Below are 56,847 nucleotides of genomic sequence, written 5' to 3' on the forward strand. Positions count from 1 at the left end.
GCGTATGGGGTCCCCGGCTCCTGCGATCAAAGTGGAGAACTGGCTGCGTGGCGAGCCCCTCACGAACTTTCGGCCCGGCAAGGTCTACCTCGTTGAGTTTTGGGCGACTTGGTGCGGACCATGTGTCGACGCCATGCCCCATTTGATCGAACTGCAGGAGAAATATGAAGGCAGCGGATTTGAGGCGGTCGGAGTTGCCGCCTGCGAACAGGGTCCTACCGCAGACGAGGCGCGGACCAACGTGGATGCCTGGCTGACCGAGAAGTTCCCGAATCTGAATTATCGTATCGGGTTCGATTACATTGGCGAAATGAACAAGCTCTGGATGGATCCCAGCTCTTCGATTGGGATTCCCACCTCGTTCGTGGTCGACCGCGACGGCCACATCGCTTTTATCGGCCACCCGGCGGAACTCGATGACGTTTTGCCGAAAGTCCTTAACGGCAGCTGGCGCAGCAGCTATGAAGCGAAAGCCGCCGATGCAAAGCGCATCGCGCATAACCAACTTGCAGCGCGCGAAATGTCGCTTACCGGGCCGATATACGCCAAACTTGAGCCGGCGATGCAGGCCGAGAATTGGACGGCGGCGCTCTTGGCCATCGAAGAAGGCCTCGCCTTGATGCCAGACTCTTTTGATTTTCGGCAGATTCATGCGGATCTTCTGCTTCACAAGCTGCGCGACATCAAGACCGGCATGCCGGTCATGCGAGAATTGGTCGAGGACGCGATCGACAAAACGTCCGACGCGGTGTCGTGGATGGCCTTGGCCCTCAACCAACTCTTCGATCCCACGATGGACAATTCCCATCTTCCGCGCGCGGAGCGCTTTGCGATGGGCAACGAGCTCTCGGAACAGATACTGGCACTCAATCCCCCGAACGGCGATGGCCCGTTTAAATACCGCCGGTACCTCCCGGTAGCTCAGTATTATTACGAGAGCGGCAACAAAGATCGCGCAATCGAGTTGATCGAGGTGGCACTGAAATCGGTGGACCGGCTGGGGCCAATTCCGGACCACACCAAACAGTACTATCTTACCCCATTGCTCGAAGCACTGGCCAACTACACGGGTGAGCCTGCCTGTCACGCGGATCTTTGTGTGGCTCCGCAAAAGAAGGCACCCGAAACTCAAAACGCAGTCACTTCCTGAGCAAGAATCGCGAAGGGACTGACAATTGGAATTGAACACTGGCCAATCCGCCCATCGAAGCTCTCTTCGCAGCAAGTATGTCGATGCAGCAGGGCGGCGGCTTGCGGCAGGTTGGATTTCAATTGCGTTGACCACCGGTCGGATCGCGGCGCAGACGATGTGCGCCGCGAATTCGCGCCGCAGGTCTCGCACTCGTGGACATGTCGAGGTCGGCCACGGGGCACTCTTGGGGTTGGCCCGCCCAAGCCATTCGTCGGCCACGCAAGCGGACCCGGAGTGGGCATCGCAGGAAAAGGAAATCGTACCTCGAAGACGAAGACTGAAATGACGAACAACGAAATTCCTCCGGTTGGCCCTGCTGTCAACAATGACGAAGAAGCCCTTGCTTCCCCGTTCGTCAAATGCCTCCTGCGGCTCATTCGTACTCAGGATTCCTTCGGCTTATGGGAAGGCCATTCGGATGCCGAGCTGCTGGCCGAGTTCATCATCACCAAGCAACAGCAACGTGCGGTACCCTTTGGCGGCGATCCCGATCCTGACGCGCTGTGGAGGCTCGACATGTTTTACACCGCCGTAGCGCTTGCGATCGAGGAGCGCTCCGGCGTGTCGACGTCGCCAATAATTGGAATGAAGCCCCTGCGGGCTTCCAGCGGTTGGGCGTTCTGTCGAGACGTCCACCGGTTCGGCTTCGAGACTTTCCGCAAACTTGCTGAGGCCGGTACGAAACTGGTCGACGATGCGACTGCAGCCATTGAAGCCTAGCCCGAGATGGAGCGCATCAACAAAACCATTGTTCCAGAAAGGATCTATGTCAGACCTAGATAAGATGAGGAAGAAAGTCCGAAAGCTCCAGTTGCGTGCAGCTATTGCCAAGATGGCATTGCAGGACCTTGTCGAGGGTCTGCCGGGCAAGTGGGCCGACATACAGGAAGTCGCCGAGAAAACCCAAGCCGTTTATGCCGAGTTGGATGTTGCCAAGAGAGAACTCGCTTCAATGAAGAATTTAGGATGATGCGCACATTCACCACCCGTGACGGCTCCATTTGGATGCCGTCGTACCTGACCTCCATCGATAGCAAGACCTGCATCGGCTGCTGCCGTTGTTTCAAGGTCTGCTCGCGCGATGTGATGCATCTTCACGGCGTTGATGATGCGGGTGAAATCCTCGGCCCCTGCGATGACGAGGACGACGATTTCGACGGCAAGCTCAATCGCATGATCATGGTTGTCGAAGATGCCGGCCGCTGCATAGGCTGCGGAGCCTGCGGCCGCGTCTGCCCCAAGAACTGCCAGACGCATGTTGCGGCCGACCAGCTCGCAACATGATCTGGCGAAAACCAGGAGAACGGCGTTGCACTTCATCTTTTTGTCGGCTCGTGGGGCTGGTCCTGTGCAGCAATGCGTCGATGGTTTACTTCGCTTTGGATTCTCCGTGTGGCAGTCGTCACGACGCTGGCCTGTTCGCTGCTGCTTCAGGCCGGCTACTTCGGCCGCGTGCTCTTTCTGAGCTGGTCATGCGGCTTGGCGCAAAGCAAGCTTCTTGTGCTCGCGCAGGTCATCCATGTTGATGTAGCGGTTGGCCTCCATCCAGTTTTCGTTGGTTTCGACGGCCAGCGCCCTGACCAGGCGCAGGCAGCTTTCGGCGTTCGGGAAGATGCGCACGACATAGGTGCGCCGGCGGATTTCCTCGTTGAGGCGTTCCAGCATGTTGGTGGACTTCAGGTGCTTGTGGTGCTGGCGCGGCAGGCAAAAGAAGGTCAGCGTGCATTCGATGGTCTCCTCTCCCCAGCTCGTCAGTCGCGGATAGCGGCCCGACCATTTGGCAAGCCATGCGGCGAGATCGGCCTTGGCCTCGGCGAGATCGCGCGGTCGTAGAGCCAGCGCAACTCCTGCAGGCAATCATCGCCACGATTTCTCGGCAGGTGATCGAGCGCGTTCCTGAGGCACGTAGCAGCGCTGCCAGGCGGGCTTCGGGGATCACCCCGCCGATCGCCGCCACCAGGCTGGCATGATCGTCGGACACGACCAGTTCGACGCCCCTGAGCCCGCGCGCCTTCAGCGCGACGAGGAAATCCCTCCAGGCCGAGCGGCTTTCGCGATTAGCCATCTCGACGGCCAAGATCTGGCGCCGGCCGTCCCAATCGATGCCGACAGCGATCAGCACCGCCTGGCTCATGACGACGCCGCCCGACGCGATCGCGCCAGATGCCCGATACGCTCGTCACAACCGGTGGCGTGCAGTCCAACCATACGCGCATGGTCGCTGCGGTCGCCGCCAAGACCGGCATGAGATGCCTCCTGGTCCAGGAGAGCTGGGTCCCACATGGACATCCGCGCCTGGTTCAGCCCTAGCGGTGAAGGCATGGCAGCAAGCTCAGCGCCGCTAAACAACACATCGCCAAGGCATGCGAACATTGCATGCTCTCTCGCTCGAACACGCCGCGGCGGGGGCGCTCGTCTCCACGTAGAAGGACCAGATTTGCCATCGAGCCTTCTCCTGTTCACGGCAAATTTCACCCTAAATGCACCGCCGCCTCGGAGATTGGCCCCAGCAGATGTCCGTAGGCAATCATTCTCTGACGTTGCCGAGCGGCGGAACTGGGCGCCATATTCCTTTACCATCAGACGGACCCGGTTCTCGACGTCGCGGCTGATAGCGACAAGGCAGGTGCCAGCGGGAGGATGGCGTTCCAGCGGCCCGCCCCAGTTCGAAATACGACTAACCGTCACGGAAGACTTAACTTGGCAGTTCGGCCACCGTCTACGACAAAAATCTGGCCGGTGACGAATGCAGCTTCGTCGGAGGCAATCCATGCGACCATGGCGGCAACTTCCTCAACGCGGCCTGTTCGGCCCAACGGATGAATGGTACCAAGCCGTTCCAGTGCCTTCTCGGGCAAAGCGGCGACGAAATCGACATTGAGATCCGTATCGATCCAACCAGGCGCTACGCCATTGCAGCGCACCCCGTCTTGCCCGCCGTCCACCGCTACGGCGCGTGTAAGGCCATGCAGCCCAGCCTTCGAGGCACAATATGCCGCGTGCCCTGGGTTAGAGGCCAATCCCTCTATCGAGCCAACATTGACGATTGAGCCACGGCTTCTGCGAAGATGAGGCATGGCGCGACGGATCAGCAGGAAAGGAGCATCAAGATTCAGCGCCATTGTGCGTCGCCACTCGTCAAGCCCGGTATCATCTACCCTTGCTTCAACCATGCACCCAGCGTTGTTGACCAGGATATCGAGGCGGCCAGCCTGTCGAACGACATGGTCAATTACCATGTTCGGAACGCCGGGGTCGCAAAGGTCCGCGACTATCCCTTCTCTATGACCGGTCGCCTCGAGCTGAACCGCAAATACTCTGGCCCCGTCGCTGGCAAGTCTGTCGGCGATTGCCGCCCCAATGCCGCGGCTAGCCCCGGTCACTAAGGCGACCTTCCCCATAAAACGCTTCATTCGGCTGCCCTTTCGCCATTCACCGTTACAAGCATGCCGACGCGAGACGCACGCGCAGGCCGGTTTAATCCGGACACCTTCTCCCGCGTGGTCAAGGCCTACTCCACCCCGTCGGCGATGCGACCATTAAGCGGCCGCAAGATGAATAGGCGTCTCTGACTCCGAAGGCCCAACCTGATGGCCGTGCGCGACGCACGAGCCCGGTCCGGCGCCGCGATTCGTTGCTCTTAGTCGATTTGAACTGAAATGCGAGCATCTGCGCTGACGCTTCTTTCTTCGTTAGGTGCCCGGGCTTTGTCCCATACCACCATGATTTCATGGGTTTCAAAGGCATCCTCAGAACATGTTTAGTAACACCCTGTATATTGATGCCAATTCAGCTGCGATGGACCCATATGCCTGAACGAATTGGCCCGTAAGCCCTTCTTGCTATCAAACCCTTTTATGCTTTCTCCTCGGCCCGCCCTGCGATCGTGCCTTCAGGACATTGCTTTGCGGAGCCGCACAGAGGGCGCCGTAATAAACCTCCTCACCCTTGTAGTTGGCTAAGGCCTGCAGCAAGTTCGGTAGAAGGTGTTGTTTCAGCTCGTCCAGCATAGGGTCCGCACTGTCCAGCGATTTCAGTGCGAACTCGATTAGCTCAATCGCACGATCTTGGTTGCCGCTCTCGTGATAGTATCGAGCCACCGCCGGATAAGTCCGGAACTTGTGGCCGTCGCCTTGGAGTGGATTGCGTGCCAGGATATGCTCGGCCAACTCTTTGCCGAGCGCGAAGCGCTCATGAGACGGAAAGTGCGAGTGGTCGTGCGCCGGACCGAAAAGTTGGTCTAATGTTGCCAGCAGCCAATGCTCGGAGTTCCTTTCGATCGCGTCGCGAGCCAATTGGCGTATGACAGGCAACCCGGCCGGCATGTCTTGCATTCTGTGAAGCAATACATGCGCCTGAGCCAAGCGGAAGTTGATGTCGTCGGGCATCAAGGCGCTGCCCTCTTCGACTGCTGAGAGTGCCGTCTCCCAGTCCTCTTTTCTCACTGCGGCCCAAAATCTCCTATTAATTGACTTGGTCAACGCTTGTTCGCGCTCGGCGATCCGCTTCGAGTCGACTTTCGATGCGTCGCTGGTGCGCCAGCGGCCGTTGAGCACTCTCGCCAAGACCTCGTTAAGTCGAGTAGCGTGACCGATATAGGCGATACGACCGTCTGCATCGATTACAAACAAGATCGGAAATTCGCCAGAAAAGCTTGCTTCCATCCAACGCTTTTTCATTTGGCCCGTATGGTCGAACGCGATCGGAAAATTCAGGTTCGAGCACTTTTCGGTCAACCACGCGTCCAGCTTGACCCGCGCCTCAACCGTCGATAGCGCGCCTTCATGAGCCGCGACCACGATGACCTCGAGCCCACTGTGCTTGAACCTTTCCTGCATCTGCATCAGATGGTGCATCGCCGCCGCACATGGTTCACTCCCAGTTGCCCAAAATTCGACGACGTATACTTTGCCGGGCTGGAAATGTGCGATGGGCTCGCCGCGCACCCAAGTCTCCACATTGATCGAAGGAGCCGGCGACCCCATCTGCAAAACCATATTGCTCTCCAACGCCATCCCAAAGCTGCGCGGCTTTATGGCAAGCTGTTCCCTGAGAGACGGTGCACCGAGTCGACTGAAAGGAGGCCTCTATCGTCAGGCGGGCTTCGATGCAGTCAGCCGTCAATCAGTTTTGCCGCATTTCAACCAGCAAAGGCCGTGCCAGCGCGCTGAACGCCCGCTGACGGCATTAATTTACCTTTGAAAACATCCATGTGTAATGATGCGGACATTTTTGTCAGGTGTTTGTTTCGAATCCGCCATTTTGTCAGTTGCTGTCGGTCTGGGCGTTTAGAGTCCTCGCGCCAGACTGCGATGGGGCAGCAGCACCTGAATACAGACCTGCCACTGAGAATTTCCTCCATCTGAGACTAGAGTCAGGGTCCTTGATTACGGACTGATGAAGACAAAGCGATTTACGGAAGAGCAGATCATCGCGGTTATGCGCGAGCATGAAGAGGGTGCGAAGGCTGGCGATCTTGCCCGCAAGCACGGGATCTCCGAGGCGACGCTGTATAGCTGGAAGGCCAAGTATGGCGGGATGGACGTCTCCGACGCCAAGCGCCTGAGGCCTTGGAAGACGAGAACGCCAAGCTAAAGAAGCTGCTCGCCGACGCTCGAAGCCTCGGCAGTGCGCGAGCTTCTGTCGAAAAAAGTTAGGACCCGCCGCCAAGCGCGAATCCGTAGCGCATCTGCAGGCCGTCATGGGCCTATCGGAGCGTCGGGCCTGTCCTTCGTCGGCGCCGATCGCAAGATGATTGATACCAGTCTGGCCGACCGCCAGAGACACAGCTGCGTGGTCGGCTGCGCGACCTCACGCACGAGCGTCGACGCTTCGGTTACCTGCCCGTCGTCCACGGTGGCGGCAATCTGTTCTTCCAACTCGCAAACGCCCGCTACGAGAAGGGCGCAATGATTGTTACCTCAAATCGCGGCTTCGCCGAATGGGGCGAGGTCTTCGGCGACCCTCGTCGCAACCGCACTTCTCGATCGCCTGCTTCACCATGCGGTCGTCGTCCAGATCGAAGGATCGAGTTATCGGCTCCGCCAGCACGCCGAGCTCATGCCAGAACACTTGCGATCAAAAGCCTCCATCACATTGCCGACATTAAATTCACCATCGCGACCGCGCGGCCGGCCACCGAAAAATGGACACCCCCACCGGGACAGCCTGAGCGGCGAAACTGGGGAATTTTACTTCGGCACTTTTGGGGACGAGTGGCATTGACAGGTGACGCGCAGGGGATTGCACAGATTGTGCGCACACGTTGGTTCAAGGCAGTTCATCTGAAGTCCGCTACTGGCCAGAGGCCGCGCACGCTCACCGCGGCGCGCAACACTGTCAGGGCGGCACTGCCAACGAGCAGGTCATCCGACGCATGTTGCGTTCCCTGGGGCTAAGCAACCCTATCTCTCTCTTGGAAGGTGCCTTGGGTTTTCTTGAGGTACGGTGCGTAAAAACCCGATACGAGCAGAGGATGATCGCGAGGCAATGTGGAGAAGCCTCCGGCTGAGCCTCGGCAATTTCTAGACGAACAAAGACATACCGATACCCCAATGCACTCGAATTCCGATGTAGCGTAGTTCCACGTCACTTCGGCGCCAGAAGAGATATGCTGAATGGCGACGAAGTCGTAGGCCCCGAAGCGATTGGGCACAATCGCTAAGTTTGGATCACAACAATGATTCACAATGACAGCCGGCTTATGAAAGAGAGCATGGACATTCCAGTCCAGTTGAAAGGAGTTTGTCGTTCGAACCGTTTCCATACGGTCAATTAGCCCGATGACGACAATTTCCCCCGGCAGGAAGTCGCGAGCAGCGAATACCCCGCGCCCCCTTTCTCCTCCCGTGCTGAGGATTTTTACGTTGCGGGCATTGAGCTGCTTTGCGCACGCGACGTCATCCGTCAAAATAGACAGATCTTGGTTTATGTGAGTATCAGACATACTGTTTCTTTCGCCTGCTCGATTGAGGGATGAGTACTTTTCGCCAGAGGTCGCTTGGAATTTCGCTGTTTTCGGAACGTCCTCCTAAAATCCCGATGGTTCCAAGTAATTTACGAAGTTGGGGGCTTGTCCATGTTTTGCGCCTTAGGTCCCAGTCAGCGGCGCCTACTGTCTCTCCCAGGAAACACTCAAAAATCGTGCCGATTCACCCGCCCGGCAGCCGAGGATTTTGATTTCTCTCGGCTATTTGACTGAGGCTAACGAAGAGATTGCCTATCACGCGTGTGTAGCGAATCCGACAGACCAGCAGGCGAAGTGGTGACAACGCGTCTGCAAGCGAGCAGTTTATCCTGCTGCGGATGGTGCGCGTGACACGCCAGCCGGGGGTCCAGGTCTCGAAAGCGTTAGCATACCGCAGGAAGTGGCTGCAAAACCCCTGTTGCCGCCAGATGCCGCGCACATTGAGTTTCAAAGGCGCGGTCAAGGGACTAATGCGTGACAATACTGTCCCACCTATGGCGTTTTCTGAGTTCGACTGGGCCGCTTCGACCCCGCAGTGTATTGTCACGCGAGTAGGCGGCGGCCCGCTCTCTCATGCTTTGGCCAAATGAGCATAACTTGCTGCGAAACGCCCGAGTTTGTGTTCGCCGCAAGTCACCGGCCGGTAGCGCAGAGGGTTGCTGTCAGTGACACATGAGGCCAATGGCTCAATGATCGCATCGAAATCAGCATCGATAAAGAAGGGGATTGAGTATCGCTCACGCCCTGAGCTATTCACTACGCGATGTAGGTTGGCCAGATAGACACCGTTGGTGAGCCGCTGAAGCAGGTCCCCGACGTTGATTATGAAAGTACCGTGGATCGGCGTGCCTTGTACCCAATCGCCGTCTCGGTTCATGACCTGAAGACCGCCGACGTCGTCCTGTGCAAGGATGGTCAAATTGCCGTAGTCGGTGTGGGCGCCGATTCCGATCATGTCTTCGCTGATATAACCACTCTGCGGCGGGTAGTGAAGCAGCCGCTGAATGCTGATCGGGTTCCGCATGAGGTCCTCGAAATAGCTTTCCGCCAGGTCCAGACTGAGCGCAATTCCCTGCAAAAGTTTTTTCGATAGGCCCACCATCTCTTGATGGTATCTGTATGTCAGCTCCCGAAACTCGGGCCAACCTGAGGGCCACTGGTTAGGACCAAAAAAGGGACCTTCTAAGGTCGAACGTTCAGGTCCGAAGTCGAAGCACTCCTTGAGGTCTTTGGTCTTGCCCGGATCGGTGTTCTCGCCGAACAGCTCAATGTAACCGCGAAAGGCCGAATCGGAATTGCCAATATGCAGTGACGACTTCTGCGACAATGGCAAATTAAAAAACCTGCGGCTCACATCAAACACCGATTGTATGAAATCCTGCGGGACTCCGTGGTTCTTCACATACATGAATCCAGTATTGGAAAGCGCCCACCGTATCTCCCTGGCCACCACCTGTTTGTTCGTACCGTTGAGGAGCGGTCCGATGTCGACCACCGGTATTTTGTCAAAGCTTTCGCGTTTTGCGCGCAGCTTATCGTCTAGTCTGGCTACTAAACCTTTGGACATTAGTACACCTTTGTTTTGCCGATTGAAGCCGACGCATAGCTGCCGGCCATTTGGATTTATCGTGACGCGAAGTAGTACTGAAACGCGCCACCGTGCTGGAAATACCCCTACTCGTCTTTAGGTCATCCACAACAGGGTTTCGCTCCCGAGGCAGAGCATGATCACAACCCCTGTCGCTCTGCCGCGCTGACCTTCTCGGGCACTTGAAAGACCCAATAGTCCGCACGCTCCTCGGCCACGTATCTGCCGTTGCTTAGACACTGCGCCAGTAAAAGAACGCCCTCATCCTGCAGACGCCGCGCTTCGTCCTCGAAGAATGCGGCCTCGGCGTAGCTCTTGCGGATGCTTGTGATGATGAATCCTTTCGGGCGCGTGACGCGAGCCAGCTCGCGCAGCCCGTCTGGTCTAACGTGCCCAAGTGTAAAGACACCGCAGCAAACCGTGATATCATAGCCCGCGTCGGCGTACTCAGAGAGTACTCCGTTAAGGTCGACACAGTCTTGGACATGACGGTAGACTCGGGTTTGCCGCGCCTTTTCGGCCATCTCTTTGGAAAGATCGAACCCATCGATCAGCCCGAAGCCGAGGCGTTCCAGTTGCACGCCGACAAGGCCTGTTCCGCAGCCAGCATCCAGGATTGTGATGGCAGTTCGCTCGCTGCTCAAATAGGCTGCCTGCACGGTGCCCGCTAGTTCCGCCACGATCATCGGGCCGTAGTACCCCTCGGAGCCAACATCCACATCGTAGGCCCCAGCCCATCCCCGATAGAATTGGGTTAGGCGATCGGCGTCGCCCTCGAGTACGAGGGCGTCCCTGATGCGCTGTCGTGCGACTTGTTCCAGTGTCGTCTGCTGATCGACGGTATTCATGGCAACTCCTCTGATAGGCATAATCGGAAGCGGCTATTCGGCTCCTGATGCCAACTCTCAAATGTGAGAATCAAAGCTCGTGCCAATTGGCCAAAAGCCCGAAGAAAAGCAATTTTGATGAATTCTGCTATCAGGCTGAGGCACAACAACACAACATTGCTCCAACGAAGCCTGTCCGCAAACAACAAAGCCGACAAAGTGTCGGGTTGTGAACTTGCGACCCAGCGTACAGCACTGCCCGCGAACTCATGAAAATCCCGCGCGCCTCCTACGTTGTCAGCTCTATCAATTCCAGTGGCCTGCTATGTGGTGGGTCCGGAATGAGCTGGTACGGGTTGATCAGCCCGGTGCTCGATTGCCATTGGCAATGCAGATGCGGTCGAAGATTTGCGGCCGAAGGAGGCGTCCGCTGGGACTATCGCCGTTTTGGGGCAGGTCAGGATTGCCCTGGCGCTGGAGTCAGTGATGAGGCGCTAAGCTGGGCTTTGGATGGTGTCCTCTCGGACAGCCCAGGACGTCATCCAGCGGCAGACGACGATGGCTTCTTCGGTCGACGTCAGGCACGGTGCTCTTCGACGCCTCGGCTCCCATCGGAGCATCGGCCCGATCGCGTTGAGCGCGAAAGCCAGGCTGCCGAGGTGCTTGCCAATTGATGGCACGTGGGTTTTGCGGGGCTCGTAAGGGGGCGTCACCGAGTATGGGTCAGCCGCGACAGGTACTGGGGTTGGCGCCGAAGGCTTCGCGGAAGCACTTCGAAAAATGTGAGGCCGACACGAAACCACAGGCGACCGCGATCTCAATAATCGGCAACTCTGTTTGTGCAATGAGACGCTTCGCGCGGCTAAGTCTCAAATGCAGGTAAAAGCGCATGGGAGACAACGAAACCGATCGCTGGAAGAGCCGTTCAATCTGACGCTGTGAGCGGCCGACACATCTTGCGATGTCGCGTAAGGGCAGCGGGTCCTCAATATGCTCCTCCATAATGCGAATCACTTCGGCGACCGGCTTGCAGATGCCGGCTTCGCCGCCATTCATGGTCCATTGTCTATCAGAGGCAGGGCGCCAATACCCGGCAGTCGTATGTCGGCAGACGGTCAACGCAATGTCTCTGCCGAGGCGTTCGCTGATCAGCTCCATAACGAGGTCGAACGACGCAAATTCTCCTGCGCAAGTGAGGAGGTGACTATCACGAACGAATAGCCGGTCAGTGACCTGAAGCCGGCCAAATTTTTCAGAGAAAGCGGCTCTCTTGTCCCAATGGATTGTGCACGCGGTGCCGTCCAGCAACCCGCTGTCCGCCAACAGCCATGTCGCCGTACCCAACGCTGTGATTGGAACACCATGCCGCTTGCAAAGCCGAAGAATCTTGCTGAGAGCAGCAGACGTCTGCCTTTCGACCCGTTCGCCTGCACAGACAATGACCATGTTCGTACCTTTGCCAGCCGGAACGCATTCGCCGGTGCTAGCGAAGTCGCTGCCGACCGACAGGACGAACCCGCTGGCGCATTCAACCGGCTGGCCATCCAGGCTTGCAATCGTCCACTCGAAGAATGATCGACCGGACACAGAATTCGCGATGCGAAGGGGATCTACAAATGACGAAAGGCTGAGTAGCGAAAATCCGGGAAGTGCCAGGATAACCAGTCGGTATACGTCCTGCGTGTCGATCACCTGCCGGCTGGGGTTCCATCCCACGATCCGCGAATGATCTCCTGTTGAAAATGGCGCATTCATAAGGTCATACATCCTGGTTGATGGTGATCAACATCGAGCGGCCGCAAACGACACCGGCGCCTTCAGGGTTGGCACCGCAGCCATTCAACTACGGGTGTTATGCTTGCGCTTCATGAAGTCCTTGGCGGTCTCGACAGCCACCGCCGCGTCGCGGCAATAGGCATCGGCGCCGACGGCCTTGCCGAATTCCTCGTTCAGCGGCGCACCGCCGACCAGCACGACATAGTCGTCGCGAATGCCCTTTTCCTTCATCGTGTCGATGACGACCTTCATGTAGGGCATGGTGGTGGTCAGCAGCGCCGACATGCCGACAATATCAGGTTTATGCTCTTCAATCGCCGCCATATACTTCTCGACCGCATTGTTGATGCCGAGGTCGATGACGTCGAAGCCGGCGCCTTCCATCATCATGCCGACGAGGTTCTTGCCAATGTCGTGGATGTCGCCCTTGACGGTGCCGATCACCATCTTGCCCTGCTTTGGCGCGCCGGTGGCGATAAGCAGCGGGCGCAGGATGAACATGCCGGCCTTCATCGCATTGGCCGACAGCAGCACTTCCGGAACAAACAGGATACCGTCGCGAAAATCCTCGCCGACGATGCGCATGCCTTCGACCAGCGCCTCGGTGAGCACCTTGTAGGGCGCCCATCCGCGCTCCAGCAGGATGGCCGTGCCTTCCTCAATTTCTTCCTTCAGCCCGTCATAAAGGTCGTCGTGCATCTGCTGCACGAGTTCCTCGTCGGACAGCTCGGAAAGGATGATCTCTTCGTCAGCCATGTTGGTTCACCTGATGCTCAATTCAAAGGAGGTCGGCGCCCCATCTCGATGGGGCACCGATCAGGCTTCCGGTTCGAAGCCTTGGGAGTTGATTTTCAGGCTGCCAGCCACTATTCCCGCAGGTGAATCTGGGAACCGGAAGACTGGCCTGTGCGGCGCCGGATTGCGGGAATATCAGTGTCCATCATCGCGTCACCCTCAGCGGAATGACCCGCATCCCGCGTCAAACATCAGTGGCCCGGCCGTCCAATAGGGGCGGACCCTAGCTTAATCTCGCGCTGATGATAGGCGCCGGCAATTGTCCTGAGAATGCGCAAAAGCTTTCGCTTGTCTTAAATCCAGTTTATATCCAGAGGCGGATAGGGTGAGGGGCAATTCAGGTCACGGGCGGAGTTCTTCAGACTGGACGAGAAACCAGTCAACCAAAATCTTGCATCTCTTGTTCTTGCTGGCATCCTCGCTGGCCAACAGAAAGAAGGCCCTGTCGGTCTGGATTTGGGTTGGCAATGGCTTGACCAGGAGGCGGTTGTCGAGCAACTGCTGGGCGGTAAGGGACCACCCCAATGCTATTCCTTCACCAGCCAGAGCCGCTTGAAGCGTTAGCTGGTAGTCATTGAACACGATATTGGGCTTGATGTCGCTGGCATCGCCGCCTGCCAACTCGACCCATTCGGGCCAATCCAGGCGCTTGCGAAAAGCATCGGACGAATGAATCAGTTGATGGTGGATCAGATCTTCGACGGCTTGGGGAGCGGGGTGCGACAGAAGATATGCCGGTGAGCAGACGGGAAAGATGATCTCGTCGCAAACGAACCAGCTGTTGGCCCTTTCAAAATTCCGGGGCCGCACCCAAACCGTCACGTCGATCTCATGATCTGGCTCGACATCGCGGTCGGTGGCGACCACCTTGATCCTGACGTCCGGATGCTCTTCCTGGAAATGATAGAGTTGAGGCGCGAGCCAATGTGCCGCCAGAGATGTCGAAGCTGCGAAAGTTATGTACTTCGTTCCGCGATCAGTGATGGTCTCAAGCCGCTGTTCCAGACGGCGGAAGCTGTTGCGCACCTCATCGTAGAGCTGCCTGCCGGGCTCGGTCAGCTGCACTCCCCGATTGTCTCGGACAAAGAGTGCCGTCCCGCAATGCTTTTCGAACATTTTGATCGAATGCGAGATACTTGGCTGCGTCACGTTGAGTTCGCTGGCCGCGTTCTTGAAACTCAGCGTTCGGGCCGCCGCTTCGAAGACGAAAAGCGAATGCGTCGATGGGACAAGATTGCGAAGCTTGGACATGAAGCAGGTCTATATCAGACCGCATATTTTCCGTCTACGAGACGAACGACACATCGTTTATTCGAAACAGGAACAAGCCAGAGCGAGCGGTGCACTACCCACCGGCCGCCTTCACCGAGCGAGTTGGCAGTGAACTCTTTGAATCAAACAAAGACAAGAGAGCGTATTGTCGTCCAAGCACCGCATCCGGAGCCAACAGTCTCAGGGTGGTACCGCACGTCGGGACCGGAGCTACCCTTAGTGCCGCAGCAAGGCGATGTCACATGCGATTGCCTGGTCATTGGCGGCGGCTGGATGGGGCTTCACGCGGCCCGCCGATTTGCCGAACTCAACCCCCAGTCTTCGGTAATCCTCGTCGACGCCGGACGTATCGGGGACAATGCATCGGGGCGGTGCATGGGCTTCGTCATCGATCTCGCGCACAATCCCCGAAAACGCGACTTCGTTGAAGACATTAGGGGAAACAAGGAAGAGCTGTACGTCAACCTTGAGGGCATCGCCTACATTCGAACCGCCGTCGAGGAGCATGGGGTAGACTGTGATTGGGACCCGCAGGGGAAATACCACAGCGCGGCCACGTCTCACGGCGTTGCCGATCTACACCGCTTTTCGGAGGCGCTCGATAAGCTTGGACAGAAGTACAGCTGGGTTGAAGCCCCTGAAATTCAGTCGATCACCGGCAGTAAGCACTACGTCAAAGCTTTGCATCACCCTGGCACGATTCTGGTCCAGCCTGCGAAGTATCTCAAGAACGCCGTAAACAGCCTCCCCGAGAACGTTACCATCCATGAAAACACCGCCATTGTGGCGGTCCAGTTCGGTGCGCCGAAGCACATCTGCGAGACGCCTGCTGGAACAATCAGGGCTTCGAAGGTCATCATCTGCGCATCGGGTTATCTGACGAGATTTGGCTTCTTCGAAAACCGAGCCATACCACTCTACACGTTCGCGAGCATGACCAGACAGCTCACTGAGAGCGAGCTTTCCAACGTGGGCAACAAGCGAACATATGGGCTTATTCCGGCCGATAGCTTTGGGACGACGGTGCGACGTACTATAGACAACCGTCTTTTCCTTAGAAACGTTTACTCGTATGCGACTAATTTCAAAACAACCAAACAAGATGTCCTTAGGGCGCGGACCCAGCAGCAGGTAGCATTTGACCGCCGATGGCCCGGGCTTTCGTCAATCGGCTTTGAGGCCAGCTGGGGTGGTCTGCTTACGCTCGCGCAAAATGGCGGCATGGTCTTCGGCGAGTTGGCGCACGACGTCTATGGTGCCGCCTTCTGTAATGGAACCGGCGTCGCTCGAGGGGCTGCCTTTGGCAAGGCTGTCGCCGAACTGGCCACGGGGCAATCTTCGGCTGTGATCGATATCCTGAAGACGCGGGCCGCTCCGAGCAGGACTTATCCGAGACTTGTCACATCAATGGGCGTCCGGTTCGTGACCGCTCTTCGTTTCAGGCAGGCAGGCGCGGAAGTCTAGCAATAAGAGGAACGGCAATGGCGGACCTGAAGGGCATCAATCTTGCAATGCAGACACCGTTCGAACCTACCGGTGCGATCGATTACGGCCTCTTCGAAGAGTTGATCGAAAAATACGTATCGGCGGGAGTTCACGGCTTGGTTCTTGGGGCAGGTACAGGCCAGCACCCTTACCTGACCGAGTCCGAATGCAATCGGCTCTACGAGCTCGGGGCGAAGCGCATCGCAGGACGCTGCAACGTTGTCTGCCAGACCTCGGCCCTGAATATGGACGAAGTCATACGGCGGTCACAGCAAGCTGAATCGGTCGGCGCGGACGCGCTGATGATTTTGCCGCCGTATCTCGAAGGTCCGTCAGACGAGGATGGAATTTTCAATTTCTACAGGGAAATCGACGCGGCGGTTGGCGTGGATATTGTGGGCTACAACATCCCGCAGGCTACCGGGATCGCGGTTTCGCCACGCCTTTTTGATCGACTGAGCGGTCTCAAGCATTTCAATTACATCAAAGATAGTGCCGGCGACTTCACCGTGCATCAGGAGTATCTGCAGACGGGAGGCAAGGTGCTAAATGGTTGCGATACAACAACCCTCTATGCGCTGATGGCAGGCGCGCGCGGTGTTATCTGGGGCGCAGCAAACTACATGCCTCTTGAGGCTGTCGAATTGTACAACCTTGTGGCAGCGAAGGATTTGGAGAGGGCTCTGGCACTTTGGCAGCGGATGCTGCCCTCGTTGCTTTTTATCTGGCGGGCACCATATACGCCTTCTGTTCTGAGAGCCGCGCAACTGCGCGGCCTCGGAACCGGGAATGTCCGCAAGCCATTGGCAAAACTCTCGGCGGACCAGGACATGGCGCTTCGCGCCGCACTTGCCCCGCTGTTTGAGGTCGCCTCCTAGCCGTCAGGATATCCAGGGGAGTCCCTATGCGAATTGTCCTGGTTGGTTCGACTGGGATTGTCGGGTCGGCCGTAGCGGCCGAACTTGGCAAGCGGCACAACATTATAGGAGTCGGGCGAACTAGCGGCTTATTCAACGTCGACATCGCCGAGCCGAACTCTATCGACCAATTATTCGACAAGATCGGTGCATTTGACGCGTTGATCTGCACAGCAGGGGCCGTGCACTACGCCCCGCTGAACCAATTCACGAATGAACAGTTCGAAATCGGGCTGCGCAGTAAGTTGATGGGGCAGGTCAATCTCGTAGCGAAGGGTCTCAAGCGTATCCGCGACCACGGATCATTTACCTTGACCTCGGGTCTAACCAACGAAGATCCCATCCGGCAGGGAAGCTCGTCCGCCCTGGTCAATGGCGCGTTAGACGGTTTTGTACGCAGCGCGGCAATCGAGCTTGGGCGGGGGCTGCGGATCAATCTGGTCAGTCCGACTCTCGTACAGGAGTCGGTTCAGCTCTACGGCGACTTCTTTCCTGGCACCGCGGCGGTGCCGGCGAGCGAGGTGGCGCTCGGCTACGTCAAGAGCGCAGAGGGCAGTCAAACGGGTCGAGTTTATCGCATGGGTTGGGTCAGAGACGCCTAATCTGACCAACAATGAACGTCGCGCTAACGGAGGACAAGCATGCCCAGGCAACTCTGCATCGGAGGTAGGTGGGAACTCGGTGGTAGAGCGGCCCAATTTCGATGTGACAAACCCTGCGCATCGTTCTGCGGAGGGGGCATCAACTTGTGGATGTCGCTCCATGAATAGGCAGCGGGTGGTCGGCTTAGAAAATGCCCATCAAGGCGCACTATCGTCGTTGCAGGCGACAGGTGAATGTGACGCAGGGCGCCACTTCACCCCCGTGCCAGAAGGCCATATCCGCATCAGCCTCTGCCAGCCCGAACCTATGCTGCAAGAAGCAGCGCTCCGGCTGCGCCGTTTCGCTTCCAGCTACCGCCGCGAGGCCGCATGACCGCCAAAGCCATTCCCGCCAAAGCAAGAGCGGTCATCATCGGTGGCGGCGTTTCCGGCTGCTCCGTCGCCTATCACCTGGCCAAACTCGGCTGGACCGACATCGTGCTTCTGGAGCGCAAGCAGCTGACGTCAGGCACGACATGGCATGCCGCCGGCCTGATCGGCCAGTTGCGCGGCTCGCAGAACATGACCCGGCTGGCGAAATATTCCGCCGACCTCTACGTCAAGCTGGAAGCCGAGACCGAGGTCGGCACCGGCATGCGCCAGGTCGGTTCGATCACCGTGGCGCTGACCGAGGAGCGCAAGCACGAGATCTACAGGCAAGCATCGCTGGCGCGTGCCTTCGATGTCGATGTCCGCGAGATTTCTCCCAATGAAGTCAAGCAGATGTATCCGCATCTGAATGTCTCGGACGTCGTCGGCGCCGTGCATCTGCCGCTCGACGGCCAGTGCGACCCCGCAAACATCGCCATGGCGCTGGCCAAGGGCGCGCGCCAGCGCGGCGCCACCATCGTCGAGAACGTAAAGGTCACCAAGGTCCATACCAGGGCCGGCCGCGTCACCGGCGTGTCCTGGGCGCAAGGCGAAGAGCAAGGCACGATCGAGGCCGACATCGTCGTCAATTGCGCCGGCATGTGGGCGCGCGAACTGGGAGCGCAGAACGGCGTCACCATCCCGCTACACGCCTGCGAGCATTTTTATCTCGTCACCGAGCCGATCCCCGGCCTCACCCGTCTGCCGGTGCTGCGGGTGCCGGACGAGTGCGCCTACTACAAGGAAGACGCCGGCAAGATGATGCTGGGCGCCTTCGAGCCGGTGGCCAAGCCGTGGGGCATGGACGGCATAAGCGAGGATTTCTGCTTCGACCAACTGCCTGAGGACATGGAGCATTTCGAGCCGATCCTCGAAATGGGCGTCAACCGCATGCCGATGCTGGCGACCGCCGGCATCCACACCTTCTTCAACGGTCCGGAGAGTTTTACGCCCGATGACCGCTACTATCTCGGTGAGGCGCCGGAGCTGTCCGGCTACTGGATGGCGACCGGCTACAATTCGATCGGCATCGTCTCCTCCGGCGGCGCCGGCATGGCGCTGGCGCAGTGGATCAATGACGGCGAAGCGCCCTTCGACCTGTGGGAGGTCGACATCCGCCGCGCCCAGCCATTCCAGAAGAACCGACGCTATCTCAAGGAGCGCGTCTCCGAGACGCTCGGCCTGCTCTATGCCGACCATTTCCCCTATCGGCAGATGGCGACCTCGAGGAATGTCCGCCGCTCGCCCCTGCATGAGCATCTGAAGGCGCGCGGCGCGGTGTTCGGCGAAGTCGCCGGCTGGGAGCGCGCCAACTGGTTCGCACGCGAGGGCCAGGAGCGCGAATACCGCTATTCCTGGAAGCGGCAGAACTGGTTCGACAACCAGCGCGAGGAACACCTCGCGGTCCGAAACAAGGTCGGCCTGTTCGACATGACCTCGTTCGGCAAGATCCGTGTCGAAGGCCGCGACGCCTGTGCCTTCCTCCAGAAGCTCTGCGCCAACGACATGGACGTCGCGCCGGGCAAGATCGTCTACACCCAGATGCTCAACCAACGCGGCGGCATCGAGAGCGACCTGACGGTCTCGCGCCTGTCGGAGACGGCGTTCTTCCTCGTCGTCCCAGGCGCCACGCTGCAGCGTGACCTCGCCTGGCTGCGCCGCCATGTCGGCGGGCAGTTCGTTGTCGTCACCGACGTAACGGCGGCCGAAAGCGTGCTCTGTCTCATGGGTCCGGATGCGCGAAAGCTGATCCAGAAGGTCAGCCCGAACGATTTCTCCAATGAGAAAAATCCGTTCGGCACATTCCAGGAGATCGAGATCGGCATGGGCCTGGCCCGCGCCCACCGCGTCACCTATGTCGGCGAGCTCGGCTGGGAACTCTATGTCTCGACCGACCAGGCAGCACACGTTTTCGAAGCGATCGACGAGGCCGGTGCCGATGTCGGCCTGAAACTCTGCGGCCTGCACACGCTGGATTCCTGCCGCATCGAAAAGGCTTTCCGGCATTTCGGCCACGACATCACCGACGAGGACAATGTGCTGGAGGCCGGCCTCGGCTTCGCGGTGAAGACCGCCAAGGGCGACTTCATCGGCCGCGATGCCGTGCTGCGCAAAAAGGAAGCCGGCCTGTCACGCCGGCTCGTCCAGTTCCGGCTTAAGGATCCAGAGCCCCTGCTCTTCCATAACGAGGCGATCCTGCGCGACGGCAAGATCGTCGGTCCGATCACATCAGGCAATTACGGCCATCACCTCGGCGGCGCGGTAGGGCTGGGTTATGTGCCATGCCGGGGCGAGAGCGAGGCCGATGTGCTGGCTTCATCCTACGAGATCGAAATCGCCGGCGAACGCTTCGCGGCGGAAGCATCGTTGAAGCCGATGTACGATCCGAAGGCTGAAAAAGTGCGGGCCTGAGTTACAAACACCTATAGGAATGAGTGGATAGCTGCGCAACGCGTCTTCGCAAGGGATGCAGCTTCGATACGTAACGCGAGCAATTATACGTCAAGCGTCTAGGTGTCCGTATCCCCAATGCCGTCTCTTGTTGGGAGACCTTGAAAGTAGTGATGCTGGCCAAGGCCCGAGAGATATCAGCCCTAACCGCGGTGGAGCGGCTCAAGGCCTTGTAGGCAGACGTCCTCAGTACCGGTCCCTACGATCGACCACAGCCGTGGGTGGGTGGCAAGTCTTCAATAGGACCAATTTAAATGTGTCAGATCGGCGGTGGTAAAATGGGCGTGCGGATTTAAAGCCCGTTGCGTCCACCGCGCGTGGATCGCCCGGGCGGAACGTAAGTCATCGCCGCGAAAGGGCGACGGCGGGGTCCTTCACGAAAGTAGTTTCAGACTGTTCAGCATGCAGGGCGCCGGGGCACTGCGCGAGCACTTCTACTAAGCACGGGACAAGGTCGGTTCGCTCATTTCTTGCCTTCGTCGCTGTGAGCAGAGAGCGCAGCTGTGTCCATATCGATTGATCTTCCAGAGCTTGTTGGGCGGATTGAGGGGGCAGAGCTGCCCCCGTACTGGCAAATTTTTCCCGATTTCAAACCACTCACGGCCTTGGGGCTCGATATCACGCCTTGAATTCCTGAAAACAGGGCGCGCCGGGTGACGACGCCCGCCGGCTCGCTGCCGTCATAGACTGCGATCAGATCGCCGCCATCCGCAGCGGTGCTGATCACAGCGGAGAGCTTGTCAGTGGTTTGCACGCGGGGGAGCGCTTGGAATTTCTTTTCAGAAAGCGTCGCTATGCTGTCCCGCGGCTGCATGATCTTCCTGGCAGTGACGAGATTGAGCAGCGAAATGCCTGAGACGAAATCAGCGACATAGCGGTCCTTGGGCGCGGTTACGATGTCTTCCGGCGTTCCCACTTGAACGAACTTACCATCCTTCATGATCGCAATACGATCGCCCAGGCGAATGGCTTCGTCGAGGTCGTGTGTGATAAACACCGTTGTTTTCTGGACGACCTTCGCGAGGTCTAGGAACTGCTGTTGGAGTTGGCGGCGGATCAACGGGTCGAGCGCTGAGAACGGCTCGTCCAGTAACAGGATCTGCGGGTCTGCCGCCATGGCACGGGCAAGCCCCACCCGCTGCTTCATCCCGCCCGAGAGCTCGTCCGGGTAACGCTCGCCCCAACCGCTCAAGTCAACGAGCTTGAGGTTTTCTTCCGCCACGCGGCGGCACTCCTTGCGTGATTTGCCTCGGAGTTCGAGACTGAGGGAAACATTGTCGTAGACGGTGCGGTGCGGCAGCAGCGCCATGTGCTGGAAGACCATGCCGACCGTCTCTGAGCGAAGGGTCCGGAGTTCAGACGGCGAAAGTTTGTTGATGGCATTTCCGCCGATCCGAACCTCGCCTGCGGTTGGTTCGATCAGCCGATTGAGATGGCGGACAAGCGTCGATTTCCCTGAGCCGGACAGCCCCATGATGCAAAAGATCTCGCCGGGCTCGACCGAGAAGGACACATCGGCCACACCCAGAACGCAATCGAATTCTTCAAGGACTTGCCTCTTGCTGAACCCGCGATCGCGGGCCGCCGCGAGGGCTTTCCCTTTGCGCGTCCCGAAAATTTTCCACAAGCCGGAACAGACGATGGCGGGTATAGTCATGTGCGGAACTCTCGATAGTGTGTTGTGCCTATCTTCAGACCGTAATCGGCCGGCGGATGCCGCCGGCCGATTTAAACCTCAGAGCCTCACTTGGCGGCCTTGGCTTCAGCGATCCACTTTTCCCAATCAGCGTGGTGAGCGGCGATCCAGTCGGGTGCGTGTTTCATGATCTGCTCGTTGCTCTTTTCACCATTGGCAACCTTTTGATTTTCCGCGTTGACGTCCGCAATCGGGATCTGCACGAGCTCAAAGAATTTCTTGGCTTTCGGGTTGGCTTTCAGCCAAGTCGTATTGGCGATGATCTTCTGGTCGTTCACGGCGAAGCCAAGATTCCCGAGGCCTTCAACAACTGTGTTGCCGGTCTCCGCGTCAGGAAGAGAGGTGTTCTTGACGTTGAGCCAGACAACCTCCTTGCCTGGGCGGAGAATGGCAGATACCCACAGCGGCGTCCAAGTGTAGTACAGTGTCGGCTTGCCAGCCTTGATGCGTTCGATCGCGTCAGGAATGATGGCGAAATAGCCGCCTTGCTTTTCCTCGACGGTATCACGCAGGCCATAGGCGTCGAGCTGATGCTCGATCACGCGTTCGCAGCCCCACCCCGGTTCGCAACCGTAGAGGTCTGCCTTTCCATTCCCGTCGATGTCGAAAAGCTTGGCCTTCTCGGGATCCTTGAGGTCCTCAAGATACTTGATGCCAGTGGCGTCGGCCGTTTTCTTATCGATCAGATAGCCCTGCAGGCTGTTCTTGATTAGGGTGCCGACGCTCATCAGCTTTTCATCGCCGCCTGATGCTTTCCAGAAAGTGTCGTGAAGCGGAACCCAGTGCACCGCATAAAAGGTGAGATCGCCGTTAGCTACAGCGGTATGCGCCAGCTGAACTTGAACCTGGGTCAGGTCAGCTATGTTATAGCCGAGCTCCTTGAGACCCTCATCCACGACAAATGTCTGGAACAGCTCTTCTGTCGCTCCGCTCCAGGCCGGCATGACCTGATCTGCCATTGCCGGCACCGCATAGCCAGCCATCACGGCCATGGCCAGCGCCACACATTTTATCTTCATCGTTTCCTCCCTGTGTGAGCAAATTGCTCAGCTTCTGTGACTAGTTGTTAAGGTGACGGCCCTGAAAAGTCCCACCGGACCTTGATGCCAGAGCTCGCCCGGCCTTCGCTTCTGTGTCGACAGCGAATGCGTGAAGCGATCCAGCACGATGGCCAGCGCGACGATGCCCAGGCCCCCGACTGTCGCCAAACCCACATCAAGACGGCCTATGCCGCGCAGCACCGTCTGGCCCAGTCCACCAACAGCGATCATCGAACCGATGACCACCATCGATAGCGACATCATCAGCGTCTGGTTGATGCCGGCCATGACGGTGGGTAGCGCAAGCGGCAGCTGAGCCTTCCACAGAAGCTGACGCTCCGTAGCGCCGAAGGCGCGCATGGCTTCGATCACCTCTTCCGGTACCTGCCGTATGCCGAGGTTCGTAAGGCGGATCAGCGGCGCAACCGCAAAAATTACCGTAACGATCACGCCCGGCACGTTGCCGATACCGAAGAGCATCACAATGGGAACCAGGTAGACGAACGCTGGAATGGTCTGCATCCCGTCAAGGATCGGACGCATCACCACAAATACTCGCTCGCTCCGCGCCGCCCAGATACCGAGCGGAATGCCAAGCATCACCGCTACGACGAGCGAAGTCAGCACAATTGAAAGCGTCGTCATGGCGTCCTGCCAGACGCCGATGAGACCCATAAAGATGAGAGCGCCGACGATAACCCCGGCGACCTTCCGTCCGCCGAACTGCCAAGCCGCCAGGCCCGCAACGATGATCATCACGACCGGAGGAACCGAATGGAGCGCTATGCCGAACCACTGCAGTAGAAGGTCGAAGGGCGCCTTGACCGATTGAAAGAACGGCCTGTAGTGATCAACAACCCAGCGCAGCCCGATAGTCATCCAATCAGCGAGAGGGATTACCCCGCACTCAAAAGGATCTAGTATTCCGCACTTACCCATGTTGCTGTTCTCCAGAAGCTTTCTCGCTCGAAAACTTGCTACGCCACCAGGGTCCAGGGGAATATCGCGGCGTCGCGCTAAAGTTAGTTGTGTGCAATAGGTGCTCCGGATTCCGCAAGGCCCTACGGCAGGTAGAGCTACTCTTCTATTCCTGAGCAGGTCGCACCGTTACCGACAGATGCGCAGTTCTCCCTGCTTCATGGTGCCATCGTCCAGACTTCACCGTCCTGTTCACCCGACGACGTCCATCTGGACACCACGCTCCGGACCAGGCCTGCCCTCCAGTCGGCGTGCTCGACTGGAGCCTTCAGGCGGCGAGCCAGACGTTCTGCAGATCCATTTGAAACGTCGGGTGAATTACGTAGTTCTGGACCTTTTTGTTCATGTGACCGAAGAGGCTTTGCCAGAACGGCTGGATGATCACTCCGGAGTCCTGCAACACGTCCTCGATGTTCTTCATAAACTCTTTGCGCTCGGCAGCGTCACTCACGGAGAAGGCCTTCTTGAGCTTGGCGTCAAACTCGGGGTTTGAATAAGCGGTCTCATTCCAGGCTTCGCCAGTGCGATAGGCCAATGCAAGAACCTGAACGCCGAGGGGGCGCATGTACCAGACGGTCAGCGAATATGGGTACTTTGACCAGTCATTCCAGAATGTCGAACCCGGAAGCACAGTACGTTTGACCTTGAAACCGGCCTCGCGCAGCTGGGCCGCGATGGCGTCCCCGGTGTTTTTCTGCCAATCCTCGTCGATCGAGATCAACTCATGCTCGAAGTCTGTATGTCCGGATTGAGCAATGAGTTTCCTCGCGCCCTCTACGTTCCGGCTCTTTTTGGGCAGAGCATAATATTCCGGATGAATTGGGCTGACGTGATGGTTTTCGCCGACCGTTCCCCGCCCTGCATAGCCGAGTTGAAGGACAGCGTTGTTATCGACCGCCATCTGCAGCGCGTTTCGGACCTTCTTGTCGTCATATGGTTTGTGGGCGGTGTTGGTGCGGCACACGAGCGTCGTTGCCGTTGCGACTTCCGATTTTACCAGGTCCATCTTGTCCAGAATGTCGATGAAGTCAGCCGGAGTCTCCAGATTGAGATCGACCTCCCCGGACTCGAAAGCAGCCACCGTCGCCTGGAAGTCGGTCCCATAATCGACGAACTGCACGCCATCGAGCAACGCCTCGCCGCCCCACCACTTGCCATCCTGCCGGCGTTTGACTTCAGCCTTGCTGCCGACCAAGTAGGATACCAGTTCAAATGGACCCGTCCCAATCGGCTTCGTGACTGGGTCGGCGCCGCCGGCATCGAAACTGGGGTGGACGATCAGCCCGGGATAGTCGGTGAAATTCGCGATTATGGCGATGTCGGGGTCGCTTAGCTCGAGTTTGACGGTATAATCATCGACCTTGACGATCGCTCCATCTCTCGCCTTGCCGTTCTTGGCATCGATAAGCCCCCCGACACGAGCGGCCATCGAGTTGCCCGAGACGCCCTTCTCGCACCACCGGGTTATGTTGAAGATTACGTCATCGGCGTCGAATGTATCGCCGTTGTTCCAGGTGACGCTCTTCCGGACGTGGAAGACATACTCCGTCGCGTCCTCATTGATCTCCCAGCTTTCCAGCAGAACAGGTTCGAACGTGAACTCATGTGTGTAACGGACGAGCGGCTCCAGCCAGCAACGAGAGATGTTGGCAAGTTCCACCCAGTCATAGGTACGCGGGTCTTTCTGCGCCTTGACGGGCATTGAGACGCGCAGAATTCCGCCCTTCTTCTGTTCAGCGGCGCGCACCGATTGGGGAAATGCCACGCCGATCAGGCTATAGGCCATCGCACCCGAGGCGCCGAATGTACTTGCAAGCGCAAGGAACTCACGCCGGTCCATCGTGCCTGCTTTGACCTCGCTCGCCATCTTATCGATGGAAGCTGGAACGCGATCCCCATTGCTTCTGAAAAACGCCATGTTTCTTCTCCCTAATTTTATTGTTCCCGGTCCATTTATTCATGGGCGCCTGGCTGGACTTAGGCGAGGCTCGGGGAAATATCCTCCTGGCGTTTCGCCACAAACGCATCGAGTTCCTCGCGGACGGCAGGGTCCATCGGCGGCTGCTCGTAGCTCGCGATGATTGCTGTCGCCTTCTCCCTGCAGCGCTGTGCCATGTCCTTGGAACCTTTGACCTTCCACTGCTCGTAGCTTAGGTAGTCGAGGATCTCCGGCGCGATGAACGCGTCCTTGAAGCGCTTGAGCGTGAAGGAATCTCCGAGATAGTGGCCGCCGGGTCCGATGCGGCGGACGGCTTCGAGCGCATCCTCGAAATATTCGAATGATATGCCCCGCGCGTATTTCTCGATGAGCAGGTTCTGTTCAGCATCGGCGATGAACTTCGCCATGCAGCACACCAGACCGGCTTCATCCCAGCCGCCGGCATGCATCATAAGGTTGGAGCAGGCGCTGGCGCCGGACATGTAGGCGATGGCTGATTCATAACCGGACTGGGCATCGAAGGTTTTGGCGGAGGATTGAGACGCAGTGGTTCGCCACGGCACGTTATAGCGCCTTGCCAGTTGTCCGATGACGGCGTTGATCAGAGTAACTTCCGGCATGCCGGACATGGGGGCGCCGCTGCGCATCGACACCGAGACGGAATATTGACCGTAGATCATCTTGGCGCCTGGCGCGGCAAGCTGAGTATAGGCCAGCGCGGCGAGCGCCTCCGCATTCAACTGGGCGATCGTGGCGGGGATGTCGGCGGGAGTGTTGGCGGCGCCGAGCACGAATGGAGACAGCAGCACGACCTGGTTCGCGTCGGCGAAGGCGCGAAGCCCTTCCAGCATGGTCGAATCCCAGACAAGCGGCGAGTTGCCCGACACGTGACCGATCATCACCGCGTTCTGATCCATGAATGCCTTGCCATGCACGATCTGGCCCATCGCGATCGAGTCGTCGGCACGTTGCTTTCCGGTCGTCAGACCGAAGAAAGGCATGTTGGTTTCCACCAGGCTCGAATGATTGATGTGCAGATGGCGCCATGGCACGGCGATGTCGGTCGGCTCGCAGGTGAACCCGCCCGCGATATGGAAACCGGGCAGCATCTGGGTCAGCCGGTTCATGTTCCGGAGATCCTCGATCGTGGATGCGCGCCGCACGCCCTGAAGATCGCGGATGTTTGGCGCACCCTGCATGACGCCGAAAGTCATTGTATCTGGCGCGATCTCGAAACGCTGTGACGGATCGCGAGACGTCATTTCAAAACGGGAAGGGGCCTTGGAGATGAGATCCATGACCATGTCGGCCTCGAGGCGAACGCGGTGTTCACGGACATCCGCCCCCGCCTCTTTCCACTGCCTGATCGCTGTCTCATCTCTGAATTCGATCCCGATCTCGCGTAGGATCGCCAGCGAAGCCTGATGAATGCGCTCAAGCTGTTCGGCGTTGACGGCCTCCACAGGTCGAATTCCGTACTTGATAGTCGAGACACGCGGCCTTCTTTCAGCCTCCCGTGCCGCAACCACCGAAGACCGGCCTCCGCGGCGTCGGTTTGCGGGAACGTCAGTGTCCATTCAGAGCCTCGCCCGCGATAGCGGAACGACCGGCGTCCCGCATTAAAACACTCGTGGCCCCGCCGTCTAAGAAGGCGTGCCGGATTTGTATCTTGCTGATGATAGGCGCGGGCAATAGCCTTGAGAATGCGCAAAAGGTTTCGCTAGTCTTAAACCCACTTTATGTCCAAGTCCCTCGGGCGAAAGCTTTTTGCGATCCCATCACACCACTAGAGCAGTTCGCGTTTTATCTGATTCGGGATTCCCAAGGATGAGCAAATCAGATTTGATGTTCTGACCGTTGGAGGTCGGGACTGACGAAGGCTTATTCGATGGATCTTCGGGAGCGAGCACTGGCCCGACTTGAAGAGGGCGAGACGAGCCGTGAGGTAGCTGCGGCTCTGAGGGTGGCGGTGTCGAGCGTGATCAAGTGGGCGGCGCGCAAGCGTCGCCTTGGCAGTGCGGCACCTGGCAAGATGGGCGGTCACCGGCCCTATCTGATCGATGGGAGCATCGTGCTTTCGTCCTGGGCTAGGTCGAGCGAGATGCCAACGTGACGCTTCATCAGTTGACGGCGGCACTGGCTGAACGTGGTCTCATCATCCACCCTGCGAGCGTCGGTCACTTCCTGCATCGCGAGGGCAAGAGTTTTAAAAAACCCATTCTGCCGGCCGAGCAGTTCAAGCCCAAGCTGATGCGCCGGCGAGCGCAATGGATGCGCTACCAGACCCGCATTGACCCTACGCGCTTGGTCTTCCTGGATGAACCATGGGTCAAGACAAACATGGCGCCATTGCGCGGCTGGGGTGTGCGCGGCAAGCGGCTGATGGCCCACGCACCATATGGCCATTGGAAGACCATGACCTTCATCGCCGCGCTACGCCATGATCGGGTTGGAGGCGCCTTGGGTCATTGACGGCCCTATCAATGCGCAGGCCCTCCGTGCCTATGTCGCAACCGAGCTCATCAAAGCCCTGAAGCCGGGGGACATCGTCATTCTCGACAATCTCGGTTCCCACAAAGGCCAAGCCGTCCGCGATATCGTCAGAGCTGCTGGGGCGCGGCTCTTCTTCCTGCCGCCCTACAGTCCAGATCTCAATCCAATCGAGAAGCTGTTTGCTAAGCTCAAGCACTGCATCCGACCGTGCCGCCAAACGATCACAACGCCATCGCCCACACCCCAGGTCAGCCCAAACGAATGCAACAACTACATGGAAAGCGCAGGCTATAAGTCAACCTAAATGCGAACTGCTCTAGGACTGCAGAACCTGTGGACGTCGTTCCGCTATTCCTCTCGTGCCGTTCGGACTAATGCTGCCCGGGCCGGCCGCGTACGGTCGTTAGGCTCCCCCTTTCCAGGCGCGTATGGGATGGACTTTCGCGATCCCTCGCTGCGGGCATCGTGTCAGCGCAAAAATTGAATGCTCCTACGAGCGGCTTTAAGCTTGTCATGAAGATGGTCTATGTCGGGCAGCAATCTTTCGCCTGTCAAAGCACTAGCGTCTGGAATAAAGAGCGGCTGATTGCAGTAGAGTTCTTCGAACAGGCCTGAGAATTGAACCATCTGACCAGGAAGTGGCATTCAAATCGCGATTGCGGCGTGGTTGCTTGCGCATTCCGTGCCCTCATTGGCAAATAGCCGTTTGGACGGACAATTGAAGGTGCGCCCATGCATCGGCACGATCGACCTCGGAGCGTTTCTATCACGACTCGCGGCTGTTTGAAGATGTCCTTGGGTAAATTATGAACAAGGGGAAAGGTTCTCGACATGACGTTGCCCGATCAGTTCAAGCGCACTGTAGTCATTGCGGTGGATTTACATGACTGCATCGAAGCGGATGGGGCATGGTCGATCTACAATCGAGAAGAGCTGCTGCGGAGTGCCAAGACAGCTCTCCGATGCATGCCGTGCAGCGGGGCTGCCTATTGTCTATACACAGAATTGGTATGATCCAAGAGGAGTAGACGCGCTACGTCACGAGGCTTTGAACGGCGGACGCCCATCACATAGCGTCGGGCAGGCTGCCGAGATTCATCGTGGACCTGAAACCGGAAGCTAGCCTTGTACGAAAGCAGCGTCCCAGCGCGTTCTACAACACGAATTTGGAGATTTTGCTGCGCCGATTGAATGCGGACCATCTTATAATGTTCGGAGCTTAAGCGAGGTTTGTTTGGAAACGACAGTGTGAGACGCGATTTCGCGCGACTACCGCATCAGGATTTTCAAGGATGCCTGCGGCACCGCGACTGAACTGATGCATATGACGCCATGCTTGACTTGGCCAACTGGCTTTACGCAGGCTCGGTGATCACCGCGGACAACCTAAAGAGGGCTCTGGAGGGTATGCCAACAAGGATTGGCGCTTCGATAGGCCCACTGCATTTGCTTACACACTGGAAAACGTTAAATCCTCTCTACAGCTCCCTTTGAGAGAGACGGCCTCTCAATTGGAAGCCTTTTAAGCAGGCCTATCGCGAAGCCAACCGCCGGCGCGTCAGCCGATCCGGGCAGTAAAAGTTGGGTGGACAGAACTGGGCGGTCAGTTCACGCCGCTGCTGCATAGGGAGGAACCCGGTTCGCGGCACTGCTACAGTTGCCTTTCAGGCGCTGATCGAGGGTGACGCCGTCAAGCATGTCGCGAAATTTTCCTCGTCTGCCGACCTTTACAGCGTCGTCAAAGGAGAATTCATAGCCATGCGGCTTGCCGCCTTGTGCGGCATCAGAGCGGCATCCGTCTCGCTCGTTCGCGCCGCAGGCAACGACGTGTTGCTCGTCGAGCGATTCGACCGGATCAAGGTCACGGGCGGCTGGCAACGCAAATCCATGGTCTCAGCGCTGACGATGCTCGCGCTCGATGAGATGATGGCGCGTTACGCCAGCTACCAGGATTTGGCGGAGATCATTCGCCACCGATTCACCGCGCCGTCGGAAACTCTGCGCGAGTTGTTCAGCCGCATTGTCTTCAACATACTTTGCGGCAACACCGACGATCATGCCCGCAACCATGCGGCATTCTGGGACGGCGCTAAGCTCACCCTCACGCCTGCGTACGATATTTGTCCGCAGGCCCGCAGTGGCCAGGAGGCCAGCCAGGCCATGCTCATCAGCGGCAATAACCGCATGAGCCGGATAGCGTCCTGCCTTGAAGCGGCGCATCACTTCCTGCTCAGCGCGCCGGAAGCTCTTGCGATTGTTGAAGGCCAGCTCCGATGCATTGCGGAGAATTGGCCGCGTGTCAGCGAGGAAGCTACGCTATCCGGCACAGATCGCAATCTGTTCTGGGGCCGACAGTTCCTCAATCCCTACGCTTTTACGGCGCTGGAAGGAAGCGCCGACGTTCTCCGCGCTCTGGCTGACGAACTACGCAACAGTGTTCACGCCTGATCCGGCGCTGGATTTCGGACAAGCTCGGCAAGCGCAAGACGCCCACAATATCGACAACCCTTGCCGTGCCAGGACGAAGATTGAACAAACGGCTCTTCAACAGTGACAACGTGCACTGCGGAGAGATGTGGAGCTGACACCGCAAAAGCCCAAGACGCGCGACTTCCCGCGATACAACTCCACATAACTGAGCGTCTACAAGCGGTGCAGCCAGCCAAACATCCAGCCATCAAAGCGATGATCGTCTGATCTTTTGCCGATGACATCACGTCGGGGAAGCCTTGTTCGAGCGCTTGCCGCTTCATATCGATACCGGCCTGGGCGTAGCGCATCGTTAGTTCAGCCCGAGTGGCCTGGCCATCGACTGATGGTGGCGATGTCAACACCCGCCTTGACGAGGTGGATGGCCGTCGTGTCCCGCAAAGGGCGATGATGGATGCTTTTTTCCGCCATGGTGGTTCCTTCGCCCGCAGCCATGTGTGCGCAGCAAGTATGGAACACCGAACCGGGTGAGCAGTGTGGGGCGGTCGTTGCTTTGCTCGGCGGGACAGGGCGATACCAGACGAAGGTCACAATCGAAGATTCAGGATCCCTGAACTCGTGCATCCGTATTGAACATCAGCGAAAACAGAGCGTAATCCCGCTGTCCAGAAGGCGTGCGGCGGACGATACGCGCCAGGACGCTCTTGATTTCCGGGCTCATCGAGATATTCGACAGGTGCCACCCACGCGCCCTCTTGAAGGGAAGTGTCACCACCAGTTGCAGCGTATCCTAATATTCGGGGTGCTCCGAAATCAGGAACCGCGCAAAGGCATCCATCGCCGCCAGCCTTGCATTGCGGGTCGCAACTGCCACGCTCGACCTCAAGTGATGTGAGAAAGCTGCCCATCCTGTCGGTATTGATGTCGGAGACCGCTTCTTTCAAGAATATCTTCCCGCTCTCCCGCGGCATGAGCCCGTGGCATGCTTCGGCCCAATGCTGTGGATTGATGTTTCTTCATGCCACAACCTCGCTGACGAGACCGCCGAAAGCCCCTTCAAAGCGGTCGGTGGCGATCTCTCGCAGCTTTGGAAGGTAGTGCATTGATTTTTCGTGGAATGGGGACCCTGTTTAAAGGGTGATTTTCGTCCAAACGGGACCCTTTAACGATGGGGTCATCAAGATGCCTCCGGCTTGATCGGAGGCATTTGTGTTTTGGATGTTGGTTTTAGAGACGATTGCAAAGATACGTCGGCTGTCGCTGGTCCAGGGGAAGTCGATCAAGGCGATCTGCCGTGAGCTGAAGATCTCGCGCAAGGTGGTGCGCAAGGTCCTGCGTTCTGAGCAGACGGAGTTCCGCTACGAGCGCAAGCACCAGCCCTATCCCCGCATGGGAGCTCGGCGTGAGACGCGGGACCGGCTGCTGTCGGCGAATGCGGCCAAGCCGCAGCGGGAGCGGCTGCCGGTCGCTTCGACGGCTTCCACTGCATTCCCCCGTCGGTGTCGAAGACCTGCACGGTGCGCTTCGACAACAACAAATACTCGGTGCTGTCGAGTGCCGTCGGTCGGCCCGTCGAGATCCATGCTTATGTCGATCGGATCGCATCCGCCAGAGGATGGCGTGGTCGTGGGAGAACACGTTCGCTCCTTTGGCCGCAACGAGGTCGTCTACGATCCCTGGCACACGGCGCGCGCCGTTCCTTAGCTGGGTCGTGCGGTCGGCAATGGAGAAGGTGCGGCGCAGCTCAAGGCGGTTGATGACGTCGACCGGCAGATGGTGTTGATCCTCACCTGGGTGCTGACCGACGGATTGAGCGCGGTCGAGGCCGCCTGTCAGGAAGCCATCGAGCACGGTGCATCGTCGGCGCCGGTGATCCTCAACATCCTGGCCCGCAGCCGCGATCCGGCGCCGGGCACGATCCTTTCCATTCCCCAAGCGCTGAAGCTAGCTCACGAGTGTCGCCGACTGCACCCGCTATGACAGTCTCAGGAGGACAAACAGCCATGGAACGCACCGAGGTACTGGAACTGATGGGAGCGCTGAAGCTCTACGGAATGCGCAGAGCCTATGACGAGATCATGGGCGCGTCGCCATCAAGCGACGGCACGAGCCGCCCAGGATTGTCGGTGATCTCTTGCAGGCCGAGATATCGGAGAAGCAGGCCCGCTCCATCAAATACCAGTTCGCTGTCGCCAAGTTGCCGCTGGCCAAGGACATCGACGACTTCGACTTCGCCGACACGCCGGTCACCCCCTGATGCGCGATCTCGCCCGGCCGCGCCTTCGTCGCCGATCAGCGCAACATCGTCCTGGTCGGCCGCCTTCACGGGTCACCCAACTCGCGCGGAAGGTCGACCGCATTGCGACGGGCGCGTGTCGACTTCCCAACAATGTCAGACAGGAGACGCAACGCTATCGGAGCGATCGCATTGCCCGAAACGATTTTCCCAGTTGGCACGACAATTGCGGTCCTATGCGCAAAAGCAAACTAGACCTGAGAGCCGCACCGCATGAATGTAGCCTCCCAATATCTGCCGCTTGTGGCGCATCACGAAGCCGGGCACGCGGTGGCCGCCATCGTTTTGCACCGTCAGACGTTCGACGACGACCGTGAACTCCCTGCTTTCTCAAGTGTTAGTATTTACCCCGACGCCGGTGACGGAGAGTGCGGTGGTGTTGTCGAAGGCGCGGGTTTTTATTCAGCGCAAGGATTCACCTCGAAGCGAAAGCCGATTTTCGAGGACGATATGGATCGATGTTTGGAACGCGATGATGCGATCCGGGAGATAGTTGCGTGTCTGGCAGGTCCTTTTGCAGACTCCGCATTCGAAGGCTATCTGGACCCGCGCGATATGGCGATGAATGCGTCCGATGGGAATGAGGGGAGCTGCGACTACGCGGATGCCAAGCGAATCTATGGTGAGTTGCGGTTCCTGATGCCGCGCCGCCCCGATTGGGGGCGGATCGAAGATTGCACGGCCCGGCTAGTACTCGATCACTGGTCGGCCATCGAAGCATTGGCCGCGCATTTGCTGGTCAAGCATGATCTCCAATTCGATGAGGCTCTGACGATTGTTGCGCCGCATCTTCCGCCCATGCCAGCAGCTACGCCGCCAGAGCGTCATCCGCAGCCTGCTTGATCAGCCATTCGATGTGATTTGACCACATCTGCAACACCTCGCGCTTCTCCTTGACTTTGCTATAGAGATTGTAGATTTCGCCAATGTCTGTCAAGGACGCCGCCTTGTGATTCAGTATGTGCTCGATGACGTGTGGCAATACCTGCCGCCTGCCGAGATTTGTCGCGAGCGTCCTGCGCAGATCGTGAAGGGTCCAGTTCTCCAAAGCCACCCCGTCAGTATTGACCTTGCCGTCTAGAGCCTTCTTGCCCTTCGCGTAGCCTGAGAAGTGGCTTCTTTCGTTGCCCCTCGCAGGGAAAAAAACGTGTCATTGGTCTTCGGTACCGTCTGGGGGACCGACACCGCCAGTGTGGGCAGCGGAATAAGCGTAGGCTCTTCGTTCTTCGTGCGGTCACCCGATAGTTCCATGTTCCGGCTTCAAGGTTGAGGACCAACGCATCGCGGCAACTTCCGTACGCCTCTGTCCGGTCAGAATGAGCAGCTTGACGATGGAGCCGAACGAATAGCCGATATCGCCCGGTTCGGGCTCACAGCCCGTTCATATAGCCGCCAGTTCGGCATCGTTCACCACTCGCTTGCGCTTGACGATCGGGGCCGGATCCGGATTTTCCAATCCCTCGCGGGGAAACCGCGGATGAGCCGTTGCGGCGGTTTGCGACACCAGTTGAAAAATGCCCGCATACACCAGAAGGCCGTGTTAGCCGCTTGCGGGTGACCCCCGGCGACGATCTTCTTGGTGACGTTAGCAATGTCGGTGTCGATCACATGGTGGATAGAGCGACTCCCGAGGGCAGGCACAAGATACCGGTTCAGGCTGGCCTCGACCAGTGCGGTGTTTTGAGGGTCGTTACTCGGCGGCCTGGAGGTGACCGCCATCGCCGTCCTCGGTATCGTCAGCGCTGATATGCGCCTGATCGGCAAGGAAGGCTGGCAGTTCCGATGGAGCTATGCTGGAATTTGGGTGACGAGGCTGATCAAGCGGCGCTCTGCGGCTTCGTTTCGATGACCTGGATTCCGTCCAGGAACCTGGCACCTGCGATGAGTTTCGGCAACTGATTTTGTCCTTTCAATCGTCGCCACTTCCTGGCCGCGGCCAACAGCTTGAAGACCATCAGCTGGGCGGTTTTCGAGGATAGCGAGCCCTTGGTACGCACCGTGCGATAGCGAACGGTTGCAAAGACGCTTTCGATGGGATTGGACGTTCGCAGATGATCCCAGTGTTGGGCGGGGAAATCGTAGAGCGCCAGCGACGCAATATGATCTTTCGTCAGGCAGTCGACCGCCTTGGCATACGCCTCGGCCTCCATCTCGATCGCATGCGCAAGCAATTTGCGCGCGCCGCTGCGAAGTACATCCGTCAGGGTATCATCGATTTCGTCGGGCTGACGAAGGCGAACAATGTGTTGATAGTCTCGTTCATGGCGTATCACTCTCCTTGAGAGGTACTGGCAGGCTTCATCACCCGCCTCGATACGCCGCTCTCCTCAAGCCGCCATCATCCAGTTTCCGCCATGGCTCCCCCTGATTGATCCGCTTCACCTGTGCAACTGCACAGGCTGCCCTAGCGGGGAGATTGGCCTCCAATGGCGAAAGCTTGCCGCAGGAGACCCTCCGATGACCGTGCCTATGGCGCCGCCGCTACGACAACTTGCCGACAAGCAGCGTGCGATCCACTGCCGCGCTACTGCGCCTTCAAGGGACGTCTGGATCGCGACGCAGGAGCCGATGACTGTTACGGGATCAATTCCAGGTCGCGCTGGCCGTCGCTGTGCCAGTTCGACGGTCTGGTGGCAATTTGGGCACATCTTCTGTCGCCGACAGTGGCGATGGCTGACGCTTCAACGAAACGGGGTCTTCGACGTCTGCTGCCTACGCCGATGCTTTGCGAAGTGGCATAATGTTTCGACGCACGCAGGCGCGGGCAGGGGATGTCAGTCATGAATCTCCTGACTGGCGCGGATCAGGCCGATTGGCGGGATGAAAGATCATACGACTACACCGCTGGCCTGACGCTGCGGGAGTGGGCTTGGGAGTTCTTACGCCGCAATCCAGCGTTCCAGCGCGATCTGACCGCTGCGCGCCAGCATTGCAAGACTTGGTCTCTCCAATCCTTTCTCGATATGGTCGCGTCGGCCGGCGACCTGTCACGCTGGGGTGTTCTGTTTCGCGGAGTCTTGTGGCCGCGCTTCGGTCGTATTCTGGTGTCCGCTCTGGTGCGTCCATGTGCTGCCGGTCATTGCGGAACGGTTGCCTGCCTCGTCGCCGACACCGCCGTTCGAACTCTCGGCATTGCCCTGTCGTGCAATCGTCCTGCTGGCGCCCGACAAGAGCCAGCATGTTCTTCTTCGCAATGCGGACCACGCGCTGCAGCTCGCCGTCTCGGGCGCGAATATCCTCCACCCTGTTTGCCTGCATACGCAAGCCATCTGGCCCGCGGTGCTTTTAAAGCATCGACTGAGGGGACTGGAGTGCCTCAATGCTCTCAGTCTAGGGCAACAGTTGCCCCCCCGCTTGTTTGCGCCGGAAAAGCGCGGCGTTCGTTTGTCCTTCGTTCTTCGTGCGCTCGACGGTTCGCTCGCCGGAGCACCTCATCGCGAGCTCGCCGAAGTTCTCATCGGTCAACGGCGCGTCCATGCCGACTGGGCGGATCCTCGCGATCATCTGCGCGACCGCATCCGTCGGGCCGTCTCGCGTGGCCGCGCGCTCATGAATGGTGGCTACAGAGATTTCCTAATTTGAAAAGCGACAGTCCGCGCTGTGCGTCGGTGGATGAACGTTCGCTCGCAGCTGTACCCGTCACCAACAGTTCGCCCGCCGACAGGACTGCATGGCGCCTTGCAAGTGCGCTCTGGTCTAGCTTGTCGATGCCGAAAATGAGATGGGCGAGGGTGCCAAGGCGGTGGTTCATTAGGGCCGGCCTCGACCTGGACGCACATCATTGGTCGGAAAGCGGCGTGCACCGCAATGTCGCCATAGCAGCCAAGATCCTTTGAGTCCGGACCTGCAGTCCTGTTGGACCGGCGGGTGCAACAATATGGAGGGATTTGAGGCCTCACACCGTTCCCTGGTCGACAGCTCGGTCAGACATAGCACCCACCGCTTGATTATGGAAATGGTGTGCCTGGAGTGCAGCGAGTAGCGGCTTGCTGCGCACTGTCCTAAGAATAGCAGTCATGACCCGTCTGGGGTTCTGCAACACGACGATTCAACCGCTTGGGCATTGTCGCATATCCCACAATGTAGAATGCGCAACAGGGCAAAAGCTGATCCATCGGCGGTTTATCAATGCTTTTTGGCTTGGCACGGCACATGCAACGCAATCGGCAAAAGGCGCACGAACTGAGTGGCCCATCGGCCCTAGGAGCGCTGATTTATGCCCTCCCAAGGCATGTCCGGCCCGGCAGCGAGCTCAGTCTCCTGCCGGGCATCCGTGTTTCAGGTCAACGGCGTTTGGAACTTCCAATTAGGTGGCGGCATTGACCGCAGGCCGCCCCCCGGTGGGGCGGAGAGACAGTGCAGCAGGTTTCAAATCCCGCCCATGCAAAGATATTTCATTTCCAGATAGTCCTCGAGGCCATGACGGGAACCCTCCCGCCCGATGCCGGATTGTTTGATCCCGCCAAACGGTGCCGCCTCCGAGGACATGCGTCCCGTGTTGATGCCAACCATGCCATATTCCAGAGCCTCTGCCACACGCCAGACCCGCTTCAGGTTTGAGGCATAGAAGTATGCGGCGAGGCCGTAGATCGTGTCATTGGCCTCGCGCACGACCTGATCCGCATCGTTGAAGCGAATGATCGGCGCGAGCGGCCCGAATGTCTCCTCTTGCGCGACTGCCATGACGCTGGAAATCTCGGTGAGGACCGTGGGTTCGAAAAACGTGCCATTCTTGCCGATACGCTGGCCCCCGCATCGTATTGTGCCGCCTTTCGCAATGGCATCTGCGATGTGAGACTCGATCTTGGCCAGAGCATGCTTGTCGATGAGCGGTCCGATGTCCACTCCGGCATCGAATCCGTCGCCAACCGACAAGTGCCGGATTCTTTCCACGAATTTCTTGACGAACTCATCGTGAACGCTCGATTGGACGTAAATGCGGTTCGCGGAAACGCAGGTCTGGCCGGCATTGCGGAACTTCGCCTGGACCGCACCGTCAACAGCACCGTCAATGTCGGCATCATCGAAGATGATGAAAGGTGCATTGCCGCCGAGTTCAAGGCTGACCTTCTTGATCTGGTCAGAGCACTGACGCATCAGCAGCCGTCCGACCTCCGTCGAACCGGTGAAGCTGATCTTTCGAATCTTGGAATTGGTGCAGAGTTCACGGCCCACGCGATCACCTTCGGACGCATAGATCAGGTTGACCACGCCATCGGGAAAGCCGGCCTGATGGGCGAGGGCGAACATTGCGCCAGCCACAAGCGGCGTCTGTTCAGCGGGCTTGAGCACGATTGTGCAGCCCGCAGCCAAGGCCGGCGAGATTTTGCGCGCCACCATGGAGGCCGGGAAATTCCATGGCGTGATCGTGCCAACAACGCCGATGGGCTGCTTGATCACTAGCATTCGGCGGTCTGTCGAGGGTGCCGAGATCGTCTCCCCATAGACGCGATTGGCCTCTTCGGCATACCATTGCAGATACGCCGCCGCATGCGATACCTCTGAAATGGCTTCGGCAAGCGGCTTGCCCATTTCCGCAGTCAGAATCGCGGCGAGATCGCCTGCATGGTCGATGATCAGCTGATGCCATCGCCAAAGAACGTCGCTACGTTCTCGGGCCGTCAACGCGGCCCATCCCGACTGCGCAACATAGGCCTTGTCTACCGCAGCACGTGTCTCCTCCACGCCCATATCGGGAAGCTCTGCCAAAACTTCGCCGGTCGACGGATTGACGACCTCGAACGTCTTATTGCCAACTGGTCTGCCGAGTGCCGGCAGGCGGTCGATGGCTCCAAACAGGTGCGGGGATTTCAGGCGACGGATCATCGGCAGGCACAGGGGCAATACCGGATTCCTCCTCAACGCAGCGAACATCCAGGTCGACGGGCCGTCAGTGTGTATTCTGCACCAGTGGGTTCGTCGTAGGGCCTCGGCAAAGCAGCTGGTAGACCACGCTAGCCCGATGAAAAGACAGCAGTTTCGTTAGTTTGAGTGCCCGCGGTTCATCAATTGATGGATTAAGCAGTCGGATGTTTGCTTCATCCACCATGCCTGCTGGTGGCGTGCGACTGAATTCTGCAAAAAGGCGGCATACATGCTGAGGAGCGCCATTTCGGCGAGAGGCCGCCGGACCGCCAATGCCGCGCAAGGTCGGCGAAAACGACTCCGCGCGTCTGCATGATCTGCTTGGCCCACGGGCCTCCAACGCTCTTCCCACGAGAAGCCCCGATGAAGAAGGAAGGTGTGATGAGTTTCTTTACTCATCCTTGCCGCCCAGCGGCGGGCCGACCACCAAAATGGCGGGCTCGGCCGAAAGCAGCTTTTTGGCCGCCGCCTTGACCTGTTTGAGCGTCACCCGACCGATGCTGCGGGCGCGACGCTGGTTGTAGTCGACGTCGGCCTTGTGAATCTGCAAATCCAGGAGCCGGTCTGCAATCGAGCGGGTCGAGCCCAGTTGGTCGATGGCATAGGCGCCGATCAGGTGCTTCTTCGCCGCCTTGAGCTCGGCCCCGGTCGGTCCTTGCTGCGCCATCTGCTTTACCACATCTCGCACGATGCTCAGTGTTTGGGCAGCGCAGTCCGAGCGTGTCTCTGTCGTAACCAGAAGCGAGTCAAGGGTTAGTTCAGAGCTGACGTGATAGGCAAGGCCGCGTTTTTGACGTACCTCCTCGTAAAGGCGGGAAGTCAAGTATGAGCCGCCAAGGATGTCGTTCAGCAGCACGGCCGCGTAGAAATCCGGCGCGCTAGGCTTCACGCCAGGCCAGGCCAACGTCAGCGAAGTCTGCGGCAGGTCGTAGTTCTCCTCCACCAGTTGACCGAGTTTCGGCGCGACATCGTAGACGGGGACGAGGGTTTGTTGCTCAGGCAAATCACCAAACAGCTGGTCAAGCCTTTCCCTCAACGTGTTCGCGTCAATGTCACCCACCACGGCAATATGGAGCCCGTCGCGAGCGAAAATGGCCTGGTGGAAGGCGCGGAGGTCGGACGGCGTGATGCCGGGGAGGCTCTCTTTTGTGCCTTCTCCCGGCCTTGAACAAGGATGCGCGCCATAGATCGCGCGCAGCCATTTGCGCTGAGCGATGGCGTTAGGGTCTCGCTCGCTGCCGACGATGCGGGAGACAATCTCGGCGCGGACGCGATCGATCGGCCCCTGCTCGAAGCGCGGCGCGTTCAGCGCGAGCCGAAGCAGGCCGAACGCCGCGTCCTGCTTTTTGGAAAGCATGCACATCGATCCGTAGATGTCGTCGCTTTGCGCGTCCAAACTCATTTCGGCGCCGGCATGGTCGAGCTTCACCTGGAAGGCACCGCTGTCGTAATGGCCAGCGCCTTCGATGAACAGGCCGGCCATCAGTTTGGCCATCCCCTCCTTCCCGACCGGGTCCTGCTTGGTGCCGCCCTTGAAGGCAAAGCCGATGTTGACGATTTCCACTGTGTGGTCCTCCACCAGCCAGGCGATGATGCCCTTTTCGGACTTCACCTCCTGGATGTTCATCGCAGCATGGGGCCGAGCGCCGAGCGTCATCTCTTGATTCTCCGTCTTGGGCAAGAGATAGCCCGTGGTCGAACGGTCGAACGCGAGATAGCGGGCGGCAACTGCTTTGATTTGCTCGGGGGTAACCTTGCGGATGCGATTCGGCCGTTCCTCGACATCCTTCACGGTACCGCCGGTGGCCAGCGTCGAGCCGTAGATGCTGGCGAGCCAGTCCAGGTTGTCTTCCGCAAAGATCATATTGAGCAAATAGTGGTCCTTGGCCTTGCCTAGTTCCTCGTTGCTGACACCATCCTCGGCAATGCGGGCAACTTCGGCAGCGGCCGCCGCTTCGAGATCAGCCAGCTTGGCATCGCCGCGCGGTGCGCCATAGATGGCGAACTTGGTGTCGTCGAGCACAGTGCCCTGGAAATAGACGCGGGCGCTGGAAGCGATACCTTGCTGGACAGCGAGCGCCTGGTAGAGCCGGCCGCGGTTACCGCCGCCGAGAATTTCGGCCAGCAGGTCGAGCGCTTCGGCCTCGCCCGGCTTGGCGGTGTGGTAGGACGGCACCACCCACTGCGTCGAAAAACTGGGCACGCTGACGCGGGCGTCTGAGAGCGTGACGGTGCGCCTGGTGTTCTGCTCGGGCTCAACCGGCCGGATGCGCGGCGGCAGGTCAGGTCCGCGCGCCACCTTGCCATAGGTCTTTTCGGCCAGCGCCCGCACCGTGTCCGGTTCGACATCGCCGGCCACGATCAGCACGGAGTTGTTGGGCCAGTAGTACTTTTCATAGAAGACGGTGGCGTCGACGCGGTTCAGCTGCTCGATCTCCTGCATCCAGCCGATGATCGGGATGCGATAGGGGTGGTTCTGCCACAGCGTCGCGTCGATCTCCTCATGGAGAACGTCCTGCGGGTTGGTGTCGGTGCTTGAGCGGCGCTCCTCGATGACCACATCGCGCTCGGTCTTGACGACATCGTCGGTCAGGATGAGGTTTCGCATTCGGTCGGCCTCGAAGCTCATCATCAGCTCGAGCGCCGACGGCGCCACTGTCTGATAGAAGGCGGTGTAGTCGGAGGAGGTGAAGGCGTTGTTGGAGCCGCCGATCTCGAACACTGCGCGGTCGAATTCGCCGCCCGCATGGTTGGTCGTCGCCTTGAACATCAGATGCTCGAAGAAATGGGCGATGCCGGATTTGCCCGGCGGCTCGTCGGCGCTGCCGATCTTGTACCACACCATGTGGGTGACGATCGGCGCCCGGTGGTTGGGAATGACGACCACCTCCATGCCGTTGTCGAGCACGAAATCCCTCGCCTTGCCGTCCTCCCATGCGACGGGGATCGGAGCCGGCCCCGCGCCGACCAACTCGGACGCAACGGACGTCCTGCGAAGCCCATGAGTGCGGGGCTTGCTTGGTAGTTCTGGTAGGGAGAGTGGGGTTATGGGCTGCGTTCCTGGCAAAGTGATCTGTTCCTCATTTTGAAGGATCTATGTCTCCCGAACGCCTATTGGGAGAAAGTGGATCGGCACGCGACGCCGAGCCACATGAGCCGTCAGCGTGTTGCTGGGCCTGACGCGAGCCTCATCTTTGGATGCGTCCGGGAAACTTTCGGCATGGTGAGGCCATGGGAAGTCTGCTCGTTATCCATTGGGTGTTTGCGGATACCTGAGCATGCCCCGTGCCAAGTAAGAAAGCCCCGATTCGCAAGGTTTGATCCAACCTTGATACTTGCGATATCCGACATTGTCGGGCATCCGACAGAAAGCGCCTTTCGCCGGCGCGCCGGCTATGACGCTCGCCTCCTCCGGCGTGACGACGATCCTTTGGCGGGCGCCGCGCACACCGATCTGCCCGCCTATCAGCACCGCGACATCGAAGGACAGCGCGATCGTGACTGGATGGGTCTTACGCAAACATGCAGCAGTGCCACCGCGATCAGGACTTCATCCGCCCCACAAAGACCCGAGCGCGAGGGACGACGTGTAAGGCTAATGATGCCGCGCATAAAGAGGTAAGGTCCCTCGTCGTACCGGCGAGCCCCTTCGCTGGGTCTCGCGAGGGTCTGGTTTGCGAACGTCGACCGACAGCATCACGGCATGGGCGGCCCCATCGGTAGGCAAGCATTGACCGTGCCATCAGCGTTGAGGCAGCGCAGAGCCCAATTTCCCGGTGCCAGCCGGTACGTTGGAGCTTCAACTGTGGCCAGCCAAGCGGGCCGAGGCCGTGAAACTCCTGATACCCTGGACCGTCCGGATTGCAACGCACGACGCCTTGGTCTCGCGCCAACGTCCATTGACGCTCAGCGAAGCATCATGCGGACGAGCTGGGAAAGCTTGGCCGGGCCGGCGCCTTCCCAGGCGCATGGGACGCGCGACGACCCATGTGGACCTTGGATTTCACTACGCACTTACGCTGCTTTGGCCTTGTCAGCAGCCTGAGCATAAAGCGTGCTCAGCTTTCAGGGCGAGCCTCTTTCATGTTGATAGCATCTGTCGTCATTCAGGATCGCCCCATTTTCGCATGCCGCTTGCAGCTTTCAGACTGTTGTCAGCCAGGGCCGCCATAAAGGGTCTCGTTTAACGCATTCGGGAGGCTTCATCACTCGACCACATTAATTTCGGGCGGTTCGCCGGCGCTCCGAATGGCACTTAACACCAGATCCTCTCCAAACCCGTGATGATCCAAGAGGAAAACGAAAAATCCCTAAATCATAAAAAAGCACCGATACGGTCGGCTCCAGGCTGATGAAATTGCGGTCTCACTGGCCACGCACGATACTTGCGATGGCGATGGCCATTGCAAAGGCCGGTCAAGCACCCAAGACGCTGACAAGCACGCCTCCGACCAAAGCTCGATCGTTGGCAGCCTTTCTAGCCGTATACTTGGGGCATTTTGGGACGGCGATCCGGACGCCGATTAAAACCTGCCGGTCGTCTAAATGGAATGGTTGGTCCGGGTCCTTACTGGACCCCGCCAACCCGATCGGGCCGGCGCACAGGGGCACCCAGACAATTGGACACGTCGCCTTTGCGCGGCGGCTTGCACTTTCTCGGATGGCCTTTTTTCTCCCCGGGCGAAATCGAGCGAGCGGTGAGGCGGAGCCTTCGATTTTGCCGATCATGTCGTGTCGCTTCGATCGAACTGCTCAGACGATGATAGCGGCATTGATTGCCGCGGCCGAAATGCGTTGTGTGAAGTACGATTTCTACGCCGTATACATACTGCCGTACAGTTCGCCCTGTCAGCAGCCTTGCCAGCAATCCGCCCTGTGTCCAACTGTCGTCGAATTCACCGGTGTCATTGAGGAATTCGTATGATCGCCTCGAAACCATCATTGCGACCGCGGGCGGGCGACGCAAGCTCTAGACTGCCACCGATCCGCTGGATAACCATGTTAGCGATATGTAGACCAAGGCCTGAGCCCGCAGCAGGAGTAGCACCACGACTAAATCGCTTTGTAAGCCCTTCGAGGTCGGGGAGGGGCACCACCGGTCCGGCGTTTGCAATAGCGATGGTTCCATCAGTTTGGACGGAAACTGTTGTCGGAACAGTGGGCAGTCCATGTATCAGCGCATTCTCGATCAGGTTACGAAGGAGGATCCCAAACGCATCGACATCCACTTTGCGCATCAAAGTGGTGCAGCCGTCGACGTTAAGATGCAGGCGTCCGGCATATTGCGGCTTTTTCCTCAGGTCGTCGATTTCCAGCCGAACCGATCGGACAAGATCGATCGCGTGATCCGCCATGCCAACCCCCGATTCGGCTTGAGCGAGCTGAAGCACTTTTTCGACAAGGCGGCCAAGGCTCGACAGCGCTTGCTCGATGCCGCGCGCACGCATTTTGGCCGACCCATTGGGAAGCTCGGCCACTAATCTCTGCATCTGAGCGATTGAACCTGCGATCGGCGTGCGCAGTTCATGCGCACTGTTTGCGGCGAACTCGCGTTCGGCCTCGAGAGCCGCCCGCAGACGATCGAGAAGCCGATTGACGGATGCCGCGATTGGAGCCAACTCTGCCGGGAAATCGCCCAAGTCCATTGGTGACAGATTGCCGCCGTCGCGCGATCCGATCTGCTGTCGCAGTACCTCGATTGGCCGCAGCGAGCGCCGGATCACGATCCACCAAACAGCTAAGCTAAAGGGCAGGAGCACGAGTGTCGGAAGGAAGACAAAAAGTGCGCCCTTCGCGATTGTGGTACGGCGGCCATCAAGCGGTTCGGCCAACTGATGATACACGCCGTCTTGGATCTCCTCTGTGTAGACGCGGTAATCAGCGTTTCCCCAAAAGCCGTTACTCAGGGGAGCATCAGGGAAGGGCTGCTGACCCTCTTCCGGTTCGGAAATAAGCACTACCCCGTACTTATTAATAACCTGCTCACGATAGGTCCAGTACTTTTTATAAGTTGGCAAGTGGTTATTGTATTGATCAACGTGTTTTCCATTCAAGACCTTGATCAGCTCTGGTTCTCTGTACTCTGCGCTCGCCTGGAGCAAGTCATCCGAACTTTCGTTTACATTATTGCAAAAAATGAACGCAGCAATGGTTGGGGCGGCGATCCAAACCAGGAGCGTTGCCCCGCCTAACCACGATATCAGCTTTCTCGTCATGCTGTTCGAGTTCGTCATGTGACCACGAGCCTGTATCCGGAGCCACGCACGGTTGCTATTCTATCCCCGCCGATCTTCTTGCGGAGCCGGCTGACATAAACCTCCACTGTGTTGCTCTCGAACTCCGAATTGAATGAATAAAGCGCGTGCTCGATCCTCCCCTTTGAAACGACCGAACCGGGCCGGCGTAGAAGGCAGTCGAGCACCGCCCATTCGCGTCCAGACAGGTGGACCTCCTGCCCGTCGCGGAAGAGGCGTCGCTCGGCTGCCTGTATGGAAAGCGTCCCAACCGAAAATTGCGGCTCCGGAAAATGCCCTTGGCGACGTGCCACTGCACGGATGCGTGCCGAGAGTTCCCCCAGATCGAACGGCTTGACCAAATAGTCGTCGGCGCCAGCGTTGAGCCCCTCGATGCGGTGCGAAATCCGATCGCGGGCTGTCAGAATGATGACCGGCGTTGTATCAAGCCCCTTGATCAGCTCCCGCAGATAGTCGATGCCATTGCCGTCCGGCAGGTGAACGTCGAGCAAAATAACGTCGTAGCCGGCCACAGCTGCATGACCGCGCGCTCCGGACAGGCCCTCGGCCCAGTCGACCGCGTGGCCACCAGCCACCAAATGATCGTGCACAGCACTTCTAAGGTCGTCGTCGTCTTCAATGAGCAGTATTCGCATCAGGCTGCCGAGCTCCGGTATGAGGGCAAGGCTCCTGCCTTATTGATCGAAGCTGACAGTAGGCTGAACCGGCGCCAGCGAATATCTGGGGGCTTTCAGGCTGCTGTCAGCTACAATTGCAAGAAAGGGGTCGTTAACAAAGCCAAACGAAGAGGCCTTATGAAACCCCTCCTGATCTCGGCACTTTTGCTCAATGTGACCACCGGCGGCTGTACACTGGTTGGCGGGCAATTCGACGTGGCGGTCAACGAATGGCAGCCGCGCCACGCGTCAATGTCCAGGCTTGAAACTGACAGGTGTCTTAAATACGAGGGCACCGTAGCGGGTGCCTCCAGTTATCGAACAGTGCCTAGCAGGTCAGAAGTGCACTTTGACCATAGGGGTCGTCCGTATTTTCGGCGCTCGCGAACAGAGTCGACGGTCAATCGATGCGCCACTGCCAGAGTCTGGAACGGTCAAGTGTTTGTTATCCCCCGTCCGGGCCATATTCTCTGCCGAGGACCAAGAAGGCCCTATTTTCGGTGCCCACGAACAGAGCCAACGGTCAATCGATGCGCCACTGCCAGGGTCTGGAACGGTCAAGTGTTTGTGATCCCCTGTCCCGGCCGTGTTCTCTGCCGAACTCGCCCTTGTAGTCGGCACACCAAAGATCGTTAGGGCGACAGCCGTTTGAAAGTGGTGTCCCCGTCGCCCTGTTGCGCCTGCGCTTGCGGCGCTCGACCATGCCGGCGGTCGAGCACGGCATGCACGGTCGAGATCGCGGGCCGGTGCACATCCGGATACAGCCGGGCCAGCCGCTCGCGTATCTTCGGCGCACCCCATGTCGGCTTGTCTTGCTTGAGGCGCACAATCAGCTTCTCGATTTGAAACGGAAGCTGATTGGCGTGGCGATAGGGCCGCCGCGATCGGTCCGTCAGCCCCTCCAGGCCGCTGTCGTTGTAGCGCGTGAGGATCTTGTAGCCGGTCTTGCGCGAGATATCGAACTCCCGGCAAAGCACCGCCATCTTCTCGCCGTCCAGCAGCCGGGCGACGAACTTCAGCCGCTCTTCCATGACGTTACACTCCTTCCAAGGCACCTTGCTCTCCTTGCAAAGGGCCGAAAGTGTAACCCATCTATCCGGAATGAACTGTCACCCATCTTTCGGGAAGGGCAGTCATGGCCAAGGCAACTGGAAGCCGAATTTTCTTTTAGAGTATGAATCAGCGCCGTCTGCCGAAAAGCGCGTCCACGATCTTCCCTTTTGAAACGACCGTGCAGGGCTGGGGCAGACGGTAGTCGAGCACCGCCCATCCGCGTCAAGTCAGGTAGACCTCCTGCCCGTCGCGGAAGAGGCGTCGCTCGGCTGCCTGTATGGAAAGCGTCCCAACCGAAAATTGCGGCTCCGGAAAATGCCCATGGCGACGTGCCACTGCATGGATACGCGCTGAGAGTTCCCCCAGATCGAACGGCTTGACCAAATAGTCGTCGGCTCCAGCGTTGAAGCCCTCGATGCGATGCGAAATCCGATCGCAGGCTGTCAGAATGATGACCGGTGCCGATTCAAGTTCCTTGATCAGCTCCCGCAGATAGTCGATCCCATTGCCGTCCGGCAGGTGAACGTCGAGCAAAATAAGGTCGTAGCCGACCACAGCTGCATAATCGCGCGCTTCGGACAGGTTCTTGGCCCAGTCGACCGCGTGGCCACCAGCCACCAAATGATCGTGCATAGCACTTCCAAGGTCCTTATCGTCTTCAGTGAGCAGTATTCGCATCATGCTGCCGAGCTCCGGTATGAGGGCAAGGCTCCCATCTTATTGGTCGAAGCTGACAATAGGCTGAACCGGCGGCAGCGAATTATTTGGGGAGCTTTCAGGCTGCTGTCAGCTACAACTTGCAAGAAAGGGGTCGTTAACAAAGCCAAACGAAGAGCCCCTATGAAACCCGTCCTGACCTCGGCACTTTTGCTCAATGTGACCCCCGGCGGCTGCATCAGCAAATTGATTTGGGAAACAGGCGCGCCGGTTCTAATGACCGACGCAGGCCGAGGTCTGGAACAGCTGGACCAGCGAACGGCGTCTTCGGTTTTTCAGGCAACAGCCACATGGAAGAATATGATTGGCTCGACCATGCGCCGAGCTTTGTCGAACGGATTGGTCGCGGGCGCACTACCACAGATTATGGCAGGTTTACGCCCTGGCCTTGACACCCGGGGTGATCGTCACCGGCGGAGCCGCGGCGTACTGATCGGATATCTAACGTCGCTGAGTCTCTCGTCGGTGCAGTGGATCTCTCGGCTTAGCCATCATGCAAAAAACGACGGTTCCGCGACACCACTTTTCAGGTCCGTGACACAGGCTTTGTGAGCCGATCTGTTGTTCTTACCCCAGGCTAATGGCTGAACAGCTCTGTCGCCGGCTCGATGCGCCAGATGGCGCGATGTTTTGAACCCTTTCACGAGGCGACGGCAGCAGCCGACCGGCTCTCCTATCGCGGCTCCCGCGATCCACACACCCAGCAAGGGAATCTACCATGGTAATGAAGGCACCGGTTGCCGACGCTAGGAATGGGTCGGTAGTAGATCGGCTGGTCGGCATCGACCTCGCTCGGGGCCTGGCTGTCTTCGGGATGTATGCCGCCCATCTCGGTCCCGACCCCGGCGAAGGAGGACTAGTCGGGTTTCTGATGGAACTAACCCATGGGCGGCCGTCGGCCCTGTTTGCCGTATTGGCCGGTTTTTCAATCCTCCTGATTACAGGTCGCAAGGCGCCGAAGTCGGGGATAGCCGGTAGACAGGCCATCGCCAGAGTCGCAATTCGTGCCCTTGTTTTGCTCGCGCTTGGCTCAATCCTGGGCTGCCTCGGTACCCAGGTCGAAGTCATCCTAGAATACTACGGAATTTGCTTCTTGTTGGTATTGCCGCTCCATCGGCTCAGCGCATATCAGCTGGGCTTGATCGCTGCCGCTACGGCATTAGTTCTCCCGCAAGTCCGTTCCTCCCTTCTGTCGGTTGCCCCCAACCTCCTCGACCCGGTCTTCAACCTCATGGTCAACGGCTACTATCCCGCGGTGACCTGGGTTCCTTTCCTCATCGCTGGCATGGCCATCGCGCGCCTTAATCTTAATACGCTAGCAGCGCATTGGCGCCTTGGTCTGGCGGGGGTCGCGCTGGCCGTGTTGGGCCATGGGGGATCCTTGCTCGCGCTGAGTTCCCGCGCTTTGACTGAAACCTCCTTGTGGTGGTCTGACGTTGACGGCGCTTTTGAGCCTTCCAAGTCGTCATTTATAGTCAAGTCGTCATGGATAGCCGCACCTCATAGCGAAACGACGCTTTCGATCGTGGGCAGCACCGGTTGCGCAATGATCATCTTGGCGGCTTGCATGCTCGCTGTGGATGCGCTCCCGCGTCTGCGAAAGCTGGTCTGGCCAATAATCGCAGTCGGCTCGATGTCTTTGACGGCCTATGTGCTGCACATTGCGGGAATAGCCTATCTTATGAAGATAAACATTTTCAAAGACGAGAGCCTGTCCACGCTCTTTGGCTTCGTTGTGGTTATCAGCACTTTTGCGGTGCTTTGGCTGCGCGTCTTCCAGCGAGGACCGATGGAAGTGCTGATGGGTAGGGTCGCAGATCTCGCGCGTCACATCCGCTGAGCACCGCCGCGCCCCGGCCTCCCGATCACATTACGGACAAGGTGGGGCTTTGTCCAAAGCTTGTTCGCGGCAGGGGAGGGTACTTCCTCCCACCCTGCCGCCTTGTTGATGGAAGCTAAAACGGTCGCGCAGGCGCTAGAGTTGCATCGGCATAATCAGCTTAAACTCGCGAAGTTAAACCCGCGGTTGGTCTATCTCGGCCCGCCTCACCTGAAAGGCTAAGGTATCCGTTTCGGTCAAGGGTTTTAGGGGCCATTTTCGCTGCGCCTTGAGGAGAGCGTTTGCTAGGATGAGGAGCTTTCGCAACAAGATGATGACCTTTGCGGGTTTGCCTGCCGCCTTTAGCGCCTGGTATTTTGCCTTGAGGTCGGGGTTGAAGCGCAGGGCGAAGGGCCGGGCATGTAGAGGGCCTGGCGAACATTGGCCCGGCCGCCCAGGCGCGGCCGCTCCATTTTGCCGAGGCCGGCGAGGCTTGCGGCCTTTGGTTCCGAGTTCCGGCATGTCGATGGTGAGTGTGCAGGCGGTGGCATCCGATGCGCCATATGCTGGTCAGGATTTCGCGGCGCTGGACAGCGTCGGGATCGGCTTTCATGAGGGTAAGCATCGTCTGATCGATATCGCTGAGTTCACGTGGATCTGCTTCCAGCCACTCGTTGTTGTGGCGCCTGAGCAAGGCAAGCGGTCAAGGTCTGGCTCTGGTGCTGGCTGCGGTGCGATCCCCGCACGGGCCAGGTGCCGATCGTGTCGACGATCCACCTCGCCGCGACCAGAGAGCTGCTACTCTCTTCCGCTGTTCATTCTGGCCTCTTCGCAATGAATGTCATAAAATCACCTGTCGCAATTAATGGTTTTTGATTTGGCTCCAGCAGCTGGCAGATATCGCCGAGAGTTCCGCAGAGAGCGTCGAAAGTTTTGGCCGCCTTCTTCCGCAGCCGCGCCTTGAGTTTTGAGCAGACCTGTCTTGATCGGGTTGAGATCGGGCGAGCATGGCGGCAGGATCAGGAGCCAGTGCCCTTTGGCCAACCAGTGGGCGGCGCGTACCTTGCCGACAATCTGGGGTTCCGAACCCGACAGTTGGTTTTCAACCCGACAGTGGCCCGCCTCAGAGCAGGCTACCGCCCTTCGGAGCAGGCAGAAGCTAATCGAGGTTCGCGGGTTCCGGTTTGAATGTGCAGGTCGCTGCGCGCCTGATCTTTCGGTCTGGCGGCACATGACAAAAACCCTCATTTTGGCCGACGATACCCGGTCAGGAGCGGGTATCGCAGTCGAGAAGCGACCCGAGCACGTCCACAAGATGTGCCGAGTTTGCAAGGTGTGTCATTGTTTCTGTCAACGTTCGAGCGACAGCGCACGACGAAACGTCTGGCATACGCCTCGTCTGGCACGCGCCTCGCATATGTTGCAGTTGCTGCTGGAGATCAGGCGATCGAGTGGGCCTTGCAATTTTCCGATTTTGATGCGCCTAAAGTCTCGTGTACAAATCAGGCTGGCGTGAATGGCCTGCCTAAGTTGCGACTTATTACAAAGGAATGGATATGGCGACTGGAACGGTGAAGTGGTTCAACAGCACGAAGGGTTTTGGTTTTATTCAGCCTGACAACGGCGGTCAGGATGTCTTTGTCCACATTTCCGCTGTTGAACGAGCGGGCCTGTCGACCCTTAATGAGGGCCAGAAGATCAACTACGAGGTGGAACAGGATCGCCGCACGGGAAAGTCCTCTGCAGGCAGCCTCAGCAAGGCTGGCTAACGGTCCGGGAAAGCCTTGGCAAGGTTCGTCATCGCCGGAACGCATTGACGGCTCGAAACCCGGGCCGGAGCATGCAAGTTAATGCCGCGGCAGGGATTGCTGGAGCCATCATGAATTACTCTGGAAATGAGGCTCTTGGACGGGAAAGGCGGGGCTCATCCCCGCCCTTTGATTCCGCGCAGATTGGGCCAACGGCTGCTGCGCGTCCGAACGACTGTTGATACGGATTTAGGCTGCGACCTTCTTGCGGGTCCGTTTCGCCGGCGCCGTGGCTGGGGCTTCCGGCTCTTTCGGTTTGCGGCCGAGTCCCATGGTCTTGGCCAAGGCGGAGCGCGCAGCGGCGTAATTCGGCGCCACCATGGGATAATCCGACGGCAGACCCCATTTGGCGCGATATTCGTCTGGGGTCAGACCATAGTGCGTCGCCAGATGGCGCTTTAGCGATTTGAATTTCTTGCCGTCTTCAAGGCTAATGATGTAGTCCGGTTCGATCGACTTTTTGATCGGGACAGCAGGTTTTTTTACAGGCACAGGCTCTTCTGCCGGTATGAGTCCAGCCGTGCCGTTTAGAGCCCCGTGCACTTGGGCGATCAGGGCAGGAAGCTCCCCCGCCGGGACGGGGTTGTTGGAGACGTAGGCTGATACAACATCGGCAGTGAGCTCGATGAGGATGTCGGTCTTGTGGGGTTCTTCTGTCATAAACTTCTCCGGGCAGCTTGAAACACAGTTGGGCGAAGTGTCGCTTCATAGTGGCGGTTGCCGCTGAAAGCAAATGGATCGACGGGTGCGCTGCTCCTCCACCATTGAAGTCTCGGCGACGCATCCCGTCATCGTCCATCGCTAAAGGCAGCGTATTGAATTATGGGAGCGGTCGCGCCCGCCCCACCATAGCGATACAGCAAGACAATCAAAAAAGCCGGTCTTTGCTTGGCCCCAAATCTTTTCTCCTTTCGTGAACGCTGAGCTGCCAAGCTGCTACAGTTCACCTCGCGGGGCAACCGTGCACAACACAGGAGTCGCCCGAGCGATACATTCTTCACTTGCCGCTTATCAGCGCTGGTGATTGCACTTTGCAGCCTGCCTCCGGACCCGCAGCGCTCACGCTGTTGGTTTTGCGCCTGCAGGCGTCGGAAGTCGGATCGCCGCAGCTAATTTCCTCAGGCGGACGAATTCAACAAATCGATTGTTTGGATCGAAGGCATCCACACCATCGATGCCTCTAGAATAGGATCCAGCTACAATCACCGTGCTGTAATGGCAGGGACGGCCAGCACAAGCGCGACACGATCCGGCGGGTCCATCGCTGCGTTACGTATTCATGGCTACTGCATCGGGCGCTCGGTCGACCGCCTTAAGCCAGGTCGCCGCATTGCGAGACGGTGACCGGCGAGGGAGAGGGCGCTCTGGCAACGAAGCGAGGCGGGTGGCCTTGCGGGTGGCCGCGTGATGTCATCCGGCTCTCCTGCCGATCTCTGCCGGCCAGATCTGGAGCAACTGTTTTGCATAGATATGGCTCTCTTCAGGGGGCCATCTATGATGGGAGCCGAGCGCGTGTTCGAGCCGGGGAACAGGCTGCGCATGCACTGTGCCCACCTATTGCGATCGTGCTAACCTTGGTTGTTTGGACTTGCCGTTAAAGGCAAGCGACAGATTGAAGTTATGCTGCACCATCTGATTGCCTGGCTCGTTTTCGAGAGCTCGCCGATACAGGGCCTGTGCCGCGTCATGCCGCCCCTCAATGTCCAAAATCACGCCCTTCGCATTCAATGCACGTACGTTTCCTGGGGCTGCAACCAAGACGCTGTCGAGCACCTCAACCGCTTCGTGCGGGCGCTTCTGGCCCACCAAGGCATTTGTAAGTCGTATCGCCGCATCAACATTGTCCGGGTGCTGCTTCACCTCATCCCGCAAAGCCCGCTCTTGAACATCCTGACCAACTTCGCGCAAAATGCGTTCGCGCATAGCCGGATCGATTTGATCGGCGCTGAGCAACTCGGGGGAAGATGTCTCCTGCACGGAAAGAGCCGGCTTTTGCCAGCTGGCGCAACCGCCCAAAGGCAGAATGGCGAGTACGGCAAAAAGAAGTGAGTTCCGGCGCAGAAACATAGGCGATGGAGAAACTGTATTACTATTCATGTTATCTCTCAGTTATCGGGGAGGCGCGTGGCGTTCAGTTAGGAAAGGTGGGACTACTCTAACAATCCGCTGTTCGATCCGTGCGGGAGTGTGACGGATCCTGCGGGGCGAATTGTAAAGTCGGAGGCGAGGTCTTGATAAGACAGCACGGCGAGATCAACCCCGTTTCGCGTCAGAAAGCCGCGGACGAAACGTCGGACATCCATCGACGTCAACAGAATAGGGCGGGTTTGACCCGGTTCTGCGTTCGAAAGGACCTGACGTATCTGTGATAGCATCGCTTCGCTTTGCCGATCCTCCAGTGCGAGATAGGGGCCTGCATCCGAATCTCGAACCGCGCCACGCATCACATCCTCGCTCTCGCGCTCGACGACCAGGGCGGACACGATGCCCTCCGTGTTGGCATGGCGGTGGCAGATCTGTCGCTTCAAACCAGAACGGACATATTCCGTCAGCAGGGCAACGTTCTGCTCACGCTCGCTCCATTCGGCCAATGCCTCCAACACGAGACGGGTGTGGCGGATTGGGATACCTTCCTCCAGGAGGCGGCGCAGAACATCGGCAATCCGAGGAATCGGCGTCGTGCGTAGCACCTCTTTCACAAGCTCAGAATATTCCTGCTCCATTCGGCCCAGGAAATGTCGGGTCTCTTGGATGCCCACCAATCGCGGTGCGTAGCGGGTCAACGCTGCATGGACGCGCAAGGCGAGGAGTTCGCCGGGAGCCCTATGCTCCGTGCCGGCGCCCGTAAGGGCCTTTGCAGGGGTATGTTCAACCGGGAGTGTGTCCGTTTTCGGCTCACGTCTAAGGGGGACACCGCTCGAGTCGACGTGCGCTACATCGGCTCGGAGCGCCATCTGGTTTGGATCTAAGGCGTCCTGTTCGACTGGCACGCCCTCGACATCAATTCGGAATTGCGATTCAGGCAGCTGCTCGTCAACCAAGACAGGGATGCGAGGAACGATAATGCCCAGATCGGCTGTGACCAGGAGCGAAACGCGCCCAATATGTTTTTGCAATTCGGCTTGATCGACCGCCTGCATAAGATCTGGCGCTAGAAAAAATGCGATCGGGAATTCCTTCGCAGGCGCGGCTTGCTTAGGCTCCGCTGCAGTTCCACCTTTCGCATCGGCAGTGCCGGCGCCCAGCACATCAGCCTTGACAATGCTTACCGCAGCGAACACTGCGGCCAGCATCAGAAAGACGGGGAGGGGAAACCCAGGAACGAACCCCATTACAACCAGGACGCCGGCCGCCAGTCGCAAGGCTCGAGTGCTGGCCGTGAGCTGACTGACCATTTCTGTACCGAGGTTGATCCTCGCCGTCCCAGTCACACGGGTGACGATGGTCGCCGCAGTAATGGAGAGCAGAAGGGCCGGAATCTGCGATATCAATGCATCGCCTATCGTCAGCAGAGTGTAGTGATGCAGTACCTCGCCGAAGGACATGCCCTTGGAGAGCAGGCCGATCGAAATTCCACCCAGCATGTTGATGCAGATAACCACCAGCCCGGCGATGGAATCGCCCTTCACAAATTTCATCGCGCCGTCCATCGCGCCATAGAGTTGGCTTTCCTTCTCCAATTCGGCGCGCCGCCGGCGGGATTCGTTGGCATCGATGTGGCCGTTGCGTAGCTCTGCGTCGACCGCCATTTGCTTGCCCGGCAGAGCATCCAGCGTGAAACGCGCCGCCACTTCTGCCACCCGTTCGGCACCCTTCGCGAGGACCATGAATTGCACCATGGTGACGACCAGAAATATGACGAAACCCACCACGATATTGCCTGAAATGACGAAATCGCCAAAAGTATGAATAATGCTGCCGGCCTCCCCCTCGGCCAGGATCAGTCGCGTCGTTGCGACCGTGAGCGCGAGACGGAATACAGTGGAAATCAAAATAACGCCGGGCAAAGAGGAAAAATCAAGTGGAGTACTGACATACAGGGCAACCATCATCAGCAGTATGGCCAACCCCATATTGAATCCTATCAGGGCGTCGACCACCACGACCGGGATAGGCATGACCATCATCGCGACAGCCAGAAGCAGCATCAACGCAACCATTAAATCCGGGCTGGCCGGCGCACGCTTGATGAAGTCACGCAGGACGTTGGCCATCGAGACACCTTTGCAATCGGTTGAGACTTACTCTGCTGTTACGCCATGAAACGTGGCTTTCGAACTCCGAAGGCGCCTCAGCCTTGGCCAGCGCGTGACCCTGCATGAGAGCCACAAGCAGGCGCGAAATGGCTGGGCAGCAAATGTTTCCAACGCAGCCAGCTTGTCAGCACCGAGCGCGACAGGATGTTTGGCTGGCCATAGAGTGCTGCTTGATGGGGCCTGCGAGCTTTCAATATTGGAGAGCAGCAATGCGGCCATTCCTGCTCAGCAGCACACGGCTGTCCTCAATACGTTCGACCACCCATCCATCAGCCAAAATGGCGCCGACAAAATACTTCTCGCTGTCGATGACAATATATGGTTGGACCCCATGCCACACAGCTTCGACCGCGATTGCGGATGGCGCCTTCTCCTCTTTGATGAGCACTCCGTTCACCAGTGTTAGAGTACCCTTGGTGCGACGATCGAACGATTGCTGAAGCTTCTGCCAGCTGATGACCGATTCAGACGTGACGGTGCCTTCGGCGGTCACAACACCCTTTGCCGACCCAATCTTGACGTCGAGAAGACCCGCTCGATCGACTTCCTCCTGCAGCTCTTGGGCCGCTGCCTCCGTAAGTTCATTGTCAGCGCGGTGACTGATCGTTCTGGACGCGACTTCAGCCCGAAGTGAATTGGGGCTCGATCCACTTGCATTGCCAAGATAGGAGATCGTGCCTGAAAGCGCGCCGATCCCGAGTGAGCTGATTATGACCATGGCGAGCACACCGATCGGTAGGCGCGGTATGCCGGTCGAACCAGGCGGCTCTGCATCCTGCACGGACAAAGCAATGGACATCTCGCCTACGAGCAGGACGACAGGAAGGGGCACAACAACGGACTGGCCTGCGGCGATATTCCGGTTGCCCTCGATACTGAGTCCGGGTGCAAGCGCCTCCAGTTCGATCGACTTGCCAAGAAGAGTTACACGAAGGTGATGCGGTGCCAGTCCCTGCTCGACAAAGACCAAATCGGCATCGAAGCCGCTGCCGATTAAACACTTTTGAAGATCCGTCTTGCCGGTCAGACCGCAATAGTGCCCCGAACGCACTTCGAAACGGAGGGAAACGGCGTCATCCACAGAGCATCTCTCAAACAGGATAGAAGCCGCATGGCAATTGCCATGCGGCTCATTTCGGGACTACGTCGCGTCAATAAGGAGACGCGCTAGGGGGCAGTCTAAAACCCGCTTCCGACATTACGAAACGCGTTCGTCGGCGGCCTTCTTGATGGTCTGGAGATTGGTCGTTAGAGTGCGCAACTGGAC

38 protein-coding genes and 12 pseudogenes are annotated in these 56,847 nt (G+C 58.4%); 21 read left to right on the forward strand and 29 right to left on the reverse strand.

What is annotated here, in order from left to right; genetic code table 11:
• The 5 genes and pseudogenes from EN745_RS01130 to EN745_RS36715 form a co-directional block, all read left to right on the forward strand.
• On the forward strand, nucleotides 1-1,150 hold a 1,150-nt coding region (locus tag EN745_RS01130; protein ID WP_145968441.1), incomplete at its 5' end, for a TlpA disulfide reductase family protein.
• A 324-nt stretch (nucleotides 1,151-1,474) separates the two neighbouring features.
• Nucleotides 1,475-1,912: a DUF269 domain-containing protein gene (locus EN745_RS01135; protein WP_127420354.1), complete on the forward strand. Its 438-nt coding sequence runs from the start codon at nucleotides 1,475-1,477 to the stop codon at nucleotides 1,910-1,912.
• A gap of 46 nt (nucleotides 1,913-1,958) precedes the next feature.
• On the forward strand, nucleotides 1,959-2,162 hold the full coding sequence (locus EN745_RS01140; RefSeq protein WP_063169367.1) for a CCE_0567 family metalloprotein: 204 nt from the start codon (nucleotides 1,959-1,961) through the stop codon (nucleotides 2,160-2,162).
• Complete coding sequence (gene fdxB, locus EN745_RS01145) at nucleotides 2,159-2,476, forward strand: ferredoxin III, nif-specific (protein ID WP_189343318.1); 318 nt, start codon at nucleotides 2,159-2,161, stop codon at nucleotides 2,474-2,476. Before EN745_RS01140 ends, fdxB begins: the two co-directional genes overlap by 4 nt.
• 72 nt (nucleotides 2,477-2,548) lie before the next feature.
• Nucleotides 2,549-2,626, forward strand: a pseudogene (locus EN745_RS36715) (hypothetical protein); the annotation flags it as partial.
• A gap of 36 nt (nucleotides 2,627-2,662) precedes the next feature.
• Here EN745_RS36715 and EN745_RS01155 read toward each other — a convergent pair.
• A pseudogene (locus tag EN745_RS01155) lies at nucleotides 2,663-3,335 on the reverse strand (transposase); the annotation flags it as partial.
• Nucleotides 3,336-3,361: 26 nt separating this feature from the next.
• Between EN745_RS01155 and EN745_RS01160 the strand changes: the two are divergent.
• Nucleotides 3,362-3,475: pseudogene (locus tag EN745_RS01160) on the forward strand (aminocyclopropane-1-carboxylate deaminase/D-cysteine desulfhydrase family protein); the annotation flags it as partial.
• A 401-nt stretch (nucleotides 3,476-3,876) separates the two neighbouring features.
• Here EN745_RS01160 and EN745_RS01165 read toward each other — a convergent pair.
• Both EN745_RS01165 and EN745_RS01170 read right to left on the reverse strand, forming a co-directional pair.
• A complete protein-coding gene (locus EN745_RS01165) occupies nucleotides 3,877-4,605 on the reverse strand; it encodes an SDR family oxidoreductase (RefSeq protein WP_126080609.1) in 729 nt (242 codons plus the stop codon).
• Between the two features lie 432 nt (nucleotides 4,606-5,037).
• Nucleotides 5,038-6,138 (reverse strand): redoxin domain-containing protein, encoded by a 1,101-nt coding sequence (locus tag EN745_RS01170; RefSeq protein ID WP_348526306.1) that lies wholly within the window; start codon nucleotides 6,136-6,138, stop codon nucleotides 5,038-5,040.
• On the opposite strand from EN745_RS01170, the gene EN745_RS35870 reads away from it, so the two are divergent.
• The 3 genes and pseudogenes from EN745_RS35870 to EN745_RS35875 form a co-directional block, all read left to right on the forward strand.
• Complete coding sequence (locus EN745_RS35870) at nucleotides 6,122-6,394, forward strand: hypothetical protein (RefSeq protein WP_189353850.1); 273 nt, start codon at nucleotides 6,122-6,124, stop codon at nucleotides 6,392-6,394. The two genes, EN745_RS01170 and EN745_RS35870, sit on opposite strands and share 17 nt — an antisense overlap.
• 195 nt (nucleotides 6,395-6,589) lie before the next feature.
• Nucleotides 6,590-7,032 (forward strand): annotated as a pseudogene (locus EN745_RS01175) (transposase); the annotation flags it as partial.
• Nucleotides 7,027-7,417, forward strand: a pseudogene (locus EN745_RS35875) (ATP-binding protein); the annotation flags it as partial. The pseudogenes EN745_RS01175 and EN745_RS35875, both read left to right, overlap by 6 nt.
• A 169-nt stretch (nucleotides 7,418-7,586) precedes the next feature.
• On the opposite strand, the gene EN745_RS01180 reads toward EN745_RS35875, so the two are convergent.
• The 6 genes from EN745_RS01180 to EN745_RS01205 all read right to left on the reverse strand — a co-directional run bounded on the left by EN745_RS01180 (nucleotide 7,587) and on the right by EN745_RS01205 (nucleotide 14,396).
• On the reverse strand, nucleotides 7,587-8,138 hold the full coding sequence (locus tag EN745_RS01180) for an SET domain-containing protein-lysine N-methyltransferase (protein WP_126080611.1): 552 nt from the start codon (nucleotides 8,136-8,138) through the stop codon (nucleotides 7,587-7,589).
• Nucleotides 8,139-8,730: 592 nt separating this feature from the next.
• Complete coding sequence (locus EN745_RS01185) at nucleotides 8,731-9,726, reverse strand: 2-oxoglutarate and iron-dependent oxygenase domain-containing protein (protein ID WP_126080612.1); 996 nt, start codon at nucleotides 9,724-9,726, stop codon at nucleotides 8,731-8,733.
• A gap of 161 nt (nucleotides 9,727-9,887) precedes the next feature.
• Complete coding sequence (locus EN745_RS01190; protein ID WP_126080613.1) at nucleotides 9,888-10,595, reverse strand: class I SAM-dependent methyltransferase; 708 nt, start codon at nucleotides 10,593-10,595, stop codon at nucleotides 9,888-9,890.
• 702 nt (nucleotides 10,596-11,297) lie between these two features.
• Nucleotides 11,298-12,329: a GlxA family transcriptional regulator gene (locus EN745_RS01195; protein ID WP_164762826.1), complete on the reverse strand. Its 1,032-nt coding sequence runs from the start codon at nucleotides 12,327-12,329 to the stop codon at nucleotides 11,298-11,300.
• An 84-nt stretch (nucleotides 12,330-12,413) separates the two neighbouring features.
• Entirely contained in the window at nucleotides 12,414-13,106 is a 693-nt protein-coding gene (locus tag EN745_RS01200; protein WP_126080615.1) for a B12-binding domain-containing protein, read from the reverse strand.
• A 381-nt stretch (nucleotides 13,107-13,487) separates the two neighbouring features.
• Nucleotides 13,488-14,396 (reverse strand): LysR substrate-binding domain-containing protein, encoded by a 909-nt coding sequence (locus tag EN745_RS01205; protein ID WP_126080616.1) that lies wholly within the window; start codon nucleotides 14,394-14,396, stop codon nucleotides 13,488-13,490.
• Nucleotides 14,397-14,636: 240 nt separating this feature from the next.
• Here EN745_RS01205 and EN745_RS01210 point away from each other — a divergent pair, with 240 nt between their 5' ends.
• From EN745_RS01210 to EN745_RS01230, 4 genes are all read left to right on the forward strand, one after another.
• Nucleotides 14,637-15,881: an FAD-binding oxidoreductase gene (locus EN745_RS01210; protein WP_245459658.1), complete on the forward strand. Its 1,245-nt coding sequence runs from the start codon at nucleotides 14,637-14,639 to the stop codon at nucleotides 15,879-15,881.
• 17 nt (nucleotides 15,882-15,898) lie between these two features.
• The gene (locus tag EN745_RS01215; protein WP_126080618.1) at nucleotides 15,899-16,780 is read left to right on the forward strand and encodes a dihydrodipicolinate synthase family protein; all 882 of its coding nucleotides are present in this window, start codon (nucleotides 15,899-15,901) and stop codon (nucleotides 16,778-16,780) included.
• Between the two features lie 26 nt (nucleotides 16,781-16,806).
• Complete coding sequence (locus EN745_RS01220) at nucleotides 16,807-17,421, forward strand: short chain dehydrogenase (RefSeq protein ID WP_126080619.1); 615 nt, start codon at nucleotides 16,807-16,809, stop codon at nucleotides 17,419-17,421.
• A 369-nt stretch (nucleotides 17,422-17,790) separates the two neighbouring features.
• Entirely contained in the window at nucleotides 17,791-20,241 is a 2,451-nt protein-coding gene (locus EN745_RS01230) for an FAD-dependent oxidoreductase (protein ID WP_126080621.1), read from the forward strand.
• A 502-nt stretch (nucleotides 20,242-20,743) separates the two neighbouring features.
• On the opposite strand, the gene EN745_RS01235 is transcribed toward EN745_RS01230, so the two are convergent.
• From EN745_RS01235 to EN745_RS01255, 5 genes are all read right to left on the reverse strand, one after another.
• The gene (locus EN745_RS01235; RefSeq protein ID WP_126080622.1) at nucleotides 20,744-21,937 is read right to left on the reverse strand and encodes a betaine/proline/choline family ABC transporter ATP-binding protein; all 1,194 of its coding nucleotides are present in this window, start codon (nucleotides 21,935-21,937) and stop codon (nucleotides 20,744-20,746) included.
• An 86-nt stretch (nucleotides 21,938-22,023) separates the two neighbouring features.
• Complete coding sequence (gene proX / locus EN745_RS01240) at nucleotides 22,024-22,995, reverse strand: glycine betaine/L-proline ABC transporter substrate-binding protein ProX (protein WP_127420355.1); 972 nt, start codon at nucleotides 22,993-22,995, stop codon at nucleotides 22,024-22,026.
• Nucleotides 22,996-23,022: 27 nt separating this feature from the next.
• A complete protein-coding gene (locus EN745_RS01245) occupies nucleotides 23,023-23,895 on the reverse strand; it encodes an ABC transporter permease subunit (protein WP_245466464.1) in 873 nt (290 codons plus the stop codon).
• Between the two features lie 367 nt (nucleotides 23,896-24,262).
• Nucleotides 24,263-25,912 carry an ABC transporter substrate-binding protein gene (locus EN745_RS01250; RefSeq protein ID WP_126080625.1) on the reverse strand — a complete coding sequence of 550 codons (1,650 nt, stop codon included), beginning with the start codon at nucleotides 25,910-25,912 and terminating at the stop codon, nucleotides 24,263-24,265.
• A gap of 59 nt (nucleotides 25,913-25,971) precedes the next feature.
• Complete coding sequence (locus EN745_RS01255; protein WP_126080626.1) at nucleotides 25,972-27,510, reverse strand: trimethylamine methyltransferase family protein; 1,539 nt, start codon at nucleotides 27,508-27,510, stop codon at nucleotides 25,972-25,974.
• 293 nt (nucleotides 27,511-27,803) lie between these two features.
• Between EN745_RS01255 and EN745_RS01260 the strand changes: the two are divergent.
• Nucleotides 27,804-28,730 (forward strand): annotated as a pseudogene (locus EN745_RS01260) (IS630 family transposase).
• Between the two features lie 1,361 nt (nucleotides 28,731-30,091).
• A pseudogene (locus EN745_RS01270) lies at nucleotides 30,092-30,874 on the forward strand (HipA domain-containing protein); the annotation flags it as partial.
• A 569-nt stretch (nucleotides 30,875-31,443) separates the two neighbouring features.
• Here the strand turns inward: EN745_RS01270 and EN745_RS35880 are convergent.
• On the reverse strand, nucleotides 31,444-31,800 hold the full coding sequence (locus tag EN745_RS35880) for a hypothetical protein (protein WP_126080678.1): 357 nt from the start codon (nucleotides 31,798-31,800) through the stop codon (nucleotides 31,444-31,446).
• Between the two features lie 516 nt (nucleotides 31,801-32,316).
• Here EN745_RS35880 and EN745_RS36720 point away from each other — a divergent pair.
• From EN745_RS36720 to EN745_RS01290, 3 genes and pseudogenes are all read left to right on the forward strand, one after another.
• Nucleotides 32,317-32,849: pseudogene (locus EN745_RS36720) on the forward strand (IS21 family transposase); the annotation flags it as partial.
• 10 nt (nucleotides 32,850-32,859) lie between these two features.
• Nucleotides 32,860-33,173: pseudogene (locus EN745_RS36725) on the forward strand (ATP-binding protein); the annotation flags it as partial.
• A 192-nt stretch (nucleotides 33,174-33,365) separates the two neighbouring features.
• Nucleotides 33,366-33,995 carry a hypothetical protein gene (locus tag EN745_RS01290; RefSeq protein WP_126080679.1) on the forward strand — a complete coding sequence of 210 codons (630 nt, stop codon included), beginning with the start codon at nucleotides 33,366-33,368 and terminating at the stop codon, nucleotides 33,993-33,995.
• On the opposite strand, the gene EN745_RS01295 is transcribed toward EN745_RS01290, so the two are convergent.
• Together EN745_RS01295 and EN745_RS01300 are read right to left on the reverse strand one after the other, a co-directional pair.
• A complete protein-coding gene (locus EN745_RS01295) occupies nucleotides 33,961-34,206 on the reverse strand; it encodes a tyrosine-type recombinase/integrase (protein WP_126080680.1) in 246 nt (81 codons plus the stop codon). The genes EN745_RS01290 and EN745_RS01295 overlap by 35 nt on opposite strands.
• A gap of 763 nt (nucleotides 34,207-34,969) precedes the next feature.
• Nucleotides 34,970-35,425: a transposase gene (locus EN745_RS01300; RefSeq protein ID WP_256748481.1), complete on the reverse strand. Its 456-nt coding sequence runs from the start codon at nucleotides 35,423-35,425 to the stop codon at nucleotides 34,970-34,972.
• 793 nt (nucleotides 35,426-36,218) lie between these two features.
• Between EN745_RS01300 and EN745_RS01305 the strand changes: the two genes are divergently transcribed.
• The gene (locus EN745_RS01305) at nucleotides 36,219-36,734 is read left to right on the forward strand and encodes a DUF2285 domain-containing protein (protein WP_224570032.1); all 516 of its coding nucleotides are present in this window, start codon (nucleotides 36,219-36,221) and stop codon (nucleotides 36,732-36,734) included.
• Nucleotides 36,735-37,520: 786 nt separating this feature from the next.
• Here EN745_RS01305 and EN745_RS01310 read toward each other — a convergent pair.
• From EN745_RS01310 to EN745_RS01340, 7 genes and pseudogenes are all read right to left on the reverse strand, one after another.
• The gene (locus tag EN745_RS01310; RefSeq protein WP_095486045.1) at nucleotides 37,521-38,996 is read right to left on the reverse strand and encodes an NAD-dependent succinate-semialdehyde dehydrogenase; all 1,476 of its coding nucleotides are present in this window, start codon (nucleotides 38,994-38,996) and stop codon (nucleotides 37,521-37,523) included.
• 412 nt (nucleotides 38,997-39,408) lie between these two features.
• On the reverse strand, nucleotides 39,409-40,674 hold the full coding sequence (locus tag EN745_RS01315; RefSeq protein WP_236383468.1) for a pitrilysin family protein: 1,266 nt from the start codon (nucleotides 40,672-40,674) through the stop codon (nucleotides 39,409-39,411).
• 9 nt (nucleotides 40,675-40,683) lie between these two features.
• Nucleotides 40,684-41,988 (reverse strand): annotated as a pseudogene (locus EN745_RS01320) (pitrilysin family protein); the annotation flags it as partial.
• 1,933 nt (nucleotides 41,989-43,921) lie between these two features.
• On the reverse strand, nucleotides 43,922-45,250 hold the full coding sequence (locus EN745_RS01325) for a HAMP domain-containing sensor histidine kinase (protein WP_126063917.1): 1,329 nt from the start codon (nucleotides 45,248-45,250) through the stop codon (nucleotides 43,922-43,924).
• The gene (locus tag EN745_RS01330) at nucleotides 45,247-45,906 is read right to left on the reverse strand and encodes a response regulator transcription factor (protein WP_024505389.1); all 660 of its coding nucleotides are present in this window, start codon (nucleotides 45,904-45,906) and stop codon (nucleotides 45,247-45,249) included. Before EN745_RS01330 ends, EN745_RS01325 begins: the two co-directional genes overlap by 4 nt.
• 619 nt (nucleotides 45,907-46,525) lie before the next feature.
• Nucleotides 46,526-46,958, reverse strand: a pseudogene (locus tag EN745_RS01335) (helix-turn-helix domain-containing protein); the annotation flags it as partial.
• 244 nt (nucleotides 46,959-47,202) lie between these two features.
• Nucleotides 47,203-47,661 carry a response regulator transcription factor gene (locus EN745_RS01340; RefSeq protein WP_224570033.1) on the reverse strand — a complete coding sequence of 153 codons (459 nt, stop codon included), beginning with the start codon at nucleotides 47,659-47,661 and terminating at the stop codon, nucleotides 47,203-47,205.
• Nucleotides 47,662-48,415: 754 nt separating this feature from the next.
• Here EN745_RS01340 and EN745_RS01345 point away from each other — a divergent pair.
• Nucleotides 48,416-49,537: a DUF418 domain-containing protein gene (locus tag EN745_RS01345; protein WP_024505387.1), complete on the forward strand. Its 1,122-nt coding sequence runs from the start codon at nucleotides 48,416-48,418 to the stop codon at nucleotides 49,535-49,537.
• Nucleotides 49,538-50,331: 794 nt separating this feature from the next.
• On the opposite strand, the pseudogene EN745_RS36730 reads toward EN745_RS01345, so the two are convergent.
• Nucleotides 50,332-50,548, reverse strand: a pseudogene (locus EN745_RS36730) (transposase); the annotation flags it as partial.
• Nucleotides 50,549-51,072: 524 nt separating this feature from the next.
• On the opposite strand from EN745_RS36730, the gene EN745_RS01350 reads away from it, so the two are divergent.
• Nucleotides 51,073-51,285 (forward strand): cold-shock protein, encoded by a 213-nt coding sequence (locus EN745_RS01350; RefSeq protein ID WP_008874821.1) that lies wholly within the window; start codon nucleotides 51,073-51,075, stop codon nucleotides 51,283-51,285.
• Nucleotides 51,286-51,513: 228 nt separating this feature from the next.
• Here the strand turns inward: EN745_RS01350 and EN745_RS01355 are convergent, their stop codons facing one another.
• From EN745_RS01355 to EN745_RS01370, 4 genes are all read right to left on the reverse strand, one after another.
• Nucleotides 51,514-51,984 (reverse strand): MucR family transcriptional regulator, encoded by a 471-nt coding sequence (locus EN745_RS01355; RefSeq protein WP_024505385.1) that lies wholly within the window; start codon nucleotides 51,982-51,984, stop codon nucleotides 51,514-51,516.
• An 894-nt stretch (nucleotides 51,985-52,878) separates the two neighbouring features.
• Complete coding sequence (locus EN745_RS01360) at nucleotides 52,879-53,421, reverse strand: tetratricopeptide repeat protein (RefSeq protein WP_081714429.1); 543 nt, start codon at nucleotides 53,419-53,421, stop codon at nucleotides 52,879-52,881.
• Between the two features lie 53 nt (nucleotides 53,422-53,474).
• Nucleotides 53,475-55,538, reverse strand: a complete 2,064-nt coding sequence (gene sctV / locus EN745_RS01365; RefSeq protein ID WP_024505383.1) for a type III secretion system export apparatus subunit SctV — start codon at nucleotides 55,536-55,538, stop codon at nucleotides 53,475-53,477.
• 232 nt (nucleotides 55,539-55,770) lie between these two features.
• On the reverse strand, nucleotides 55,771-56,661 hold the full coding sequence (locus EN745_RS01370; RefSeq protein WP_024505382.1) for a hypothetical protein: 891 nt from the start codon (nucleotides 56,659-56,661) through the stop codon (nucleotides 55,771-55,773).
• Nucleotides 56,662-56,847: the final 186 nt, after the last annotated feature.

This window comes from Mesorhizobium sp. M4A.F.Ca.ET.022.05.2.1 (assembly GCF_003998845.1).
GTDB lineage: Bacteria > Pseudomonadota > Alphaproteobacteria > Rhizobiales > Rhizobiaceae > Mesorhizobium.

What these genes read in the sequence shown, in the direction of transcription:
- EN745_RS01135 (WP_127420354.1), top strand. Translation starts at nt 1,475, where the DNA reads ATGACGAACAACGAAATTCCTCCGGTTGGCCCTGCTGTCAACAATGAC.
- EN745_RS01140 (WP_063169367.1), top strand. Translation starts at nt 1,959, where the DNA reads ATGTCAGACCTAGATAAGATGAGGAAGAAAGTCCGAAAGCTCCAGTTG.
- fdxB (WP_189343318.1), top strand. Translation starts at nt 2,159, where the DNA reads ATGATGCGCACATTCACCACCCGTGACGGCTCCATTTGGATGCCGTCG.
- EN745_RS01165 (WP_126080609.1), bottom strand. Translation starts at nt 4,605, where the DNA reads ATGAAGCGTTTTATGGGGAAGGTCGCCTTAGTGACCGGGGCTAGCCGC.
- EN745_RS35870 (WP_189353850.1), top strand. Translation starts at nt 6,122, where the DNA reads ATGGGCTCGCCGCGCACCCAAGTCTCCACATTGATCGAAGGAGCCGGC.
- EN745_RS01180 (WP_126080611.1), bottom strand. Translation starts at nt 8,138, where the DNA reads ATGTCTGATACTCACATAAACCAAGATCTGTCTATTTTGACGGATGAC.
- EN745_RS01185 (WP_126080612.1), bottom strand. Translation starts at nt 9,726, where the DNA reads ATGTCCAAAGGTTTAGTAGCCAGACTAGACGATAAGCTGCGCGCAAAA.
- EN745_RS01190 (WP_126080613.1), bottom strand. Translation starts at nt 10,595, where the DNA reads ATGAATACCGTCGATCAGCAGACGACACTGGAACAAGTCGCACGACAG.
- EN745_RS01195 (WP_164762826.1), bottom strand. Translation starts at nt 12,329, where the DNA reads ATGAATGCGCCATTTTCAACAGGAGATCATTCGCGGATCGTGGGATGG.
- EN745_RS01200 (WP_126080615.1), bottom strand. Translation starts at nt 13,106, where the DNA reads ATGGCTGACGAAGAGATCATCCTTTCCGAGCTGTCCGACGAGGAACTC.
- EN745_RS01205 (WP_126080616.1), bottom strand. Translation starts at nt 14,396, where the DNA reads ATGTCCAAGCTTCGCAATCTTGTCCCATCGACGCATTCGCTTTTCGTC.
- EN745_RS01215 (WP_126080618.1), top strand. Translation starts at nt 15,899, where the DNA reads ATGGCGGACCTGAAGGGCATCAATCTTGCAATGCAGACACCGTTCGAA.
- EN745_RS01220 (WP_126080619.1), top strand. Translation starts at nt 16,807, where the DNA reads ATGCGAATTGTCCTGGTTGGTTCGACTGGGATTGTCGGGTCGGCCGTA.
- EN745_RS01230 (WP_126080621.1), top strand. Translation starts at nt 17,791, where the DNA reads ATGACCGCCAAAGCCATTCCCGCCAAAGCAAGAGCGGTCATCATCGGT.
- EN745_RS01235 (WP_126080622.1), bottom strand. Translation starts at nt 21,937, where the DNA reads ATGACTATACCCGCCATCGTCTGTTCCGGCTTGTGGAAAATTTTCGGG.
- proX (WP_127420355.1), bottom strand. Translation starts at nt 22,995, where the DNA reads ATGAAGATAAAATGTGTGGCGCTGGCCATGGCCGTGATGGCTGGCTAT.
- EN745_RS01245 (WP_245466464.1), bottom strand. Translation starts at nt 23,895, where the DNA reads ATGACTATCGGGCTGCGCTGGGTTGTTGATCACTACAGGCCGTTCTTT.
- EN745_RS01250 (WP_126080625.1), bottom strand. Translation starts at nt 25,912, where the DNA reads ATGGCGTTTTTCAGAAGCAATGGGGATCGCGTTCCAGCTTCCATCGAT.
- EN745_RS01255 (WP_126080626.1), bottom strand. Translation starts at nt 27,510, where the DNA reads ATGGACACTGACGTTCCCGCAAACCGACGCCGCGGAGGCCGGTCTTCG.
- EN745_RS01290 (WP_126080679.1), top strand. Translation starts at nt 33,366, where the DNA reads ATGAATGTAGCCTCCCAATATCTGCCGCTTGTGGCGCATCACGAAGCC.
- EN745_RS01315 (WP_236383468.1), bottom strand. Translation starts at nt 40,674, where the DNA reads ATGACGCTCGGCGCTCGGCCCCATGCTGCGATGAACATCCAGGAGGTG.
- EN745_RS01325 (WP_126063917.1), bottom strand. Translation starts at nt 45,250, where the DNA reads ATGACGAACTCGAACAGCATGACGAGAAAGCTGATATCGTGGTTAGGC.
- EN745_RS01330 (WP_024505389.1), bottom strand. Translation starts at nt 45,906, where the DNA reads ATGCGAATACTGCTCATTGAAGACGACGACGACCTTAGAAGTGCTGTG.
- EN745_RS01340 (WP_224570033.1), bottom strand. Translation starts at nt 47,661, where the DNA reads ATGATGCGAATACTGCTCACTGAAGACGATAAGGACCTTGGAAGTGCT.
- EN745_RS01345 (WP_024505387.1), top strand. Translation starts at nt 48,416, where the DNA reads ATGGTAATGAAGGCACCGGTTGCCGACGCTAGGAATGGGTCGGTAGTA.
- EN745_RS01350 (WP_008874821.1), top strand. Translation starts at nt 51,073, where the DNA reads ATGGCGACTGGAACGGTGAAGTGGTTCAACAGCACGAAGGGTTTTGGT.
- EN745_RS01355 (WP_024505385.1), bottom strand. Translation starts at nt 51,984, where the DNA reads ATGACAGAAGAACCCCACAAGACCGACATCCTCATCGAGCTCACTGCC.
- EN745_RS01360 (WP_081714429.1), bottom strand. Translation starts at nt 53,421, where the DNA reads ATGAATAGTAATACAGTTTCTCCATCGCCTATGTTTCTGCGCCGGAAC.
- sctV (WP_024505383.1), bottom strand. Translation starts at nt 55,538, where the DNA reads ATGGCCAACGTCCTGCGTGACTTCATCAAGCGTGCGCCGGCCAGCCCG.